At 73.9% G+C, this 56,334-nt stretch carries 50 protein-coding genes and 1 tRNA gene (1 of these 51 only partly in view); 27 read left to right on the forward strand and 24 right to left on the reverse strand.

Translation table 11 applies throughout. The features are described from left to right. Positions 1 to 328 precede the first annotated feature (328 nt). From RNC47_RS16860 to RNC47_RS16870, 3 genes are all read right to left on the reverse strand, one after another. Positions 329 to 1,534 carry a M20 metallopeptidase family protein gene (locus RNC47_RS16860; RefSeq protein ID WP_311599643.1) on the reverse strand — a complete coding sequence of 402 codons (1,206 nt, stop codon included), beginning with the start codon at positions 1,532 to 1,534 and terminating at the stop codon, positions 329 to 331. Between the two features lie 63 nt (positions 1,535 to 1,597). After that, positions 1,598 to 3,049: an FtsW/RodA/SpoVE family cell cycle protein gene (locus RNC47_RS16865; protein WP_311599645.1), complete on the reverse strand. Its 1,452-nt coding sequence runs from the start codon at positions 3,047 to 3,049 to the stop codon at positions 1,598 to 1,600. 124 nt (positions 3,050 to 3,173) lie between these two features. Then, a complete protein-coding gene (locus tag RNC47_RS16870; RefSeq protein WP_311599647.1) occupies positions 3,174 to 4,445 on the reverse strand; it encodes a M6 family metalloprotease domain-containing protein in 1,272 nt (423 codons plus the stop codon). A gap of 372 nt (positions 4,446 to 4,817) precedes the next feature. Here RNC47_RS16870 and RNC47_RS16875 point away from each other — a divergent pair, with 372 nt between their 5' ends. From RNC47_RS16875 to RNC47_RS16905, 7 genes are all read left to right on the forward strand, one after another. Beyond that, a complete protein-coding gene (locus RNC47_RS16875) occupies positions 4,818 to 5,831 on the forward strand; it encodes a sigma-70 family RNA polymerase sigma factor (RefSeq protein ID WP_311599649.1) in 1,014 nt (337 codons plus the stop codon). A gap of 278 nt (positions 5,832 to 6,109) precedes the next feature. Further along, entirely contained in the window at positions 6,110 to 6,751 is a 642-nt protein-coding gene (locus tag RNC47_RS16880) for a TetR/AcrR family transcriptional regulator (RefSeq protein ID WP_311599651.1), read from the forward strand. Between the two features lie 166 nt (positions 6,752 to 6,917). Further along, entirely contained in the window at positions 6,918 to 8,426 is a 1,509-nt protein-coding gene (locus RNC47_RS16885) for an MFS transporter (RefSeq protein ID WP_311599653.1), read from the forward strand. Positions 8,427 to 8,642: 216 nt separating this feature from the next. After that, positions 8,643 to 9,404 (forward strand): DeoR/GlpR family DNA-binding transcription regulator, encoded by a 762-nt coding sequence (locus RNC47_RS16890; protein WP_311599655.1) that lies wholly within the window; start codon positions 8,643 to 8,645, stop codon positions 9,402 to 9,404. Continuing rightward, entirely contained in the window at positions 9,401 to 10,360 is a 960-nt protein-coding gene (gene pfkB, locus RNC47_RS16895; RefSeq protein ID WP_311599657.1) for a 1-phosphofructokinase, read from the forward strand. The genes RNC47_RS16890 and pfkB overlap by 4 nt, the downstream gene beginning before the upstream one ends. After that, entirely contained in the window at positions 10,357 to 12,372 is a 2,016-nt protein-coding gene (locus tag RNC47_RS16900) for a PTS fructose transporter subunit IIABC (RefSeq protein WP_311599658.1), read from the forward strand. Before pfkB ends, RNC47_RS16900 begins: the two co-directional genes overlap by 4 nt. Before the next feature lie 189 nt (positions 12,373 to 12,561). Beyond that, positions 12,562 to 13,233, forward strand: coding sequence for an AMP-binding protein (locus RNC47_RS16905; protein WP_311599660.1), 672 nt, complete (start codon positions 12,562 to 12,564; stop codon positions 13,231 to 13,233). Positions 13,234 to 13,265: 32 nt separating this feature from the next. On the opposite strand, the gene mscL is transcribed toward RNC47_RS16905, so the two are convergent. Both mscL and RNC47_RS16915 read right to left on the reverse strand, forming a co-directional pair. Beyond that, on the reverse strand, positions 13,266 to 13,817 hold the full coding sequence (gene mscL, locus RNC47_RS16910; protein ID WP_311599662.1) for a large conductance mechanosensitive channel protein MscL: 552 nt from the start codon (positions 13,815 to 13,817) through the stop codon (positions 13,266 to 13,268). 153 nt (positions 13,818 to 13,970) lie between these two features. Continuing rightward, a complete protein-coding gene (locus RNC47_RS16915) occupies positions 13,971 to 14,624 on the reverse strand; it encodes an RcpC/CpaB family pilus assembly protein (RefSeq protein WP_311599664.1) in 654 nt (217 codons plus the stop codon). A gap of 160 nt (positions 14,625 to 14,784) precedes the next feature. Between RNC47_RS16915 and RNC47_RS16920 the strand changes: the two genes are divergently transcribed. Continuing rightward, positions 14,785 to 15,306, forward strand: a complete 522-nt coding sequence (locus tag RNC47_RS16920) for a methylated-DNA--[protein]-cysteine S-methyltransferase (protein WP_311599665.1) — start codon at positions 14,785 to 14,787, stop codon at positions 15,304 to 15,306. A 305-nt stretch (positions 15,307 to 15,611) separates the two neighbouring features. Here the strand turns inward: RNC47_RS16920 and RNC47_RS16925 are convergent, their stop codons facing one another. The 3 genes from RNC47_RS16925 to RNC47_RS16940 form a co-directional block, all read right to left on the reverse strand. Beyond that, positions 15,612 to 16,451, reverse strand: coding sequence for an S-methyl-5'-thioadenosine phosphorylase (locus tag RNC47_RS16925; protein WP_311599667.1), 840 nt, complete (start codon positions 16,449 to 16,451; stop codon positions 15,612 to 15,614). Continuing rightward, positions 16,448 to 16,798 (reverse strand): FmdB family zinc ribbon protein, encoded by a 351-nt coding sequence (locus RNC47_RS16930; protein ID WP_394814800.1) that lies wholly within the window; start codon positions 16,796 to 16,798, stop codon positions 16,448 to 16,450. Before RNC47_RS16930 ends, RNC47_RS16925 begins: the two co-directional genes overlap by 4 nt. A gap of 94 nt (positions 16,799 to 16,892) precedes the next feature. Beyond that, positions 16,893 to 18,395 carry a potassium/proton antiporter gene (locus tag RNC47_RS16940; protein ID WP_394814802.1) on the reverse strand — a complete coding sequence of 501 codons (1,503 nt, stop codon included), beginning with the start codon at positions 18,393 to 18,395 and terminating at the stop codon, positions 16,893 to 16,895. Positions 18,396 to 18,597: 202 nt separating this feature from the next. On the opposite strand from RNC47_RS16940, the gene RNC47_RS16945 reads away from it, so the two are divergent. Next, positions 18,598 to 21,390 carry a penicillin acylase family protein gene (locus RNC47_RS16945; RefSeq protein WP_311599672.1) on the forward strand — a complete coding sequence of 931 codons (2,793 nt, stop codon included), beginning with the start codon at positions 18,598 to 18,600 and terminating at the stop codon, positions 21,388 to 21,390. A 31-nt stretch (positions 21,391 to 21,421) separates the two neighbouring features. Here RNC47_RS16945 and RNC47_RS16950 read toward each other — a convergent pair whose 3' ends face one another. Further along, positions 21,422 to 22,042, reverse strand: coding sequence for a 5-formyltetrahydrofolate cyclo-ligase (locus RNC47_RS16950; RefSeq protein ID WP_311599674.1), 621 nt, complete (start codon positions 22,040 to 22,042; stop codon positions 21,422 to 21,424). Between the two features lie 162 nt (positions 22,043 to 22,204). Here RNC47_RS16950 and galU point away from each other — a divergent pair, with 162 nt between their 5' ends. The 7 genes from galU (at position 22,205) to RNC47_RS16985 (ending at position 27,225) form a co-directional block, all read left to right on the forward strand. Continuing rightward, a complete protein-coding gene (gene galU, locus RNC47_RS16955) occupies positions 22,205 to 23,116 on the forward strand; it encodes a UTP--glucose-1-phosphate uridylyltransferase GalU (protein ID WP_311599675.1) in 912 nt (303 codons plus the stop codon). 25 nt (positions 23,117 to 23,141) lie between these two features. Continuing rightward, entirely contained in the window at positions 23,142 to 24,416 is a 1,275-nt protein-coding gene (gene glp / locus RNC47_RS16960; protein ID WP_311599677.1) for a molybdotransferase-like divisome protein Glp, read from the forward strand. 23 nt (positions 24,417 to 24,439) lie between these two features. After that, entirely contained in the window at positions 24,440 to 24,919 is a 480-nt protein-coding gene (gene moaC / locus RNC47_RS16965; protein ID WP_311599679.1) for a cyclic pyranopterin monophosphate synthase MoaC, read from the forward strand. Continuing rightward, entirely contained in the window at positions 24,916 to 25,416 is a 501-nt protein-coding gene (locus RNC47_RS16970) for a MogA/MoaB family molybdenum cofactor biosynthesis protein (RefSeq protein WP_311599681.1), read from the forward strand. Before moaC ends, RNC47_RS16970 begins: the two co-directional genes overlap by 4 nt. Then, the gene (locus RNC47_RS16975) at positions 25,413 to 26,036 is read left to right on the forward strand and encodes a GNAT family N-acetyltransferase (protein ID WP_311599684.1); all 624 of its coding nucleotides are present in this window, start codon (positions 25,413 to 25,415) and stop codon (positions 26,034 to 26,036) included. Before RNC47_RS16970 ends, RNC47_RS16975 begins: the two co-directional genes overlap by 4 nt. Before the next feature lie 139 nt (positions 26,037 to 26,175). Beyond that, positions 26,176 to 27,090: a divisome protein SepX/GlpR gene (gene sepX / locus RNC47_RS16980; RefSeq protein ID WP_394814801.1), complete on the forward strand. Its 915-nt coding sequence runs from the start codon at positions 26,176 to 26,178 to the stop codon at positions 27,088 to 27,090. A gap of 61 nt (positions 27,091 to 27,151) precedes the next feature. Beyond that, positions 27,152 to 27,225, forward strand: a tRNA-Ala gene (locus RNC47_RS16985). Positions 27,226 to 27,369: 144 nt separating this feature from the next. On the opposite strand, the gene RNC47_RS16990 is transcribed toward RNC47_RS16985, so the two are convergent. Further along, positions 27,370 to 28,185, reverse strand: a complete 816-nt coding sequence (locus RNC47_RS16990; protein ID WP_311599688.1) for an IclR family transcriptional regulator — start codon at positions 28,183 to 28,185, stop codon at positions 27,370 to 27,372. A 132-nt stretch (positions 28,186 to 28,317) separates the two neighbouring features. On the opposite strand from RNC47_RS16990, the gene RNC47_RS16995 reads away from it, so the two are divergent. From RNC47_RS16995 to RNC47_RS17010, 4 genes are all read left to right on the forward strand, one after another. Further along, a complete protein-coding gene (locus RNC47_RS16995; RefSeq protein ID WP_311599690.1) occupies positions 28,318 to 29,880 on the forward strand; it encodes an SLC13 family permease in 1,563 nt (520 codons plus the stop codon). 59 nt (positions 29,881 to 29,939) lie between these two features. Next, positions 29,940 to 32,036: an MmgE/PrpD family protein gene (locus RNC47_RS17000; RefSeq protein WP_311599691.1), complete on the forward strand. Its 2,097-nt coding sequence runs from the start codon at positions 29,940 to 29,942 to the stop codon at positions 32,034 to 32,036. Beyond that, positions 32,033 to 33,004, forward strand: coding sequence for a D-2-hydroxyacid dehydrogenase family protein (locus tag RNC47_RS17005; protein ID WP_311599692.1), 972 nt, complete (start codon positions 32,033 to 32,035; stop codon positions 33,002 to 33,004). Before RNC47_RS17000 ends, RNC47_RS17005 begins: the two co-directional genes overlap by 4 nt. 64 nt (positions 33,005 to 33,068) lie before the next feature. Further along, entirely contained in the window at positions 33,069 to 34,565 is a 1,497-nt protein-coding gene (locus RNC47_RS17010) for a fused MFS/spermidine synthase (protein ID WP_311599693.1), read from the forward strand. Positions 34,566 to 34,649: 84 nt separating this feature from the next. Here the strand turns inward: RNC47_RS17010 and RNC47_RS17015 are convergent, their stop codons facing one another. Further along, the gene (locus RNC47_RS17015) at positions 34,650 to 35,789 is read right to left on the reverse strand and encodes a peptidoglycan recognition protein family protein (protein ID WP_311599695.1); all 1,140 of its coding nucleotides are present in this window, start codon (positions 35,787 to 35,789) and stop codon (positions 34,650 to 34,652) included. Positions 35,790 to 35,929: 140 nt separating this feature from the next. Continuing rightward, on the reverse strand, positions 35,930 to 36,583 hold the full coding sequence (locus RNC47_RS17020; RefSeq protein WP_311599697.1) for a TetR/AcrR family transcriptional regulator: 654 nt from the start codon (positions 36,581 to 36,583) through the stop codon (positions 35,930 to 35,932). Between the two features lie 263 nt (positions 36,584 to 36,846). Between RNC47_RS17020 and RNC47_RS17025 the strand changes: the two genes are divergently transcribed. Beyond that, on the forward strand, positions 36,847 to 37,284 hold the full coding sequence (locus RNC47_RS17025; RefSeq protein ID WP_311599698.1) for a hypothetical protein: 438 nt from the start codon (positions 36,847 to 36,849) through the stop codon (positions 37,282 to 37,284). 59 nt (positions 37,285 to 37,343) lie between these two features. Here the strand turns inward: RNC47_RS17025 and RNC47_RS17030 are convergent, their stop codons facing one another. Together RNC47_RS17030 and RNC47_RS17035 are read right to left on the reverse strand one after the other, a co-directional pair. After that, on the reverse strand, positions 37,344 to 38,546 hold the full coding sequence (locus RNC47_RS17030) for a S8 family peptidase (protein ID WP_311599786.1): 1,203 nt from the start codon (positions 38,544 to 38,546) through the stop codon (positions 37,344 to 37,346). 301 nt (positions 38,547 to 38,847) lie between these two features. Next, positions 38,848 to 39,450: a DUF2690 domain-containing protein gene (locus RNC47_RS17035; protein ID WP_311599700.1), complete on the reverse strand. Its 603-nt coding sequence runs from the start codon at positions 39,448 to 39,450 to the stop codon at positions 38,848 to 38,850. A 215-nt stretch (positions 39,451 to 39,665) separates the two neighbouring features. Here RNC47_RS17035 and RNC47_RS17040 point away from each other — a divergent pair, with 215 nt between their 5' ends. Together RNC47_RS17040 and RNC47_RS17045 are read left to right on the forward strand one after the other, a co-directional pair. Continuing rightward, on the forward strand, positions 39,666 to 40,451 hold the full coding sequence (locus RNC47_RS17040; RefSeq protein ID WP_311599701.1) for a hypothetical protein: 786 nt from the start codon (positions 39,666 to 39,668) through the stop codon (positions 40,449 to 40,451). Positions 40,452 to 40,570: 119 nt separating this feature from the next. Then, a complete protein-coding gene (locus RNC47_RS17045) occupies positions 40,571 to 41,299 on the forward strand; it encodes a hypothetical protein (protein WP_311599702.1) in 729 nt (242 codons plus the stop codon). A gap of 16 nt (positions 41,300 to 41,315) precedes the next feature. Here the strand turns inward: RNC47_RS17045 and RNC47_RS17050 are convergent, their stop codons facing one another. Continuing rightward, positions 41,316 to 41,873 carry a DUF2690 domain-containing protein gene (locus RNC47_RS17050; RefSeq protein ID WP_311599705.1) on the reverse strand — a complete coding sequence of 186 codons (558 nt, stop codon included), beginning with the start codon at positions 41,871 to 41,873 and terminating at the stop codon, positions 41,316 to 41,318. Between the two features lie 101 nt (positions 41,874 to 41,974). Here RNC47_RS17050 and RNC47_RS17055 point away from each other — a divergent pair, with 101 nt between their 5' ends. Together RNC47_RS17055 and RNC47_RS17060 are read left to right on the forward strand one after the other, a co-directional pair. After that, positions 41,975 to 42,673 (forward strand): pyridoxal 5'-phosphate synthase, encoded by a 699-nt coding sequence (locus RNC47_RS17055; protein WP_311599706.1) that lies wholly within the window; start codon positions 41,975 to 41,977, stop codon positions 42,671 to 42,673. 106 nt (positions 42,674 to 42,779) lie between these two features. Beyond that, positions 42,780 to 43,397: a Uma2 family endonuclease gene (locus tag RNC47_RS17060; RefSeq protein ID WP_311599708.1), complete on the forward strand. Its 618-nt coding sequence runs from the start codon at positions 42,780 to 42,782 to the stop codon at positions 43,395 to 43,397. Between the two features lie 6 nt (positions 43,398 to 43,403). Here RNC47_RS17060 and RNC47_RS17065 read toward each other — a convergent pair whose 3' ends face one another. After that, positions 43,404 to 44,369: a D-2-hydroxyacid dehydrogenase family protein gene (locus RNC47_RS17065; protein WP_311599710.1), complete on the reverse strand. Its 966-nt coding sequence runs from the start codon at positions 44,367 to 44,369 to the stop codon at positions 43,404 to 43,406. Positions 44,370 to 44,512: 143 nt separating this feature from the next. Between RNC47_RS17065 and RNC47_RS17070 the strand changes: the two genes are divergently transcribed. Beyond that, a complete protein-coding gene (locus RNC47_RS17070) occupies positions 44,513 to 45,361 on the forward strand; it encodes a putative RNA methyltransferase (protein WP_394814803.1) in 849 nt (282 codons plus the stop codon). A 9-nt stretch (positions 45,362 to 45,370) separates the two neighbouring features. Here RNC47_RS17070 and RNC47_RS17075 read toward each other — a convergent pair whose 3' ends face one another. Continuing rightward, positions 45,371 to 45,655 (reverse strand): SelT/SelW/SelH family protein, encoded by a 285-nt coding sequence (locus RNC47_RS17075; RefSeq protein WP_311599713.1) that lies wholly within the window; start codon positions 45,653 to 45,655, stop codon positions 45,371 to 45,373. Further along, positions 45,652 to 45,990 (reverse strand): ArsR/SmtB family transcription factor, encoded by a 339-nt coding sequence (locus RNC47_RS17080; protein ID WP_311599715.1) that lies wholly within the window; start codon positions 45,988 to 45,990, stop codon positions 45,652 to 45,654. The genes RNC47_RS17075 and RNC47_RS17080 overlap by 4 nt, the downstream gene beginning before the upstream one ends. Before the next feature lie 108 nt (positions 45,991 to 46,098). Here RNC47_RS17080 and RNC47_RS17085 point away from each other — a divergent pair, with 108 nt between their 5' ends. Beyond that, on the forward strand, positions 46,099 to 47,052 hold the full coding sequence (locus tag RNC47_RS17085; RefSeq protein ID WP_311599717.1) for a phosphotriesterase family protein: 954 nt from the start codon (positions 46,099 to 46,101) through the stop codon (positions 47,050 to 47,052). 16 nt (positions 47,053 to 47,068) lie between these two features. Here RNC47_RS17085 and RNC47_RS17090 read toward each other — a convergent pair whose 3' ends face one another. The 6 genes from RNC47_RS17090 to RNC47_RS17115 form a co-directional block, all read right to left on the reverse strand. Next, on the reverse strand, positions 47,069 to 47,860 hold the full coding sequence (locus RNC47_RS17090) for an aminoglycoside phosphotransferase family protein (protein WP_311599719.1): 792 nt from the start codon (positions 47,858 to 47,860) through the stop codon (positions 47,069 to 47,071). 78 nt (positions 47,861 to 47,938) lie between these two features. After that, positions 47,939 to 50,182: an MMPL family transporter gene (locus RNC47_RS17095; RefSeq protein ID WP_311599720.1), complete on the reverse strand. Its 2,244-nt coding sequence runs from the start codon at positions 50,180 to 50,182 to the stop codon at positions 47,939 to 47,941. A 160-nt stretch (positions 50,183 to 50,342) separates the two neighbouring features. After that, complete coding sequence (locus RNC47_RS17100; RefSeq protein ID WP_311599722.1) at positions 50,343 to 51,503, reverse strand: alpha/beta hydrolase; 1,161 nt, start codon at positions 51,501 to 51,503, stop codon at positions 50,343 to 50,345. Between the two features lie 47 nt (positions 51,504 to 51,550). Continuing rightward, complete coding sequence (locus tag RNC47_RS17105) at positions 51,551 to 52,600, reverse strand: NAD-dependent epimerase/dehydratase family protein (RefSeq protein ID WP_311599723.1); 1,050 nt, start codon at positions 52,598 to 52,600, stop codon at positions 51,551 to 51,553. Continuing rightward, positions 52,597 to 54,906, reverse strand: coding sequence for an MMPL family transporter (locus RNC47_RS17110; RefSeq protein WP_311599724.1), 2,310 nt, complete (start codon positions 54,904 to 54,906; stop codon positions 52,597 to 52,599). Before RNC47_RS17110 ends, RNC47_RS17105 begins: the two co-directional genes overlap by 4 nt. Before the next feature lie 8 nt (positions 54,907 to 54,914). Further along, on the reverse strand, positions 54,915 to 56,334 hold the 3' portion of the coding sequence (locus tag RNC47_RS17115) for an FAD-dependent monooxygenase (RefSeq protein ID WP_311599726.1). Its footprint extends 194 nt past the window's final position; the window shows 1,420 of its 1,614 coding nt (coding positions 195-1,614); its start codon lies off the right edge, out of view; it ends in the stop codon at positions 54,915 to 54,917.

Consider the following 56,334-nt stretch of genomic DNA (forward strand, 5'->3'; position numbering starts at 1 on the left):
CCGCGCTGCGCGCGGTGCACGGCCGACGGGGCCGGGCCCACGGCGGCTGCGCCGCGAGGTGCCCGGCGCTTCGCGCCGGGGACTGCCCCCACCCACCCCCCTTTTCCGCGCTTCGCGCGGGGGGCCCGACCGCGCTGCGCGCGGTGCACGGCCCGCCAGGGCCGAGGGCCCGCAGCGGCTGCGCCGCCGGGCCACGCGGCCCGGGCCGCGCGACGACCCGCCCGGAGGGCGGGTGGGTGGGCGCGGCACCGCACGGCCGCAGGCCGACACGGCCGCAGGCCCGACCTCGGCGGCTGCGCCGCCCGGTCGGGCCCTGCGGGCCGGCCGCCTAGGCCGCGCGCAGCGGTCCGGCCGTGAGGCGGCGGGTGGCCAGTTCCGCGTAGAGCGCCGAGCCCGCCGGCAGGACGGACTCGTCGAAGGTGGCCAGCGGCGAGTGGTTGGCGGGGGCCGACTCCGGGTCCGCGCCGACCGGGGTCGCGCCGAGGAAGACCATCGCGCCGGGGATCTCGTCCACCACCCGGGAGAAGTCCTCCGCGCCCGGGATGGGGTTCTCCAGCCGCGTGTACCACTCCTCGCCGAACGTCTCCCGGACCGTGTCGGCCGCGAAGACGGCCTCCGCGCCGTCGTTGACCGTGACCGGGTACTGCTCGGAGAACTCGGCCGTCACCTCCAGGCCGTGCGCCGCCGCGACGCCCTGGCAGACGGCGACGGTGCCCTCCCGCAGCTTCGCCAGCGAGGCCGCCGAGAAGGAGCGGACGGTGGCGGAGAAGGTGGCGGTGTCCGGGATGATGTTGGTGGCCGTGCCGGCCTGGAAGGTGCCGACCGTGATGACCACCGGGTCGAAGATGTCGAAGGCGCGCGTGGCGTACGTCTGGAGCGCCGTGACCATCTCGCAGGCCGCCGGGATCGGGTCCTTCGCCCGGTGCGGCAGCGAGCCGTGGCCGCCGGCGCCGCGCACCGTCACCTTCAGCACGTTGGAGGAGGCGAGCAGCGGCCCGCCGCGGCCCGTGAAGACGCCGGTCGGGTAGGTGTGCGACATGACGTGCAGGGCGTAGGCGGCGACCGGCCGCTCCCCCGTCGCGTCCAGCACGCCCTCGGCGAGCATCCGGCCGGCGCCGTCGTAGCCCTCCTCGCCCGGTTGGAACATGAAGACGACGTTGCCGGCCAGCCGGTCCCGGTGGGCCGAGAGCAGCCGTGCCGCGCCGGCCAGCATCGTCGTGTGCAGGTCGTGGCCGCAGGCGTGCATCCGGCCGTTGTCGGCGGCGAACGGCAGCCCGGTGCGCTCGGCGACGGGCAGCGCGTCCATGTCGCCGCGCAGCAGCACCGTGGGCCCCGGGGTGGCGCCGCGCAGCACGGCGGTGACGGAGGTGAGGGAGGCGCCGGTGGTGACGTCGAGCGGCAGCCCCTCGAGCGCCGCGAGGACCGTCTCCTGGGTGCGGGGGAGGTCGAGGCCGACCTCGGGGACGGCATGGAGTCGGCGTCGGAGCTGGGTCAGGTCGTCGGCCAGGGCGTTCGCGTCGTCAAGGAGGTTCATCGTTGCTGCATACCCGCTCGGTCGTTCGATCGTGCGCCCCAGCGTCGCACAGCCGCGCGCCCGCTAGAAGATCTCGGGGCGGGCCGGGTTGGCGTGTACGAGGGGGGTGAGGATGGTGGCGTTGCCCTCCGGCTCGGTTGACGCCTTGCCGGCGCGGTCGCTGATCCTGATGAGCAGGGCGACGAGCAGCCAGTTGGCGACCGTGGACGAGCCGCCCTGGGAGAGGAAGGGCAGCGCCTTGCCGGTGAGCGGGATCAGGCCGGTCACGCCGCCCGCGACGACGAAGACCTGGAGCGCGAGCACGGTGGCGAGGCCGGAGGCCAGCAGCTTGCCGAAGGGGTCGGTGACGGCGAGGGCGGCGGCGATGCCGCGCTGGACGAGCAGCGCGTAGAGCAGGATGACCGCGGTCATCCCGGCCAGACCGAGCTCCTCGCCCACGGTGGCCAGGATGAAGTCGCTGCGGCCCGCGAAGCCGACCAGGTAGGAGTGGCCCTGGCCGAGCCCGGTGCCGGTGAGGTGGCCGGCGCCGAAGCTGAAGAGCGCCTCCGCCGACTGCTCGGAGATCAGCCCCGGCGGCCGCTGCTCGGGCGGCAGGTAGATCGCCATCGGGTCGAGCCAGGCCTGCACCCGGCCCTTGACGTGCGGCTGGGTGGTGGCGACGAAGAAGGTGCCGGCGGCGGCCAGCAGCCCGCCGAGCACCACCCAGCTGATGCGCTCGGTGGCGATGTAGAGCATGACGATGAAGACGCCGAAGAAGATCAGCGAGGTGCCCAGGTCGCGCTCGTAGAAGAGGACCACCAGGCTGACCGCCCACACCACCAGGATCGGTCCCGCGTTGCGGCCGCGTGGCAGGGCGAGGCCGAGGAAGCGGCGGCCGACGAGGGCCAGGGCGTCGCGGTTGGCCATCAGGTAGCTGGCGAAGAACACCACGATCATGACCTTGACGAACTCGCCCGGCTGGACGGACAGCGGCCCGATGGTGATCCAGCGCTTGGCGCCGAACTGGTCGGCGCCGAAGAGCGCGGGGGCCATCAGCAGCGCCATCGCGACGGCCATGCCGAGGTAGGTGTAGCGCTGCAGGATGCGGTGGTGGCGCAGCAGGACGAGGGTGACCACCAGCAGGACGACGGCGAGCACGGTCCAGACGACCTGGTCGGGGGCGACCGGCTGGGACTGGTAGTCGGTGGGCGGGTAGCGGCGGGCGTAGTCCCGGTCGAGCCGGTCCATCAGCACCAGGCCGAGGCCGGTCAGCAGGACGATGATCGGCAGCAGCAGCGGGTCGGCGTAGCGGGCGAAGCGGCGCACGGTCAGGTGGGCGAGGAGCGCGAGGGCGCCGAGTCCCGCCGTGTACACCGGCAGGGCGGGGGGCAGCCGGTCGGTCTGGGCCAGGCCGACGATGGCGTGGCCGAAGGCGATGACGCCGAGGGCGAGGAGGATCAGGCCAAGCTCCGTGTTGCGGCGGTGGGCGATCCACCTCCGGACCTCGCCGTCCACGCCGAATCCGCGCTGCCGCATCTGACCTCGCCCTTCCCGGGCTTCTCGCCCCTCCCCCAGCCGGTCGTGGGAGGCGCGCCCCGGCGGACCGCGGGAGGCGCCCACGCGGCGCTGACCGGCAACCTACCCGCGCGCGGCGCCCGCGTCACCAGCGGGTGACGCGTATCCGGTGGCGCCCGTCGTCGTCGGCGTCGAGGACGTGCACGCTGACGCGGGCGTCCCGGTCGTTGAAGGTCTCGCCGGGGACGAAGGGGGCGTCGGTGAGCTCGGCGGTGACCTGGGGGTCGGGGGTGGGCTGGCAGCCTGCGCTGTCCGGGGTGGCGTCCGCGACGCGGACGGGGCCGAGGCCGCTGGCGGTGTCGGTGCTGATCCGGGAGACGAGGACGCCGGGGCGGCAGACGACGTCGTCCAGGCCGCCGGGGGCGCGTACCTCGACGGCGAGCGCCTCGTGCTCGCCGGTGCGCACCGCCACCAGGCGGGTGCCGTCGGTGCCGGGGGCGCCGACGGGGGTGAGGACGTGTTCGGTGGTGGTGGCCTCGGCGACGCACTCGACCTGCTCGGCGGAGAGCCAGCCGAGCTTCCACTTGTGCCAGGCGAGGAAGTCGTTGCCCGGGCCCCAGTCCTGCTCCATCACGTCCCAGTGGCCGGCGAGGGACTCGGGGGCGGGCGCGTGGTCGGTCCAGTAGAGGTCGGGGAGGCCGAAGACGTGGCCGTTCTCGTGGAGCAGGACCCGGTAGGGGTCGCCCGGCTGGTGGGACCAGATGAAGCTGACGTTGCGGAGCGCGCCGCCGTCGGGGGTGGGGACGAGGTCGCGGCCGGGGAAGGTGACGGACAGCACCTGTTGGGTGGCCGGGGGGCCGGCGTTGGGGGTGGCGAGGACGTTGATCAGGTCGTGGTCGCCGAAGCCGGTGAAGTCGGGGTCGTCGGCGAGGGCGTCGACTATCTCGTGGAGCAGCCGGTTGTAGCCCTGGTCGTCGTCGGGGCGCCAGCCGGCGCCCCGGTCTATGCCGTACTCCTCGAAGGGCTGGGACATGCGCAGCCAGCGGTGCACGGGGACGGCGCGGTAGTCGAGGCGGCCGTAGGAGCTGGCGGCGAAGTGCTCGGCGGTCTCGGGGAAGAACTCGGCGAACCGTTCGCGGGTGCTGATCTCCGCCTCGGCGTCGGGGAAGTCGATGAAGACGGTGAGGGCCGAGACGGTGCCGGTGGCGGGGGTGAAGCCGGGCGCGGCGCCGACGGTCTCGGTCAGGCCCTCGGCGAGGCCGGCGGGCGCCTCGGGGGCGCAGGCGGTGGCCGGGAGGGAGCCGGACGCCGGGGTTCCGGTCGGCGGGGCGACCGCGGTGCCGGGCGTGCTGCCGAGCAGGAGGGCGATGGACCCGCCGGCGGCTAGCACGGCCCGGCGGCCGGGTATGTGCGGCATGCGTCCACGATGGGGGGCCGAATCGGCGGGGCGCCCGTGGAATGACGCGTTCGGGTGGTGGGTACCCGGAGGGTCCGGCGGGGACGGGCGGCGAGCCGGGCGGCCGGCGACGAAAAGGCTGCTCGCGCAACTTTGCGGGGGCGTTGTTCGTCTTGAGGGATGTGGGAGCGATGTCCCACGGGGACCAGGGGGCTGGCGCCAGTGGGGCAGGGTACTGCATCGCCGAGAAAAAGATGCACCGCTTGGGAATTCTGTCCGGATTCCCGTCGTTGATTCGTTACGGACGCGGGAGGCAAGGGGGCGTCCCCCGTCCTGGTCTGACAAGGACCTCGGTTTGAGTGGGAATTGATCACTTCGCAAGGGAGCACGCGTATGGCAACCCGTGCCGTCGCCCGGCGCTCGGACACCGATGACAGTGTCGAGACGACGGGCAGTGTCCGGTCCAGCGCAGGCAGCGATGCCACGGAGCGCGACCTGGTCGGGATGTACCTGGACGAGATAGCCCGCACCCCGCTGCTCGACGCGGCGAGGGAGGTCGAGCTCTCCCTCGCGATCGAAGCCGGGTTGTACGCGGAGCGCCTTCTGCGGGGCGAGGAGGAGCCGGTCGCCGGCAGCGCCTCGGCCTCGGCCTCCGAGGAGGAGCTGAAGGAGCTCGTCAAGGCGGGTGAGCGCGCCAAGGACGTGTTCATCCGGTCCAACCTGCGCCTGGTCGTGGCGGTCGCGCGGCGGTATCCGCGAAGCGGGCTGCCGCTGCTCGACCTGATCCAGGAGGGCAACGCCGGCCTGGTCCGGGCCGTGGAGAAGTTCGACTACACCAAGGGATTCAAGTTCTCGACGTACGCGACGTGGTGGATCAGGCAGGCCATCACGCGGTCGATAGCCGACCAGTCGCGCACCATCCGGCTGCCGGTCCACCTGGTCGAGGAGCTCGGCCGGATCCGGCGGGTGCAGCGGGAGTTCAACCGCGAGCACGGCCGTGAGCCGGAGCCGGGTGAGGTGGCGAAGGAGCTCGGCTCGACGCCGGAGCGCGTCCAGGACGTGCTGGACTGGGCCCGTGACCCGGTCAGCCTGAACATGTCGGTGGACGACGAGGGCGAGACGCAGTTCGGCGACCTGCTGGAGGACACCTCGGCGGCGACGCCCGAGCAGTCGGTGCTGGTGATGATGCGCCGGGAAGGTCTCGAGGACCTGATCGGCCGGCTCGACGCGCGCACCGCGGCCATCATCAGGGCGCGGTACGGCATCGAGGACGGCCGGGAGCGCACGCTCACGGAGGTGGGCAAGCAGCACGGCCTGACCCGGGAGCGGATCCGCCAGATCGAGAAGCACGCGCTGCTCGAGCTGAAGCGGATGGCGAACGACTCGGGCTTCGACGCGGCGGCGTGAGGGGCGGCCGGCCCGGCCGGCCCCGCACCCGACCGGTGGCTGAACCGAACGGCGGAAGAGTGACCGTGAGCCTCGGCGCCCACGCCGGCGCCGAGGCTTTGTGCTGCCCGCCGGGACGCCCAACCCGGCCGATGTGACCCAGAACACATCGACGCGCGAAATAACCGGGGATGCCTTCTCCGTTTTGAAGACTGTCCGACTCAACCGGGGACCGGATCCCCGGTTGTTCATCGCGGCGCCGACCGGCGTTCGCGCGACAGGTCCCAGGGAGCGGCATCGTGAGCACCATCGCCACCGCCAAGGCGCCTCGGCTGCGGGCCGACGCCGTGCGGAACCGCGAGCGCATCCTCGCCGCCGCACGCGAGTCGTTCGTGCTGCACGGCCTGGACGCCCCCCTGGATGAAATCGCTCGACGCGCCGGCGTCGGCAATGCCACGCTGTACCGCCACTTTCCCGACCGGAAGACACTTCTTCTCCATGTACTGCTCCACGTGAAGCAACAGCTCGTCGACCGGGCCGAGGCGGCCATGGCCGCGGAGGACGATCCCTTCGAGACCCTCTCCGCCCTTGTGCTCAGCGCCGCGCGGGAGCGCGTCGGCGGCCTCTGCCCACTGATCGCCGGCTCCCTCGACCGGGAGGACCCGCGCCTGCTCGAGAGCCAGCGGCAGATGCGGGAGATCACCGAGCGGGTGATCGCCCGGGCGCACGCCTCCGGCCAGCTGCGCGGGGACGTGGGCGCGGGGGACCTGCTGATCGCCATCGGCCGCCTGACCCTCCCGCTGCCCGGCACCTGTGGCGGCAGCGAGGACATGGCGCTGCGCCACCTGCAGATCTTCCTCGACGGCCTGCGCACGCCGGCACGCAGCGTGCTGCCCGGGTCGGCGAGGCACTTCGAGGACCTCGAGGACGAGCTCCGCTGACCCACCACTGAGGGCCTCCGAGGGCCCGACACCCGACCACCGAGTACCGCCGCATCGGCGCGGCGATGAGTTTTCCCTCCCACCCGGGTCTGACTCGACACAGGCCTGCCCCGGGAGGCCATTTACGGCCATTTTTCAGCCCAACCAACGTGAGGTAACCGCCCCTATGCCACCGCAACCCGCCGACAGCCTGGCTGCCGGCATACCCGATCCCAAGCGCTGGACGGCGCTGATATTCATCGCCATAGCCCAGCTGATGGTCGTGCTGGACGGCACCATCGTGAACATCGCGCTGCCCTCGGCCCAGCAGGATCTCGAGATCAGCCAGGCCAACACGCAGTGGGTGATCACCGCCTACGCGCTCGCCTTCGGTGGGCTGCTGCTCTTCGGTGGCCGGATCGCCGACCTGTGGGGTCGGCAGCGCGCCTTCGTCGTCGGCCTGATCGGCTTCGCGCTCGCCTCCGCGCTCGGCGGCGCCGCGACCAACCAGGCCATGCTCTTCGGCTCCCGCGCCCTCCAGGGCGTCTTCGGCGCGCTGCTCGCGCCCGCCGCGCTCTCGCTGCTGACCGTGCTGTTCACCGACGCCAAGGAGCGGGCCAAGGCGTTCGGCGTCTACGGCGCCATCGCCGGTGCCGGCGCGGCCGTCGGTCTGCTGCTCGGCGGCACCCTCACCGAGTACCTGGACTGGCGCTGGACCTTCTACGTGAACATCCCGTTCGCCGTGGTCGCCGCCGTCGGCGCCGTGCTGGTGATCCGCGAGCCGGAGTCGGCCCGCAACCACTCGCGCCTCGACGTCCCCGGCGTCATCCTCGCCTCCACCGGTCTGGTGGCCCTGGTCTACGGGTTCACCCGGGCCGAGCACGAGGGCTGGGGCGAGAGCGTGACCGTGACGATGTTCGTCGCCGCCGCCGTGCTGCTGGCGCTGTTCGTCCTCGTCGAGTCCCGGGTCAAGGCGCCGCTGCTGCCGCTGCGGGTCATCACCGACCGGAACCGGGGCGGCGCGTACCTCGCGCTCGGCCTGGCGATCATCGGGATGTTCGGTCTCTTCCTGTTCCTGACCTACTACCTCCAGGTGGTCCGCGGCTACTCGCCGGTCAGGACGGGCTTCGCCTTCCTGCCGATGGTGTTCGGTATGGTCGTCGGCTCGACGCAGATCGGCGCCCGCCTGGTGACCCGGGTGGCCCCGCGCAACCTGATGGTGCCGGGCCTGCTCACCGCCTCGCTCGGCATGCTGCTGCTGACCCAGCTCAGCCTGGACAGCTCCTACGCGGGCCTGCTGCTGCCGGCCATGGTGCTGCTCGGCCTCGGCATGGGCACCTCGTTCATGCCGGCCATGAGCCTGTCGACGACGGGCGTGCGGCCGACCGACGCGGGCGTGGCCTCGGCCATGGTGAACGTGTCGCAGCAGGTGGGCGGCGCGATCGGCATCGCCGCGCTGAACACCATCGCGACCAGCGCCACCACCTCGTACGCCGAGGAGCACGGCGTGCTGCCGATCGACCCGGCCGCCATGGTGGAGGGCTTCACCTCGGCGATCTGGTGGGCCTTCGGGATCCTGGTGGCCGCCGCCGCGGTCGCCGGCCTGCTGATCAACAGCAGGGGCGGCGCCCAGGCGCGGCCCGAGGGCGAGAAGGGCCTCGGGGAGGCGGAGCCGGTCCCGGTGCTCGCGCACTGAGCCGTCACCCGCTTCTCTCCCGCTCCACCCCGGCCCCCGCGGCGACAGCCGCGGGGGCCGGTCCGCGTTCGCGGCCGTCCGCCGGAGCAGGGCCGCCCGCCGAGCCGAGCCCAGTTGGGCCCGCATTGTTTCTGGATCTGTTTACTTCCTCCCGTCCCGGGCGTAACATCCGAGCCAAATCACAGATATCCGGGCATAGAACGGGCTGAAACACAGATGTACGCACCCGAGCGGCAGCAGGCGATCCTCCGGCTCGCCAGGGAGCGCGGCCGGGCCGAGGTCCTCGCCCTCGCCGACGAGTTCCAGGTCACCGCCGAGACCATCAGGCGCGACCTGAAGACCCTGGTCAGGGCCGGCGTGCTGCGCCGGGTGCACGGCGGCGCGATCCCCGTGGGCCGGCTCGACTTCGAGCCCGACCTCACCGAGCGCGAGGCCACCGCGGTCGCCGAGAAGGAGCGCATCGCCCTGGCCGCCCTCGCCGAGCTGCCCGACGAGGGCAGCGTGATCCTCGACGCCGGCAGCACCACCGCGGCGCTGGCCGCCGCCCTGCCGCTGGACGCCTCGCTCACCGTCGTCACCCACGCGCTGCCGCTCGCCGCCAGGCTCGCCGACCACCCCGGCATCGAGCTGCACGTGGTCGGCGGCCGGGTCAGGCACCGCACCCGGGCCGCCGTCGACTCCTGGGCGCTGCGCACCTACGGCGAGATCACCGCGGACGTGCTCTTCCTCGCCACCAACGGCTTCGCCCCCGACTCCGGCCTCACCACCCCCGACCTCGCCGAGGCGGCCGTCAAGCGGGCGCTGATCGGCGCCGCCCGCCGCGTCGTGCTGCTCGCCGACTCCCGGAAGTTCGGCCAGGAGCACTTCGCCAGGTTCGGCGCGCTGCGCCAGGTGGACGTGCTGGTCACCGACACCGGCCTCGGCGAGGCGGACGCCCGCGCCATCGAGGCCACCGGCACGGAGGTGCGGCGCGCGTGATCCTCACCGTCACCCCCAACCCGAGCCTGGACCGCGCCTACGAGATCCCGGCGCTGGAGCGGGGCGCCGTGCTGCGGGCCGGCGGCGACCGCGTCGACCCGGGCGGCAAGGGCGTCAACGTGTCCCGCGCGGTGGCCGCGGCCGGCCACCGCACCACTGCCGTCATGCCGCTCGGCGGCCCCGAGGGCGCGCTGCTCGAACAGCTGCTGACCGACCAGGGCATCGACGTCGCCGCCGTGCCGGTCACCGGCCGCACCCGCGTGAACGTCTCGGCCGTCGAGCCGGACGGCACGCTCACCAAGCTCAACGCGGCCGGCCCCGAGCTGACCGCGGCGGAGAGCGAGGCGCTGCTGGAGGCCGCCGGCGAGCACGCGGCCGCCGCCTCCTGGACCGCCTGCTGCGGCAGCCTGCCGCGCGGCCTGGCCGACGACTGGTACGCCCGGCTCGTCGCGCGCACCCACCGCTCCGGCGCCCGGATCGCGCTGGACACCTCGGGCCCCGCCCTGCTGCTGGCGCTCGCCGAACGGCCCGACGTCATCAAGCCCAACGCGGAGGAGCTGGCCGCCGCGGTCGGCCGCGACCTCACCACGCTCGGCGAGGCCGCCAAGGCCGCCGAGGAGCTGCGGGCGGCGGGCGCGCGCGCCGTGCTGGCCAGCCTGGGCGCGGCGGGACAGCTCCTGGTGGACGACACCGGGCTGTACTTCGGGACCGCGCCGGTCGCCGCCGTGCGCAGCGACGTCGGCGCCGGGGACGCCTCCCTGGCCGGCTTCCTGACCACGGGTGGCCGCGGCCCCGCGGCGCTGGCCGCCGCCCTGGCCCACGGCGCCGCCGCCGTGCAGCTGCCGGGCAGCTCCATGCCCACCCCCGCCGACCTGCGCCCCGACGCGGTCACCGTGACCACCGACCCGCCCCTCGACCTTCCCCTCCCCCGTCCCGCCAATGGAGCCGTGCGATGAGCCAGTTGATCACCCCGGCACTGGTCGACCTCGACCTGACCGCCACCACCAAGGAAGCGGCCTCCCGCGCGCTGGCCGAACGCCTGGCCGCCGCCGGCCGCGTCACCGACCTCGAAGGCTTCCTGGCCGACGTGGCGGCGCGCGAGGCGCAGATGCCGACCGGCCTGGACGGCGGCATCGGCATCCCGCACTGCCGCAGCGCCCATGTGACCGAGCCCAGCCTGGCCTTCGGGCGCGCCGCCCACGGCATCGACTTCGGTGCCACGGACGGCCCCGCCGACCTGATTTTTCTGATCGCGGCCCCGGCCGGCGCCGACGCGGACCACATGACGATCCTCTCCGAACTGGCCCGCCAGCTGATGCGCCCCGAGTTCACCACGGCCCTCCGGGAGACGGCCTCCGCCGAGGAGGCCGCCGCGCTCATAGCCCCGGGCGAGACCGATACCGAGACGGAGCCCGGGACCGAAGCCGACGCGCCGGCCAGCGAGGACACCGCGCCGGCGCGCCCGTTCCGGGTCGTCGCCGTCACCTCGTGCCCGACGGGGATCGCGCACACCTACATGGCCGCCGAGTCGCTCCAGCGGGCGGCCGCGGACGAGGGCGTGGAGATCACCGTGGAGACCCAGGGCTCGGCCGGCTTCGAGCGGCTGGCGCCCGGGACCGTCGAGGCCGCCGACGCGGTGATCCTCGCCCATGACGTCGAGGTCCGGGAGAAGGACAGGTTCGCCGGGAAGCCCGTCGTCGACGTCGGCGTCAAGGCGGCCATCAACCGCCCCGCCGAACTGCTCGCGGAGGCGCGCGCCAAGGCGGCGCGCGGCGAGGTGGCCGCGCCGGGCAGGGCCTCGAGCGCGCCCCTCGACCGGGCCGGCGAGCCGGGCGACCACTTCGGCACCCGGCTGCGCACGTGGCTGATGACCGGCGTCAGCTACATGGTGCCGTTCGTCGCCGCCGGCGGTCTGCTGATCGCCCTCGCCTTCGCTCTCGGCGGCTACGAGATCAACGGGGCGCCCTCCGTCGCCGACCACTTCGTGTGGACCGAGGCGGACAGCTGGGCCGCCCTGATGTTCCAGATCGGCGGCGCCGCGTTCGGCTTCCTGATCCCGGTGCTGGCCGGCTACATCGCCTACGGCATGGCCGACCGGCCGGGCCTGGTGCCCGGCTTCGTCGGCGGCGCCATCGCCGTCACCATCGACGCCGGCTTCCTCGGCGGCCTGGCCGCCGGCCTGCTGGCCGGCACGGTGGTGATGGGCATCCAACGGGTCCGCATCCCGCCGGTGTTGCGCGGCATCATGCCGGTGGTCGTGATCCCGCTGCTGTCCTCCGCCGTGGTCGGCTTCCTGATGTTCATCGTCGTCGGCAAGCCGATCGCCGAGGCGCAGGACGCGATGACGACATGGCTCGGCGACCTCAGCGGCACCAACGCCGTGCTGCTCGGCGTGCTGCTCGGGCTGATGATGTGCTTCGACCTGGGCGGCCCGGTCAACAAGGTCGCCTACGCCTTCGCGACCGGCGGCATCGCCGTGGCCGACCCCACCCGGGCCAGCCTGGAGATCATGGCGGCCGTGATGGCCGCGGGCATGGTCCCGCCGCTGGGCATGGCCCTGGCCACCACGGTGCGCGGCCGGCTCTTCACGCCCACCGAGCGGGAGAACGGCAAGGCCGCCTGGGTACTCGGCGCCTCCTTCATCAGCGAGGGCGCCATCCCGTTCGCCGCCGCCGACCCGCTGCGGGTGATCCCCTCGGCGATGGCGGGCGGCGCGGTCACCGGCGCGCTGTCCATGGCGTTCGGCAGCACGCTGCGGGCCCCGCACGGCGGCGTCTTCGTGGTGCCGCTGGTCGGCAGCCCGCTGGCCTACCTGGTGGCCATCGCCGCCGGCACCCTCGTCACCGCCGGCCTTGTGGTGCTGCTGAAGGGCCGGCGGGCCGGCGGCCCCGACCGCGCGACCGGGGGCGGTGCCGCCCCCGCCGAGGCGCCGGCCGAGGAGCGCGTGGCGGCCACGGCCGCCGCCTGACCCGGTTGCCGTGACCACGACGAGGGCGGGAGCATGGAAGTGCCGGTGCCCCCGGACGCGCACGGACGCTCCGGGGTCACCGGTCGCATCCGCCTCGGGGCGCGCCCCCTTCCCCACCCGAGGCCGCTCCACACCCTCGTCCAGCGGACGTTTATCCAACATCAATCCCGGGCGACCAGGCTGGCGTTCATGTCCGGAGATCAACACGGCACGGGCGGCGGCTTCCGCCCTGCCGATGTGCTCAACCATGCCCAGCTCCTGCGGCAGGGAGAGCAGGCCGCCCGCATGCTGACCAGACTCGGGGTGCGCGGCGGCGATCCCGTGGCAGTGCTCCTGCCCATGGGCCTGGAGTCGGTGGTGGTCACCCTGGCCTGCATCCGCCTCGACGCCCAGCGCGTCACGCTCCCGATCGGCGACCACCAGGGCTACGTCCGCCACCGGATAGCCAGCTCGGGCACCGGGGTGGTGATAACCGCCGACTCCTTCCAGGGCGAGGGCCGGCCCGTCCAGGTCAAGGCCGGCCTGGACCGGGCCCTGACCAGGTGCCCCGAGGTGCACTCGGTGGTCGTGGTGCCGCAGCACTCCCGGCCCGTGCCCTGGACCCCGGGCCGCGACCTGTGGTGGCACGAGGCCCTCGCCGGGGAGCGGCTGCCGCCCGAGCCGTACCCTGGGGCCATGAGCAGCACGCCGCCACCCGAAGGACACCGGGCGGAACCGCCGGTCAGCCGGCTGGTCTTCGACGACCCGCTGGAGCGCCGCTCGGCCGACGACGCCGACGAGGGCTGGGGCGAGCACCCGCCGGAGGACGCGGCGGGCGACCTGGCCCGCTTCGTCAACGAGAAGCCGCCGCACCACCTCTGACGCCCGCCGCCACCCCCGGCCACCGGCGGTGGCTACTCCCTGGCGGGCCCCTCCTCGCGGCCCTGGCCATCGGCCGGTCCTGACGGCGGCTCGGCCTCGCCCGAACGCTGCGCGCCCACGGTGGCCACCGGGCGGCCGGTGCGCCTGGCGACCAACTCGTCCCTGATCTCGGTGAGCAGGTCGAGCTCGGTGATCACGGGCGCGACCTCCCCCACCTCCTCCTTGCGCCTCATCCGCGCCATGAACCGGGTCAGCGGCAGGATCATCAGGAAGTAGACGACGCCCGCGGTGATCAGGAAGGTCAATGAGGCGCTCACCACCGCGCCCCAGCGGATCGCGACCCCGGAGTCGCCCGCGCAGTCGCCCCGCAGGCAGATCTCGTAGGCGCTCAGGTCCCGGGTGCCGAAGGCCCCGACCACCGGGTTGATGACCCCCTCCACCACCGCGTTCACGATGTTGGTGAAGGCCGCGCCGATGACGACGGCGACCGCCAGCTCCACCACGTTCCCGCGCATCAGGAAGTCCCTGAACCCGCCCAGGACGGTCGTGACCCCGGCCACGACCCCCTGCCTCCCCTCGCTCACCGCTCCACCTCTCCCCGGCCGCGCCGGACTCGTCGGGCTCCTCGGACTGGCCGGCCTGGCTGGCTTGGCCGATTCCGCACTGTTCGCGGCCCACACGCTGCATCAGCGGTGGGGACGCTGTCCAGTCGGGCCCCTCCCCAGCGGTGACAGGACTCACCATCGGGCGACCACCAGTTCGGATTCGGCCGCCGCGCCGGCCAACCGTGCCGCGGTCTCCGGGGAGACCGTGAGCACCACCAGGGCGCCGCCGCCCGCGCCCCCGTCCGCCGGGGCCGCTCCCCCACCGTCCGGCACCTCCGCCACCCGGGCCCGCCGGGCGACGACCCGGGCCGCACCGCCGCCCTCCTCGGCCGCGTCGGCGCTCGCCGCCAGCACGTCCACCCGGTCCCCCGGGCTGAGCAGCCGGACCGCCGCCGCGTCCGCGATCCGCACCGGGGCCGCGACCGACTCCACCGGCTCCCGCTCGGCCGCGCCGCGCGCCGGGCCCTCACGGGCCCCGCTGGCCGCCGCCTCCCGCCGCTCGGCCGGCTCCTCGGGCGACCACGGCACGGCCAGGGCGAGCGCGGCAGAGGCGGCGGCGAAGGCCAGGGCCACCGGCCGGCGCCGCCGCCGCAGCGCGCGGCGCAACCGGTGCCGGCCGCCACGGGGCCGCACGGGGGTGAACTCGGGCACGGCCCGGCCGCGGGTGTGGAGCGCCGGCGCGACGGTGGAGGTGGTGGCGGTGGCGGTGGCGGTGGCGGTGGCGGTGGCGGTGGCGGTCGTGGAACGGGGTGGGTCCTGAATCGGGTTCATGGAGGTCGGATGCATGGGCCCAGCGTGACCAGCCACGGCGAACTCCGCTCATGCCTGTGGACAACCCGGCGGCTGTGGACAAGCCCGTCACCCGATGGGGTGAGATGGCGCCCGACGGGAGTCGATGTCCGATTACCGCCAGCGCGGGGGCCCGGGAGGCCCGAGAGTGGATCGGGTGTCAGCCGTCAGCTTTCTGCCCCTCGCCCCGGGGGGCCGCCCACACCACGCCGTCGTCCCGTCCCCCCTCGGGGAGCTGCTGCTCAGTGGCGACGCCGAGGGCACCCTCAGCCGGATCGACCTGCTGGCCGACCGCGCCCCCGACCCGGACTCGACCGCCGCACCGGCCGCCTTCCGCGAGGCGGCCGAGCAGCTGACGGCCTACTTCGCCGGCCGCCGCACCGGGTTCGCGCTGCGGATCGCCGCCGCCGGCACGCCGTTCCAGCTCAGCGTCTGGCAGCGGCTGGTCACCATCCCCTACGGCACGACCCTCAGCTACGGCGAGCTGGCGAGAGAGCTCGGCCGCCCCACCGCGGCCCGCGCCGTGGGCGCGGCCAACGGCGCCAATCCGGTGCCGATCATCGTGCCGTGCCATCGGGTACTGGCCGCCTCCGGCGCCCTGACGGGCTTCGGTCTTGGGGGGCTGGCTCGCAAGCGGCTCCTGCTGTCACTGGAGTCGGGCCAGGGCGCGGCGTTCTGACGTGGCGGCGTGGACGCCGCGCATTGCCGGGCACTTCCCGCAGGTTTCCCCCTGCCCACCCCACCCCGCGCTGCGCGCGAGGAGGGATGGGGCAGCGCTTCGCGCGGAGAGCCGGGCACGGTGCCCGGCGCGCCTGCCGGCGCAGCGCGGCCGGCACAGCTCAGCCGGCACAGCGCGGCGGCTGTGCCGTAGGGCGCCGCTGCGCGGCGGCCGCGCCGCATGGCGCCGCGCGCAGCGCGCCGTCGGCAGGGGCCAGCCGCAGGGCTCAGGCCGCGCCCGCCGGAGGGGCCGACGGAGGCGGGGTGTTACGGGAGGTCGATGCCCGGGGCCTGGCCCGCCAGGGCCGTGGCGCAGGGGCAGGTGCGGGGCTCGTTCGCCGGCAGGGCGGCGACGGCGTCGAAGAGGACGTCCCGGAGGCGGTCGACGTTCTGCGCGAAGACCTCGAGGACCTCGGCGTGCGAGACGCCCTCGCCGGCCTCGGCGCCCGCGTCGAGGTCGGTGACCAGGGCGAGCGAGGTGTAGCAGAGCTCGAGCTCGCGGGCGAGCGCCGCCTCCGGGTGGCCGGTCATGCCGACCACCGACCACCCCTGGGCCGCGTGCCAACGCGACTCGGCCCTGGTGGAGAAGCGCGGGCCCTCGATGACGACCATGGTGCCGCCGTCGACGGCCTCCCAGCCGCGCCCCGCGGCGGCGGCCAGTGCCGCCTTCCTGCCCTGCGGGCAGTACGGGTCGGCCAGCGAGACGTGCACGACGCCGGGCCGCGCGCCGTCCGGCCGCGGCTCGCCGTCGAAGTAGGTGTTGACCCGACTCCTGGTGCGGTCCACCAGCTGGTCGGGGATCAGCAGCGTGCCCGGGCCGTGCTCCGGCAGCAGCCCGCCCACGGCGCACGGGCCGAGCACCTGCCGCGCGCCCAGGGCGCGCAGCGCCCACAGGTTGGCGCGGTAGTTGATGCGGTGCGGCGGCAGGTGGTGCTCGCGGCCGTGCCGCGGCAGGAACGCCACCGCACGGCCGGCGAGGGTGCCGACGAAGAGCGAGTCGCTCGGCGCCCCGTACGGGGTGTTGACTGTGACCTCGGTCACGTCGTCGAGGAACGAGTAGAAGCCCGAGCCTCCGATGACCCCGATCTCCGCCCGCGGGCCCGTCATGCGGCGGAGGCGGTGCTGCCGGCGCTCTTCGTGGTCGACCCCGTCGAGGAGGACGACGACGTGGAGGAGGAGGACGCGGAGGAGGTCGAGGACGAGTCGCCGGCCTTCTCCGCCTTGCCGCCCTTGTCGGCCTTGCCGGACGAGGACGCCGGGCTGCTGGACGACGAGGCGTTACGGCTGTCGTTGCGGTAGAAGCCGGAGCCCTTGAACACGATGCCGACCGCCGAGAACACCTTCTTCAGCCGGCCCTGGCAGCTGGGGCACTCCGTCAGTGCGTCGTCGGTGAACTTCTGCACCACCTCGAGACCCTCGTGGCACGCGGTGCACTGATACTGGTAAGTCGGCACGAACTCCTCCTGGCACTCATGGTCATGGAGTGCTAACGACGGTCCATCGTGCAACATTCCGGGTGCGGAAGTCCACTGGCGCCCCCGCGGACGCTCACGCCGCCGGCCGTCGCCACTCCGGGCGCAGCCAGCCGGCCAGCTTGCCGCCCCGCCCCACCGCGATCAGCCGCCGCTCCGTCGCCTCGCGGACCTCGTCCGTCGCCACCACGAGCAGTTCGTCGCCGCGCCGCAGCACCGTGGTGGGGTCGGGGACGAAGCTGGCGCCGTCCCTGACCACCAGCGTGACGGCGGCCCCCGGCGGGAGCCGCAGCTCGGCCACCTCCACGCCGTGCATCCGGGAGGCCTGCGGGATCGACACCGAGAGCAGGTGCCCGCGCAGTCGTTCGAGCGGCGCCGACTCGATGTCCACGTCCACCGTCTTCTCGCCCTCGCCGATCCGCAGTCGCCGCGCCAGCCACGGCAGCGTCGGCCCCTGCACCAGCGTGTACAGCACCACCAGCACGAAGACGACGCCGAAGATCCGGTCGCTGTCCGGCACGTGCGCCACCACCGGGATGATGGCCAGCACGATGGGCACCGCGCCGCGCAGCCCGGCCCAGGACAGCAGCACCTGTTCCCGCCACGGCCGGCGGAACGGCGTCAGGCAGAGCACCACCGACAGCGGCCGCGCCACGAGGGTGAGCACCCCGCCCAGGAGCAGCGCGGTGCCGACGTCGTCCCAGAGCACCCCGGGGTCGACCAGCAGTCCGAGCAGCACGAAGAGGCCGATCTGCGCCATCCAGGCCACGGCGTCCGCGAAGCCCCTGGTGGCCGGGCGGTGCGGCAGCGGGGCGTTGCCGAGGACGAGGGCGGCCACGTAGACGGCGAGGAAGCCGCTGCCGTGCAGCAGCGCGGCGCTCGCGTAGGCGAGCACGGCGAAGGAGAGGACGGCGATCGGGTAGAGGCCGGAGGCGGGCAGCGCGATCCCGCGCAGGGCGAGGGTGCCGAGCCGGCCGACGAGCAGCCCGACCGCGAGGCCGATCGCGAGTTCGAACGCCATCTCGCCCAGCAGCACATACCAGCCCGACTCCCCGTAGTGCTCGGAGAAGGCCACCACCAGGATGACGACGGGCGCGTCGTTGAAGCCGGACTCGGCCTCCAGGGTGCCGGTGAGCCGGCGCGGCAGCGGCACCCGGCGCAGCACCGAGAAGACGGCGGCGGCGTCGGTCGAGGAGACCACGGCGCCCATGATGAGGGCGGCCTGCCAGTCGAGGCCGACGAGGTAGTGCGCGGCGAGGGCCGTGACGCCGACGCTGACGCCGACGCCGAGCGTCGCGAGGACGGCCGCCGTGGGCAGCGCCGGCCTGATCTCCTGCCACCGGGTGGCGAGGCCGCCCTCCGCGAGGATGACGACCAGGGCGGCGTAGCCGAGCACCTGGGTGAGCTCCACGTCGTGGAACTCGACGCCCAGGCCGTCCCGCCCCAGCATGACGCCGATCGCCAGGTAGAGCAGCAGCGAGGGGAGCCCGCTGCGCGAGGTCAGTCGGACCGCGGCGACCGCGACGAGCAGGACCAGGGCGCAGCCGAGCATCAGCTCGTTGAGGCGGTCGACAGTCAGCGGCGGGCCCTCGCTTTTCCGATCCGTGGCGTTCCGATGCGAACCGGGTGCACCTTACAGCGACCCCAAATCAGTGCCTTTGCGGCGAATTTACCATCATATGAACGCGGCGGCCCGGGCTGCTGACTCCCCGTAGGCTCACCTCAGTGGCCGTATGTCTATGGTTGCTTCCAATCGCTCAGCTGCCCTGTGAAGGACAGACATGCCCGCCAAGAAGCCAAGGCGACGCGGTCGTCTGATCGTGATCGCGCTCGTCATGCTGCTCGTGGCCGGTGTCGGCTACGGCGCCTACTGGAGCATCAGCACCGTGCGGGCGTCCTACCCGCAGGTGTCGGGAGAGCTCGCGATCGAGGGACTGACCTCCGAGGTCACCGTCCAACGCGACGCCAACGGCATACCGCAGCTGTACGCGGACACGCCCGAGGACCTGTTCCGCGCCCAGGGGTACGTGCAGGCGCAGGACCGTTTCTACGAGATGGACGTGCGGCGGCACCTGACGGCGGGCCGGCTCTCCGAGATGTTCGGCGAGGACCAGGTCGAGACGGACGCGTTCCTGCGCACCCTCGGCTGGCACGACATCGCCCAGCAGGAGTGGGACGAGCAGCTCTCCGACGAGACGAAGAGCTATCTGGAGGCGTACACGGCGGGCGTCAACGCCTACCTGGCGGAGCGGGACGGCGCCGAGCTCTCGGTCGAGTACGCGGCCCTCGGCCTCGTCAACGACTACGAGCCCGAGCCCTGGGAGCCCGTGGACTCGGTGGCCTGGCTGAAGGCGATGGCCTGGGACCTGCGGGGCAACATGCAGGAGGAGATCGACCGCGCCCTGCTCGCGCAGCGGCTCGGCCCGGAGGAGATCGAGGAGCTCTACCCGCCCTACCCCTACGACCGGAACGCGCCGATCGTCGCCGAGGGGGCGTCGGACGGCGCCACGGGCCAGGGCGGCACGGAGGGCTCGACGGGGCTCGGCGACGGCTCCACCGGGCTCGGTGACGGCTCCACGGGCCTGGGCGACGGGTCCACGGGCCTGGGGGACGGCTCGGGCGACGCCACCGGCATCGGGAGCGCCTACGAGGACGTGTCGACCCAGCTGGGCGCCCTCACTCGCACCCTGGACGAGATCCCGAGCCTCCTCGGCCCCGACGGCAGCGGCATCGGCTCCAACTCCTGGGTGGTCTCCGGCGACTACACCACCACCGGCATGCCGCTGCTGGCCAACGACCCGCACCTGGCGCCCTCGCTGCCCGGCATCTGGTACCAGATGGGCCTGCACTGCAACGAGGTGAGCGCCCAGTGCCCGTTCGACGTCTCCGGCTTCACCTTCTCCGGGATGCCGGGCGTCGTCATCGGCCACAACCAGAACATCGCCTGGGGCATGACCAACCTCGGCGCGGACGTGACCGACCTGCGCCTGGAGAAGCTCGACAACGGCAACTACGTGATCGACGGCCGTCAGGAGCCGTACGAGACGCGCACCGAGGAGATCCGCGTCGCCGGCGGCGAGACCCGGGAGATCACCGTCAGGACGGTCGACGGCCGGCCCATCATCTCCGACCGTGACGAGCAGCTCGCCGGCGTCGGCGACAGCGCCCCGGTCGACGCCGCGGCCCCCGACCGGGGCGAGGGCTACGCCGTCTCGCTCAGCTGGACCGCCCTGACGCCCTCCCGCACCATGGACGCCGTCTTCGGCCTCAACGCGGCCACCGACTGGGAGGAGTTCCGCGCCGCGGCCGCGGACTTCGCCGTGCCGTCCCAGAACCTGATCTACGCGGACACCGAGGGCAACATCGGCTACCAGGCGCCCGGCGCCATCCCGATCCGCGGCGAGGGCGACGGCCGCTACCCGGCCCCCGGCTGGGACTCCTCCTACGACTGGACGGACTACGTCCCGTTCGAGGAGCTGCCCTCCGAGTTGAACCCGGAGCGCGGCTACATCGTCACCGCCAACCAGGCCGTGATAGACGAGGACGCCTACCCCTACACGCTCACCGACGACTGGAGCTACGGCACCCGCAGCCAGCGGATCGCCGACCTGATCGAGCAGACCATCTCCGACGGCGGCAAGATCTCCATGACCGACATGCAGTCCATCCAGCTGGACAACAGCAACGAGATGGCCCGCGACCTGGTGCCCTACCTGCTGGACGTCGAGATCTCCGACCCCTATGTGCGCGAGGCCCAGGACCTGCTCGTCGGCTGGGACTTCAACCAGGACGCCGACTCGCCGGCCGCCGCCTACTACAACGCCGTCTGGAGCAACCTGCTGCAGCTCGCCTTCGGCAACAAGCTCCCCAAGGAGCTGCGCGTCGAGGGCCAGTGCCTCCTGGTGCGCCCGGCCGACGAGTCGCAGCCGATCGAGGACCTCGACGGCGAGACCCGGGTGGTCAACGAGTGCGGCGAGCGTTCCCCCGAGACGGCCCAGCCGGACGGCGGCGACCGCTGGTTCGAGGTCGTCGGCAACCTCCTGGAGGACCCGGAGAACGAGTGGTGGTCCACGCCCGCCACCCGCACCCAGGACGCCGCGGAGAACCGCGACCAGCTGCTGGCCCGCGCCATGCGCGACGCCCGCTGGGAGCTCACCGCCGAGCTCGGCAAGGACATCGACACCTGGAGCTGGGGCCGGCTGCACCGCCTGATGCTCAACAACCAGACGCTCGGTACCGAGGGCCCGGGGCCCGTGCAGTGGCTGCTCAACCGCGGCCCGTGGAACCTGGCCGGCGGCTCGGACGCGGTGGACGCCAGCGGCTGGAACGCGGCCGGCGGCTACGACATCACCTGGGTGCCCTCGATGCGGATGATCGTCAGCCTCGACGACTTCGACGAGTCCCAGTGGATCAACCTGTCGGGCGCCTCGGGCCACGCCTTCCACGCCAACTACACCGACCAGACGGAGCTGTGGGCCGACGGCGAGTACCTGCCGTGGCCGCACAGCGCCGACGCGGTGGCGGAGCGGACCCGGGACACCCTGACCCTGACGCCGACCAACACCGGCGGCTGACGCCGCCGAGTGCCTCACCGACGTGAACGGTTCACTCGACCGGGGTGAAGCGGTGCACGCCCTCGGGAGTGATCGCCGCCTGCACCGGCCGGTCGTGCGGCTCCCACGGCAGCGCGTCCACCAGCTCGTGGCCGTAGACGAGGGCCACCAGCGCCGGCCGCGCGCCGGCCGCCGTGATCCGCGCCAGCACCCGGTCGTAGGAGCCGCCACCGCGGCCCATCCGCACCCCGCGGGTGTCCACGGCGAGGCCCGGCAGCAGCACCACGTCGGCCTCGGTCACCGCGTCCCGGCCCAGGCGCCGGCCGCCCGGCTGCAACAGCCGGATGCGGCCGGCGTGCTCGGCCTCCACGAGCCGGCCGGCGCCCTCGTACTCGGCCCAGTCCAGGTCGTCGTCGGGCAGCAGCACCGGCAGCAGCACCCGCACCCCGCGCGCCCGCAGCGTGGCGAGCAGCGCGGCGGTGCCGGGCTCGTGACCCACCGACACATAGGCCGCGACGGTGCGTGCCTCGGCCACCTCGGGCAGCTCAAGGGCGCGCTCGGCCAGCTCGCGCGCCGCCTGCGCCACCTCGTCGTCCGCCATGGCGGCGCGCACCGCCAGCAGGTCGCGCCTGACCTCGCGCTTCTGCGCCGCGATCTCCGGGCTCGCTTCCACTGTTACCGCCCACGCTCCCTTCACAAGTCTCCGGCGACCGTACCCAATCAGTCCCATTCACACGCATTCAAAGTCAATGCAAAACTGCTCATAACGTGACGTTCATCTGCATTCACCTGCAAAGTGCTCGGTCCAGGCACACTAGATGGATAAGGTGACCGCATGACGTCACCACGCCCCCGACTCAGCAAGGCCGTCATCCCCGTCGCCGGGCTCGGCACCCGGTTCCTCCCGGCCACCAAGGCCACGCCCAAGGAGATGCTGCCGGTCGTCGACCAGCCGGCGATCCAGTATGTGGTGGAGGAGGCGACGGCCGCCGGTCTCACCGATGTGCTCATGATCACGGGGCGGAACAAGCGCCCGGTCGAGGACCACTTCGACCGCAACTACGAGCTCGAGGACGCGCTGCGCCGCAAGGGCGACGAGGAGCGTCTCTCCCGCGTCCAGGCCTCCACCTCGCTCGCCACCCTGCACTACGTCCGCCAGGGCGACCCCAAGGGCCTCGGCCACGCGGTGGCCTGCGCCGCCCCGCACGTCGGCGACCAGCCGTTCGCCGTCCTCCTCGGCGACGACCTGATCGACCCCCGCGACCCCCTGCTCACCACCATGATCGACGTGCAGACCGAGCGGGGCGGCAGCGTCATCGCGCTGATGGAGGTGGACCCCGAGCAGATCCACCTCTACGGCTGCGCCGCCGTCGAGCCCGTGACCGACGGCGTGATGCGGGTGACCGGCCTGGTGGAGAAGCCGAACACCGCCGACGCGCCCAGCAACTACGCGGTCATCGGCCGGTACGTCTTCGACCCCGGCGTCTTCGACGTGCTCGCCAAGACCCCGCCCGGGCGCGGCGGCGAGATCCAGCTCACCGACGCGCTGCAGACCATGACCACCAAGGACGTGCCCGGCGGCCCGGTGCACGGCGTCGTCTTCAAGGGCCGCCGCTACGACACCGGCGACCGCGCCGACTACCTGCGCTCCATCGTCCGGCTCGCCTGCGAACGCCCGGACCTCGGCCCCGAGTTCCGCTCCTGGCTGCGCGCGTACGTCGCCGAGGAGATGCCGGCTCTCGACTGACGCCGCGACTGACACACTGTCCGTCATGTGGTCAGTCGACGAACATCTGGCGGACATCCTGCGATCGGTCCGGCCGCTCGCCCCCATCGAGCTCCCGCTGCTCGACGCGGCCGGCTGCGTGCTCACCGAGGACGTCACCGTGTCCGCCGCGCTGCCGCCGTTCGACAACAGCTCGATGGACGGCTACGCGGTGCGCGTCGCCGACGTCGAGGGCGTCACCGAGGAGTTCCCCGCCGTCCTCGGCGTCGTCGGGGACGTCGCGGCCGGCAGCGGCAACCTGCCGACCGTCGGCCCCGGACAGGCGGCCCGGATCATGACCGGCGCCCCCGTCCCACCCGGCGCCCAGGCCGTGGTGCCGGTGGAGTGGACGGACGGCGGCACCGGCGGCGGCCCCGCGAGCGCCATGGCCCCCGGCGCCCCGGGCCCCGAGGTCCGCGTCCACCGGCCGGTCACCGAGGGCCAGCACATCCGGCCGCGCGGCAGCGACGCGCCGGCCGGCGCTCTCGCGCTGCCCGCCGGCACCGTGCTCGGCCCGCCCCAGCTCGGGCTGCTCGCCGCGCTCGGCCGCCCGGCCGTGCCCGTCCGCCCGCGCCCCCGGGTCGTGGTCCTCTCCACGGGCAGCGAACTGACCGCGCCCGGCGAGCCGTTGGAGCCCGGCCGGATCCACGACTCGAACAGCTTCGCGCTGACCGCCGCCGCCCAGGCCGCCGGCGCCGTGGCCTTCCGGGTGGCCGCCGTCGCCGACGACGCGGCCACGCTGCGCGCCGTGCTGGAGGACCAGTTGGCGCGGGCCGACCTGGTCGTCACCAGCGGGGGCGTCAGCGTCGGCGCCTACGACGTCGTCAAGGAGGCGCTGGAGCGGGAGTCCGGGATCGAGTTCCGCCGGCTCGCCATGCAGCCGGGCAAGCCGCAGGGGTTCGGGCTGCTCGGCCCCGCCGGCGTCCCGCTGTTCGCGCTGCCCGGGAACCCGGTCAGCTCCTATGTCTCCTTCGAGCTGTTCGTCCGCCCCGCGCTGCGCGCCATGGCGGGGCTCCCGGCCGAGGACCCGCACCGCCCGCGCGTCCGGGCCCGGCTGGTCGCCGACGCCCCGCTCGCCTCGCCGCCGGGCCGCCGTCAGTTCCTGCGCGGCGCCTACGCCCCGGCGGCGCCCGGCGAGCCGCTCGGCACGGTCGCGCCGGTCGGCGGCGCCGGCTCGCACCTGCTGGCCGCCCTCGCCCGCGCCGACGCGCTGGTCGAGGTCCCGGAGGACCTGACCGAGGTCGCCCCCGGGACCGAACTGACGGTGGTGCTGCTGGGCTGAGCCGGGGAGTACCGTAGCTCCTCATGAGCGCCCCTCATCTCACCCATGTCGACGCCCAAGGCGCCGCCCGGATGGTCGACGTGTCGGAGAAGGCCGTCACCACGCGCACCGCACGGGCCACCGGGCGGGTGCTGGTGTCATCCGAGGTCGTCGGCCTGCTGCGGGACGGCGCCGTGCCCAAGGGCGACGCGCTCGCCACCGCCCGCATCGCCGGCATCATGGGCGCCAAGCGCACCCCCGAACTGATCCCGCTCTGCCACCCGCTGGCGCTCTCCGGCGTCCGGGTCGAGCTGACCGTCGCCGACGACGCGGTGGAGATCGCCGCCACCGTCCGCACCACCGACCGCACCGGCGTGGAGATGGAGGCGCTGACGGCGGTCAGCGTCGCCGCGCTGACGGTGGTGGACATGGTCAAGGCGGTCGACAAGGGCGCCGTCATCTCGGACGTCAGGGTCGAGGAGAAGACCGGCGGCGCGTCGGGCGACTGGAGCCGCCAGCGATGACGCCCCCGACGACGCCCGCCCCCTACCGTGCCCTCGCCCTCACCGCCTCCAACCGCGCCGCGGCCGGCGTCTACCAGGACACCACGGGGCCGCTGCTCGCCGAGGCCCTGACCGACCTCGGCTTCGCCACCCAGGGCCCCCTCGTCGTCCCGGACGGCGAACCCGTGCTGGCCGCCCTGCGGGACGCCGTGGCCGCCGCCTACGACGTGGTCCTGACCACCGGCGGCACCGGCCTCAGCCCCACCGACCGCACCCCGGAGATGACCCGCGCGGTCCTCGACCGCGAGATCCCCGGCATCCCCGAGGCCATCCGCGCGGCGGGGATCGCCAAGGTACCGACCGCCGCCCTCTCCCGCGGCCTGGCGGGCGTCGCCGACCGCACCCTCATCGTCAACCTCCCGGGCTCGCCGGGCGGGGTGCGCGACGGCCTCACCGTGCTGCGCCCGCTGCTGCGGCACGCCGTCGACCAGCTGCGCGGCGGCGACCACCCGAGATGAACGTTCCCACCTGGCCCGTCGAGCTGGTCGACGACCACGTCGGCCTGCGGCCCATCCGACAGCGCGACCACCGCGCCTGGCGCGAGATCAACCAGCGCAACCGCGACTGGCTGCGCCCCTGGGAGGCCAGCATCCCGCCCCCGCCGCCCGGCCATGTGCCGCCGCGGCGGCCGACGTTCCGGCAGATGGTCAGGCACCTGCGCAACGAGGCCCAGGCCGGCCGCATGCTGCCGTTCGTCGTGACCTACCAGGGGCGGCTCGTCGGGCAGTTGACGGTGGCCGGCATCACCTGGGGCTCGATGTGCGCCGGTCACGTCGGCTACTGGATCGACCGCGCGGCCGCCGGCCGCGGCATCATGCCGACGGCGGTGGCGCTGGTCACCGACCACTGTTTCCTCACGCTCGGCCTGCACCGGATCGAGATCTGCATTCGCCCGGAGAACGCCCCGAGCCGGCGCGTGGTGGAGAAACTCGGCTTCCGCGAGGAGGGTCTGCGCCCCCGCTATCTCCATATCGACGGCGCCTGGCGCGACCACCTGGTCTTCGCCCTGACCGCGGAGGAGGTCCCCGAGGGCCTGCTGACCCGCTGGCACGAGGCCCAGCGCACCCCCCAGAAATAAAACACACATTCGAATACGCCTGGTGGGCCGTTACCTCCCTGATAACAATCCGAAGAAATACCCGGGATGACGGCCTGATCGTGCGACACACCGCACCATTTGGCAGATGGACTCCCGCAAACCCCTCTACGGTGTGAGCGTGAGCAGCAGTGGCCTCATCTTCGCAATGATCGTCGGGGCCTGGGCCGCGTATCTCGTGCCGATGTGGCTCCGCAGGCAGGACGAGCTCAACGAGGCCCGCCCGACGGAACGCTTCAGCACCGCCATCCGGCTGCTGACGCGCAGACGCGCGTCGGAGGAGTCGGCGGAGGGGGAGACGCCGGAACCGGCCGCCGACGACGCCGTGCCAGCGGCGGACGCGCACCCGGACGTCGAGGCCGACGTCCGGGCCTTCGCCGAGCCCGTCGCCGCCGACCACCCCGCGCCCGCCCCGGCCCCGGCCGCGGCGCCCGCCCCGAGCGGCCGCGCCAAGGTCCTGGCCCGACGCCGCAGAACCACCATGGTCCTGCTGCTCGCCTTCACCCTCGGCGGCATCGTCACCCTCACCGCCGGCACCCGCTTCGTCTGGCTGCCCGCGATCCCGGCCGTGCTCCTCACCGCCTACGTCGTCCACGTGCGCCGCCAGGAGCGCCACCGCTACGCCGTCGCCCTCGACCGCCGCCGCGCCGAGGAGGCCGCCCGCCGGCTCCGCCAGCGCACGCAGGCGAGCACGGCCGCCAGGCCGGAGAAGCCGTCCAAGGCCATCGTCGAGCAGACCGACCACGCCGAGTGGGTCGACCAGCAGCGCCGCCGCGCCCCGGCCCTGGACGACGAGCCCCAGAGCTGGGACCCGGCGCCGGTCCCCCTGCCCACCTATGTCAACGCGCCGGTCGCCCCCCGCACCAACCGCGGCATCGACCTGGAGGCACCCGACACCTGGTCCGCCGCCCGCTCCACCACGGCCGCCACCCCGAACCCCACCGCCACCCCGCAGCCGGGCCCGCAGCGCACGCCCCTCTTCGACCAGTACGCCGACCCCGACGACGACCGCCACCGCCGCGCCTCCGGCGAGTGACCACCCCCCTGAACGGATTTCGGTCCGCCCCGCCCCGGGTGCTACAGTTTCCGAGTCGCAAGGGCCTGTAGCGCAGCCTGGTAGCGCATCTCGTTCGCAACGAGGGGGTCAGGGGTTCAAATCCCCTCAGGTCCACCGGCAAGTGCCGTTCCCAGTACCAGGTGGAACGGACAGACGGAATCCCGTCCGATCACTGATCGGGCGGGATTTCGCGTTTCCGGGCGGGCACGTCAGGTTGGGCGGAAGCACGGACACCCTCGAACAGGCGCCGCGGGAACGTCAGTCGGCCTCCGGGGCGGGTGCCTCGGGGGCGTGGCCGAGGCGGTGGGAGAGGCGGGCGGCGGCCTCGCGGGCGAGCGGGAGCATGGCGAGGAGTTCGGGGCGGCCGGCGCGGACGGCGGGGATGGAGACGGTGAGGGCCGCCACCACGGCGTCGTTGTGGTCCCGGACGGGCACGGCGAGGGCGACCACGCCCTTGACCCGCTCCTCGATGGAGATGGCGTAACCGTCCGCGCGGGCCCGGTCCAGGGCCGCCGCCACCTCGTCGGCCTCGGCCGGGTCCGAGCGACGGAGGTCGGCGAGGACGTCCTGGGCGACGGTGCCCGGCGCGTGGGCCAGCAGGACCTTGCCCGGCGAGCCGAGGTGGGGCGGCAGCGCGGCGCCGAGGTCGGTGTAGGTGCGGCGGAGCGGGTGCAGGGACTCGACCTGGGCGATCGTGCGGCGGCTGGGCAGGGCGTCGAGGATGTGCAGGCCGACGGTCTCGCCGGTCTGGTCGCGGAGCCAGCTCATGATGGGGGGCGCCTGCACGTCGAGTGAGAGCTGGTCGCGCGCCGCCTCGGCCAGGCCCAGGAGCCGGGGGCCGAGCGAGTAGGTGGTGGAGCCGGGGACCTGGGCGAGCATGCCGTGCGCGGCCAGGGAGCTGACCAGCCGGTGGGTGGTGCCCCTGGTCAGGTCGGTGTGCCGGGCGAGCTCGCTGATGCCGAGGACGGGGCGGGCGCGGGAGAAGGCGGTGAGTATCGCGATCGCCCGGTCGATCGACTGCACCCCCGATGGCCGGCCGACCGACTCCGCAGGGTTCTCTCCCGGTGCCGTCACGTGGCCAGCTTAGACGTCGCGCCGTTTCCCGGCGTCCGCGCCCCTTGTCGAGGGGACGAACACGGCCTAGGGTGCCCGCATCGCAGAACGTCGTACCGCAATACGGGCACCACTCGGCAGTACGGAGGACCGATGAAGATCGAGGACCGCAGCGGCGCGGCCGCCTCGAAGGCCGCCGCAAGCACCTTGGACAGCCAGGAACGTTTCGATTCGATAAGGGGACGCATCGGCCTGGGGCTCGGCCCCCTCGCCTTCGGCCTGATGCTCCTGACCGCCGTCGGTCTCGAGTGGGAGCAGCGGGCGCTCGCCGCCGTGCTCTGCCTGATGATCGTCTGGTGGGTCACCGAGGCCATACCTCTGGCCGCGACCGCGCTGCTCGGCATCGTCCTGTGCGTCTTCGTCGGCGTGGGCGACGAGGACACCGTCTTCGGGGCGTTCGGCAACGACACGATCTTCACGTTCCTGGGCGGCTTCGTCATCGCCAGGTCCATGACCGTGCACGGCCTGGACCGGCGCATCGCGCTGCGCGTGCTGTCCGTGGGCGGCGTGGTCCGCTCCCCGGTGCGCACCGTGATCGCCTTCGGCGGGATCGCCTGCGTCATCTCGGCGTTCGTCTCCAACACCGCCACCGTCGCCATGCTGTTCCCGATCGGCATCGGCATCGTGCGGGCGGTCAGCTCCATCAGCACCGGGCAGGGCGGGCAGGACCTGCGCTTCTCACGGTGGTCCACCGCGCTGATGCTGGTGATCGCCTACGGCGCCTCGATCGGCGGTCTGCTGACGCCCATCGGCGCCCCGCACCAGCTCATCGGGCGGGACCTCGTCGAGGAGCAGACCGGGGAGACGATCAACTTCGTCGAGTGGGTGCTGCTGTTCGCCCCGATCGTGCTGGTGATGTTCGGCGCGCTCTGCCTCGTGCTGCTCCGGCTCAACCGCCCCGAGGTGCGCGAGCTGACCGGCGCCGAGGAGTACGTGGCCGGGCGGCGCGCCGAGCTCGGCGGGTTCTCCCGGGGGGAGGCCAACACGTGCCTGGCGTTCGCCTTCGCCGTCGTCGGGTGGACGCTGCCCGGCTTCGCGAGCCTGCTGCTCGGGGACGACCACGGGGCCGTGACCTGGATGCACGAGCACCTGACCGAGGGGGTCGCCGCGATCGCCGCGGCCACCCTGCTGTTCCTGCTGCCGCTCGCCGGGACCGGCGACGCCGCGCGGCGGGCGCCCACGCTCACCTGGGACGAGGCGGTCAGGATCGACTGGGGCGTCATCCTGCTGTTCGGCGCCGGCACGGTGATGGGTTCGCTGTCCTCGGAGACCGGCCTCGCCGAGACCATGGGCACCTCGCTCGCCGACCGCCTCGGCGTGTCGTCGCTGGTCTCGATCACGATCCTCGCGGCGGTGGCCGGGCTGCTCATCTCCGAGACCACGAGCAACACGGCGAGCGCCGGGATCGTGGTGCCCATCGTGGTGCCGATCGCGGTCGCGATGGACGTCAACCCGCTGATCCCGGGCCTGGTCGCCACGGCCGCCGCCGGGTACGGCTTCATGCTGCCGGTGTCCACGCCGCCGAACGCCATCGTCTACGGCTCGGGGATGGTGCCGATGACGCGGATGATCCGCAGCGGGTTCGTGTTCGACCTCATCGGCGTGACCATCCTCGTCGCCGGCGTCCTCGCGATGGCGCCGCTCGTCGGCCTGTGACCGCCGCCCCTCCTTTTCCACCCACCCGCACCAGAAGCACCAGAAGACCGAGGAGATCCATGTCAGGCCCGCTCGACCGGCTCGCCCACCTCGTCGCCTCGCACGCCGGGTCGCCCCTGCCCGGCGACGTACGGGAGGCCGCCCGGCGCACCCTCTACAACGTGCTCGCGACGACCGTCGGCGCCGCCCGGGAGCCCGCGACGGACATCGTCGTCGCCGCGACCGCCGGACTCGGCGGGGGCGCGGCCCGACCGCCGGGGCGTCAGGAGCGGCTGCACCCGCTGGACGCGGCCCTCGCGACGGGCATCGCGGCGCACCTGGACGACTACGACGACACGCACCTGAGCACGGTCATCCACCCGGGGGCGGTGGGGCTCGGCGCCCTGGTCGGGCTAGCCGGACTCCGGGAGGAGATAGCCGACGCGGACGCCGACGACGTGCTCCTGGCCTTCGCCTGGGGCGTGGAGGCGCAGTTGCGGCTCGGGGTGGCCATCTCGCCCGCGCACTACGACGCCGGCTGGCACATCACCGGCACCTGCGGCGCGGTGGGGGCGGCGGTCACCGCCGGGCTGCTGCTCGGCCTCGGCGCGGCGGGCCTCACCACCGCGCTGGAGTGGGCGGTGGAGGGCGGGCTCGGCAACCGGGAGGCCTTCGGGTCGATGACCAAGCCCTTCCACCCGGGCAAGGCGGCGGTCAACGGGCTACGGGCGGCGTGGGACGCGGCGACGGACCCGGGCCGCCCGGGCCCCGGGGACTCCCTCACCGGCCCGGAGGGGCTGGTGCCGCGGCTGGCGCGGGGGGCGTTCGACGCGGACGCGCTGCTGGGCGACGTGGGACGGCGGTGGGAGCTGCTGGACAACACGTTCAAGCCCTATCCGTGCGGGATCGTCACGCACCCGGCGATCGAGGCGGCGGAGGCGCTGCACGGGCCGGTGGCCGAACGCGGCGGGCCGGCGGCGGTGCGGGCGATCCGGCTGGTGTGCCACCCGCTGGTCCCGGAGCTGACGGGGAACGTGCGGCCGGAGGACGGGCTCCAGGCCCGGTTCTCCACCGCCCACGGGGTGGCGGCCGGGCTGCTGCGGCCCGCGGTGGACCTCGCCGCGTACGCCGACGGGTTCGTGGTGTCCGAGGAGGCGCGGCGGCTGCGCTCGCTGGTGGTCTTCGAGCCCCGGGAGGAGTGCGCGCGGGACGCGGCCCGGATCGAGGTGACGCTGGCCGACGGCGAGGTGCTCACGCACGAGGTGGCACACGCCAGGGGCAGCCTGGCGCGACCGCTCACGGACGAGGAGCTGCGGGCCAAGGCCCGGGGGCTCGTCGACCGGGTGCGCGCCGGGGGCGCGGACGCGCTCGACGCGGCGACGCGGCAGCCGGGCCCGGGCTATCTGCGCGGGCTGCTGGCGGCGGTCGAGCCCGACGGGGCGGGGGTGCGGGCCCCGGCCGTCGAGGCCGACGGCGTCCCGGCCGGGTCGGCGGAGGACGTCGCGCTCGCCGAACTCCTGGCCGACGTGCGGCTGCTGCCCGCCGACCACCGGAACGTGGTGGCGGTGGGCGGGCTCCTGGACGAGGGCGTCCGCGTTCGACGTGACGTCGCCGCCGACGGCGACGGCGACGGCGACGGCGACGGCGACGAGCGGGAGCGGGCCGGGGCGGTCGCGGAGGCGCTCGTCCTGGCCGGGCACCGGCCCGCCGTGGCCGCGGCGGTGGCGCCGTGCACGGCTCGGCACCTGCCCCGCGCGGACGCGGCCCGGGCCGTCGCGGCCGCGCTGGCCGTCACGGCGCGGCTCGCGGCGCGGCTCGGCGTGGGCGTGGACCAGCTGCCCGGCTTCGCCGCCGCGCTCGCGACGGTCGCGGCCCACCGGCCGGCGCCGCGCACCGCGTTGATGGCGATCGGCCTGGCCGGCACCCAGGCCACCGGTGTCACCGGGACCGCGACGTCGCGCTCCGCCGACGCCCGGCGGGCGCGGCTCGCGGCGGCCGACGCCGTCACGTCGACGGCGCTGGTCCGGGGCGGATTCACCGGCCCCGCGCTGCCGCTGACGGGGCGTCGCGGACTGCTCAGCCTGCTGGCGCGGCAGGCCGAGCCCCCGTTGACCGGGGCCGACCTGCTGGACGAGCCGGCCCTCGATGCCGTACTCGGTCACCGGGCCCCCGCGTGAGGGCGCGCTGCGCGGTCCTCGACGACTACCAGGGGGTGGCCACGGCCATGGCCGACTGGTCACCCGTCCTGGACCGGGTGGCGGTGGTCGGCTTCCCGGAACACCTCGGCACCGAGGACGAACTGGCAGCGGCACTGGCCGGGTTCGACATCGTCGTCACGCTGCGCGAGCGCGTGCCCTTCCCGGCCTCGCTGCTCGCCCGGCTGCCACGGCTCAGGCTGCTGGTCGCCTCGGGCACCCGGAACTCGGTGATCGACCACGCGGCGGCCGAGCGGCTGGGCGTCACGGTGTGCGGCACGTCCAGCTCGCCGACGCCGCCGGTGGAGCTGACGTGGGCGCTGATCCTCGGTCTGGCCCGCGGCCTGGTCGCCGAGAACGCGGCGCTGCGCGCGGGCGGCCCCTGGCAGTCCACCGTCGGCGCCGACCTGCACGGCCGGCGCCTCGGACTGCTCGGGCTCGGGAACGTCGGTAGCCGGGTGGCCCGGGTCGGCCTCGCCTTCGGCATGGAGGTGGTGGCCTGGAGCCCGAACCTCACCAGGGAGCGGAGCGAGGAGGTCGGCGTGGCGCCGGCCGCGTCCCTGCCCGAGCTGCTGCGCACCAGCGACGTGGTCTCCGTCCACCTCGGTCTCGGCGACCGGACCCGCGGTCTGCTGGGAGCGCGGGAGCTGGCGCTGCTGCGGCCGACCGCGTACCTGGTGAACACCTCCCGCGCCGCCATCGTCGACCAGGGCGCGCTCGGCCACGCGCTGGAGCGGGGCGCCATCGCCGGCGCCGGCCTCGACGTGTTCGACAGCGAGCCGCTGCCGGCGGACCACCCGCTGCGCACCCTGCCCCGCCTGCTGGCCACCCCGCACCTCGGCTACGTCACCGAGGGCAACTACCGCCGGTACTACGGCGAGGCCGTCGAGGACATCCAGGCGTTCCTCGCGGGCTCGCCGATCCGCCGGCTGGAACCCGCCCGTTTCTGAGGGGCCTTCCGCTGCTTGTAGGTTCGCGGTGACGTGACCGCAGGCAGGTGAGGGTGGTGGAGCGGTGAGTGCGCCAGGGATCGGGCCCCGGCTGGGGGCCGTGCTCGTGTTCGGCTCTTCGGCGGCCGTGCTGGTCGTCGAGTTGGTGGCGTTGCGGCTGCTGGCGCCGTACGTCGGGCTGACCATGGAGATGAACACCATGGTGATCGGCATCGCGCTGTCGGCGATCGCGTTCGGGTCGTGGGCCGGCGGCCGGGCCGCGGACGCGGTGGCGCCGCGGCGGGCGCTCGGGCCGCTGCTCGCGCTGTCGGGGGTGGCGGTGGCGGTGACGCCGGCGCTGGTGCGGCTGGTCGGCGAGGCCGGGGGCTCCACGGCGCTGTTCGTCGGCGGAGCCTGCCTGTTCGTGCCGGCGGCGCTGTTGACGGCGGTGACGCCGATGGTGACCAAGCTGATGCTGACCGACCTGGCGGTGACCGGCACGGTGGTGGGACGGCTCTCGGGGATCGGCACGGCGGGCGGTATCGCCGGCACCGTGCTGACCGGCTTCGTGCTGATCTCGTTGGTGCCGGTCAGCGTGATCCTGATCGGGCTCGGGGTGCTGCTGGTGCTGACGGGGGTGCTGGTCGACGCGTCGATGCGGGACTGGCGGCGTGGCCGGCGGGCGCTGGTGGCGAGCGTGGTCGTGGGCGGCAGCGTCGCGGGGAGCGCGGCGGTGCCGAGTGGCTGTGACGCGGAGACGCGGTACCACTGCGCGCGGGTGGTCGCGGATCCGGCGCGGGAGAGCGGCCGGACGCTGGTGCTCGACGGGCTGCGGCACTCGTACGTGGACCTCGACGACCCGGAGCACCTGGACTTCGGCTATGTGCGGGCCATCGCGTCGGTGATCGACACGGCGTACCCGGCGGGTGAGGCGCTGGACGCCTACCACCTGGGCGGGGGCGGCCTCTCGATACCGAGTTACCTGCGCGCGGTGCGGCCCGGCTCCAGCAGCGTGGTGTCCGAGATCGACCCCGGTGTGGTCGACGTCGACCGGGCGTGGCTGGGCGCGGAGACGGGCGATGACCTGCGGGTGCGGGTGGAGGACGGCCGGATGGGGCTGCGACGGATCGACACCGACTCCCGGGACCTGGTCGTCGGTGACGCGTTCGGCGGCATCAGCGTGCCGTGGCACCTCACCACCCGGGAGGCGATCGCGGACGTGGAGCGCGTGCTGCGGCCCGGCGGCGCCTACGTCGTCAACATGATCGACCACGGCGAGCTCGCGTTCGTCCGGGCCGCCGTCGCCACGCTGGCGGCGGAGTTCGAGTACGTCGCGGTGGCCGCGGACCGGCGGGCCTTCGACGACGGGACCGGCGGCAACTTCGTGGCCGCGGCCTCGGACCGGGAGCTCGACGTGGCGGCGTGGGGGGAGCGCTTCGCCGGGCGCGGGAACCTCCGTCCCGGCGAGCAGTGGGAGATCATCAGCGGCGCGGAGGTCACGGAGTGGGTCGGCGACGCCCAGGTGCTGACCGACGACTTCGCGCCCGTCGACCAGCTGCTCACGCCGTACGCGCGGCGATGAGCGGGGCCCGCCCCCCAGCCGGCGCTGGGAGGCGCCCCCACCTCCCGGCCCGCTGATGCGCGGTCATCGGGCGGGCCGACACGACTAGCGGGCCGCCACCCTCGCCGCCGCCGCGCGGACCGCGTCGAGTTCCGCGTACATGACCGCGCCGGGGCACTCGGTCTCCATCCAGTCCTGGTGGCCGCTGACGACGCTGACGTCGCGCTCCGCACCGCTGACGGGGTTGACGAACCGGGTCTGGCCCTGTGGGTCGAGCCCGTGGAAGCGGCTCAGCATCGCGACGAGCGTGACGAGGGACTCGCGGGCCGCGTCGGTCGGCGGCTGGTCGACCAGGGTGCCGAGCAGGGCGATGCCGACGTTGCCGGAGTTCATGCCGCCGACGTGGCTGGCGGTGACCGCGTTGCCCTCGGCGTCGTGGCCCGGGATGCCGTCGTCGCCCGTGTAGTGCCCCTCGTAGATGAGGCCCTCACGGTCGATCAGGAAGTGGTAGCCGATGTCGGTCCAGCCGTTGGTCTGGATGTGGAAGGTGTAGATGGCCCGCACCTCGGCGGCGGCGTCGGTGTACTCGTTGGTCGTCGCCGTGTGGTGCACGGTGATGGCCTGCACGGGGTAGTACGTCAGCGGCCCGATCGGCTCGCCGTTCTCGTCGAACCGCAGGGACTCGTCCGCGCCCCACTCGGCCCGGGAGAGGTACCGCGTGCCGCGCATGCGCTGCGGCGAGTCCGGGACGCGCTGGCTGCGCGGGGTGCCGCGTTCGGTGTCGACGGCGAGGCCCGGGGCGTCCTGGAGCCCGTCGGGGAGGCGCAGTTCGAAGCGGGAGGCGCCGTGCGCGGCGACGAGCGTGGCGCCCTCGTTCGCGCGGCCGCAGTCGGCGGCCGGGTTCAGGGGCCGCCAGTCGGCGCCGGCGTCCGGGAAGCGGATGGCGGCCTCGGAGCCGTCGGCGGGCAGGCGGAGGCCCAGGTAGCTGAGGGGGAAGCCGACGGCCGCCTCCGTGGCGCCCGAGGTGTCCTCGGTGCGGGTCGTGGCGAACCGGGCGGTCGAGCCGGTGCTTTCCGCCGCGTCGTCCTGGGCGGTGTCGTCGTCGGAGCCGGTGACCGCGAAGACGGCCGGGGTCAGCACGCCGGCGGCGGCGACGCCGCTCGCGGCGCCGATCACGGCGCGGCGTGGCAGGCGGGACGGCTGGCGGTGGGTGGGTGGTATGGGGTCGGTGTGGGGTGTTCGCACCTTGGGGATGCTAGGCCGCGAACGCGCCGGTTCGGCACGAGGGCCCGCGCCGTGCGAAAGAGCTCCACCGTCTCTCCACGGCCTGGTCCTGACCTTCATCGGCGCTCCGTGTCCGGGCGCCCGCTCGGGCCGGCATCCGGTCAGTCGGCGGCTCGGCTCGCGCGCATCCGGCCGACGGGGGGCGGGTCGGCGTCCAGCAGCGGGGTCGTGGGGCGCGGCAGGCCGTACATGGCGTAGAGGCGGTGGCGGATGCGCTCGGTCGGGTACTGGTCGGCGTAGACGGCGGTCTTGAAGATCACGCCCTCCAGGACGCTCCGCAGCAGCACCTCCTCCAGCGCCGGGTCCTCGGCGCCGCGGGCGGCGAACAGCTCGCGCAGGCCGTCCTCCAGGGTCAGCAGCCGCTCCTCCATGCGGGCCTCGGCGGCGGCGAAGAGGGGGTGGGTGGCCGGGTTGACCACCAGGCTGAGCGCCATGCGCTGCACGCCGACGGTGGTGGCCGCGGCGTGCAGGATGGCGTCGATGATCGCGGCGAGGCGCTCGTCGGGGGTGCCGGTCACGTCGAGGACGCCGGCCACGCCGTCGAGGTAGCGGTCGAGGAGCTCGTCCACCAGTCTTTGCTTGCCGGGGAAGTAATAGGTGATCAGGCCCCGGGAGACGCCGGCGCGGGCGGTGATGTCGGAGATGGTGGCCTCGTGGTAGCCCTTCTCGGCGAAGACCTCGAGGGCCGCGGCGAGGATCCGCTCCCGCGACTGTGCCCGCATCTCCTCGTTGGTCTCCACGGATCGTGGTGACACTCGGCTACCCCATTCCCACTGTTCCGGCTCTCGCTCTCCCGCGTCTCCCATTGTCGCGCCTCCCACACCGGCACTCTGCGTGACGGCGGCGGAGGCCCGTTGCCCCGTGTACTGGATGGCTGTACAGTCAACCTGACCGACGGGGGGCGACGGTCCTCGGCTGGCGAGACGGCCTCCCGCCCTGCCCGGGGACCGTCGACACGTCCAGCTCCCCCTGCGGTTCGCAAAACTTTCACGATCGCAAGGAGCAAGGAGCCCACACGGTGGCGAGCAAGGAAGAACTCAAGGCGGCGATCCACGCGGCCTTCGACTCCGCGGTTCCGGACGGCGCGAGCTACACCAAGGTGTACGCGTCGGACATGAGGCAGCGGAACTACATCGTGTTCAGCAGCACGAAGGTCTACAACTACGCGGTGGGCTTCAGACCGGGCGGCACGGAGCTGGTGATCGTCCCGGTCGACGAGGAGAACGGGACCGTCACGCCCGGCACCCCGGTGCGGATCACCGACGCCAACCGCGGCAACGTGAAGAAGCGGGACCTCCAGGGCCGGTTCCACGTCGCGACGACGGACGGGCAGAAGTTCCGCTTCGTCGTCATACCGTCGGTGCCTCGGATCACCTCGGCCTTCTACCAGCTGCCGGTGGACCAGAAGGAGGAGTACGAGGCGTTCCAGGCGGTCAAGGAGCTGATCTGCGGCTGACGCTCACCCGGGGTCCCGCCCGTCGGGAGGGCGGGCGGGGCCCCGGTGCCGGGCGGCGGTCAGTCGACCTGGAGGAGGGCGCCGGTGGTGTTGGCGCCGGGTTGCGCGATCCCGCCCGGCTTGGCGGCCGCGACCAGGGCGTCGCGCACCTCGGCCGGGGTGGCCCCCGGATGGTCCGCGAGGTAGAGCGCGGCGGCCCCGGCGACGTGCGGCGCGGCCATGGAGGTCCCGGACCAGGAGCGGCTGGCGGTGTCGGACGAGTACCAGGCCGAGACGATGTCCGTGCCCGGGGCGTAGATGTCCACGACCGGGCCGATGTTGGAGAAGCCGGAGCGGGCGTCGGTGTTGGTGCTGGACGCGACGGTGACGGCCTCCGCCACCCGGGCCGGCGAGTAACTTCCGGCGTTGGCACCGGTGTTGTTGCCGGCGGCGACCACATAGGTGACGCCGGACGCGATGGAGGCGCGGACCGCGTCGTCGATCAGGCCGTTGGCGCCGCCGATCAGGCTCATGTTGGCGACGGCCGGTCCCTCGGCGTTGGCCGTCACCCACTCGACGCCGGCCACGATGGACGTGGTGGTGCCGGTGTTGTTGTCGTCCAGGACGCGGACCGAGACCAGGTCGGCGGCCTTCGCGACGCCGTAGCTCGTGCCGCCCGCGGTGGCGGCGACGTGGGTGCCGTGGCCGTAGCCGTCGTTGCCGCCGCTGCTCCACCGGTCGTAGCCGAAGGCGGCGCGCCCGCCGAAGTCGACGTGGCCGTACCGGATCCCGGTGTCCAGGACGTAGATGGTGACGCCCTCGCCGCCGCCGTCGGGGTAGGTGTAGGAGCGGTCGAGGGGCAGGTTGGGCTGGTCCACGCGGTCGAGTCCCCAGGAGGGCGGGCTCGGCTGGGTGGCCGCGCCGCGCACCAGGCGGTCCTGGGTGACGGAAAGGACGGCCGGATCGGCGGCCAGCTCCCGGGCCTCGGCCTCGGTGGCGCGGACCGCGAGGCCGTTGAGGGTGAGCGGGAAGGCGTCGGTGACCTCCGCGCCATGCCTCTCGGCGACGCGCTCGGCGCCGGCCGAGCCGGCGCGAGGGGCCGCGGCCGACTCCCGTAACCGGACGAGATAGCTGCCGGCGACGGCGTCGGGGGCGCCGGCGTGGACGATGCGCCCCTGCGGCGGGCCGGGGGCCCCGGCGGCGGCCGGTGCGGCGAGCGCGCCGAGGCCCAGGGCGAAGGTGAGGGCACCAGCCAGGGCAACCCTGCGGGGCGTGCGCTTCATTGTCACGGTGAGGGGTCCTCTCGTCGAGGCAGGGCTTAGCGTCATGCACCTGCCAGGCGGCAGAGTGACGGCCGGGACGGCTGCGCACAAGGGGGCGAGCAGGGCCTGCTGGACCGGGGCGGACGCCAGAACGAGAGACCCGGGGACCCCATGACGTCAGATTGCATCTGCCCAAGACGGAATCTGACGTCACGAGGCGATACGCCGTTCGCCGGGCGCAAGCGCGTCCACGCGGTCCGTCCGCCTCAGGGGCTCGTTCGCGACACCGCGGACGCCTGGGGTGTGTCCTCCGTCCGGGCCGCTAGCGCAGGGCGAACTCCGTGGCGTGGGTGGCCTCGACACAGTAGCGCCGCCAGGTGGCCTGGCGGTCTGGGCTGTCGCCGGGGATGGCGCAGACCTCGACGCGAAAGGAGTCGGGGTCCACGGCGAGCATCCTGGTGAACTGGTCGTCGCCCCACTCGATCTCGGCCTCGGTCGCCCCGCCACCGGCAACGCTGATCCGAACACGGTCACCCGGCTCACCGTGCAGAATCCGCCCCCACACCGCGTGGCAGCGCGGGTTGTAACGGACCTCAAGCACGGCGGGGTTGTCCTCGACAGGGCGATGGGAGCCGGCGTCCGCACCACAGGTGGTGGTCTCCGGATTACGTCCGTCGCAGTCCGTGCCTGGACAGGTGGGAGCCGGCGCGGGAGGCGGGATGATCCGCTCCGCTCCCCGGCTGGCCAACACCTCCACCGCGCCCACGGCCGCGGCCGTGATCAGGCCGGCGATCAGCGCGTTGCGCAGCAGGTGCCGCTCCAAGGCGTGCCTGAGCCTCGCCAGCCGGCCCTCCCCCGCGCCCGGGCCCGGCGCCGTGGCGACGTCGTCCGGATCGCCGGAGCCGTTCGACGTATTCGAGCCCACGCCAGCCACGGCACCCCCATCCCTCGATCGGTGATGCCCTGACAACGTGTCACCGTGCCTGGAGTCACGAGTTTCCCGCGGGCACGCGGAAGTCGGCGGCGACACGAGGGCGGCGGACCGGAGTACGGCGGGCGTCACCGTGCGTGGCATGATGACCGCGGCCGAAGGGTGGGGAAAACATGAAGAGTTATGAGCGTCGAGTGACGCTTGTGTCCGTGGCGGCCGTGTCTGTCCTCTCGATCGCGCTCAGCGCCTGCGGCAGCGACGGTGCCGGCTCGGCGAGCGCGGGCGCGGGCGCGCCGGAGCCGTCGGCGACGACGTCACCGTCTGCCGAGTCGAACGGGATCGCGGAGCTCTCCGCCGAGGAGATCCTGCGGCGCACGGACGCCCTACTGGGCGAAGCGTCCTGGTACCGCCAAGTGGTGTCCTTCACCGAGGACTTCGACTCGACTGGCAGCACCGACCTCACCTTCGGGTCCGGCGGGCGGTGCTTCGGAGAGGTCTACGACCCCAGCATCGGAACGCTCGAAATGACCCGCCAGGGCGACGACTTCTGGCTCAAGCTGGATGAGGAGTCGTACGTGCACGCCCCGGCCGATCACGACGCGATCGCCGCCCACGCCGAGCTGTGCGCCTCGCCCGGCCTCCCGGAGTCTGTGCTCGCGGGCCAACCGGCCGACAGCGGGCTGGAGACGACCAGCCTCGTGGTCGAGGAGGCCGAGGACCAGGGACGCGTCCCCGTGGTCGCCGTGCGGCGGGAGGAGAGCGGTGAGGGCCCCGACGCCGACACGGTAACGTCGGAGCTGTTGATCGCCGCCCAGGGCGAGCCCTACCCGGTCCAGCTCAGAGTGGTGACAGACTCCCCCGCCCAGGGCACCACCACGGTGGAGAAGTTCCAGTACACCCAGTTCGGCGTCGATCCCGGATTCGAGACCCCAGCCGTGGAACAGACCGTGGAGATCGATGATCTGGACTTCACCCTGGACCTCCCGGCGCCGTGACCGCGCCCGCCGCCCCGCCGCTTCGACCGACCCGCCTCGATGTTGAGGCGCTATTCCCGGAGTTGACCGGGCTCGCGCGGCAGACGACGTTGCTGTGCCCTCGGATCGGAGAGCCGGGGGTGCGGGACAGTTCGGTCGGCGGTCCGCTGCTGTGGCCGGCGGACGAGCCGTGGCCGATGTGCGGCGCCGAGGGGCACTACGAGCCGCTGCGGAGGCCCACCGAGGTGGTGGGGCCCGAGCCGGTGGCGATGGTGCCCGTGGTGCAGCTGTACGCGAGGGACGTGCCGGAGTTGCCGTTCCCGGCGGGCACGGACGTGCTCCAGGTGGTGTGGTGCCCACTGCTCCACGACGACGGGGTCAACGTGGTGTCGCCGCGGCTGTACTGGCGCGACGAACGGGCCGTCGGAGCCGGGGCGTTGCGGTCGGACCGGCCGGAACCGTACGCGGCCGACGAGGACTTCGTGCCGCGGCCCTGCATGGTGACCCCGACCCGGGCCGTCGAGTACCCGAACCGGGACCTGCCCGAGGGGCTTGGCGAGGCGCTGACCGACCGGTTCGACGAGGTCGAGCGGCGGTTCGGGGTCTCCTACTTCGAGGCCGCCACCACGATCCAGAGCAAGGTCGGCGGCTACCCCGGCTGGACGCAGGCGCCCGACTGGCCCATGTGCCGCTGCGGTCGCCGGATGGCGCACCTGCTCAGCGTCACCGCGACGGAGACCGGCCCGTGGCACGGGGACGACGACGCGCCCGCGGGCCACGGCATGGACATGGGGGACCTGGGCGGGGTGTACCTCTTCGTCTGCACCGCCTGCCCCGACCGGCCGTTCGCGCATCGGTACGACTGCTGACGGCTGGTCGGCCGTGCTAGCGCAGGGCGAAGTCCGTCTCGTGGGTGGCCTCGACGCAGTAGCGCTGCCAGCTGGCCTGTCGGTCGGGGCTGTCGCCGGGGACGGCGCAGACCTCGACGCGGAAGGCGGTGGGGTCGACGGCGACCATCTTGGTGAACTGGTCGGTCTCGTAGTTGATCTGGGCCTCGGTGGCGCCGCCGCCGGTGACCTGGACGGTGACGCGGTCGCCCGGTTCGCCGGTCAGGATGCGGCCCCAGACGGCCTGGCAGCGGGGGTTGTAACGGATCTCCAGGGTGGCCGGGTTGGCCTCGGCGGGGCGGTGCGAGCCCGCGTCGTCGCCGCAGCCGGTGGCCTGCGGGTTGCGGTCGCCGCAGTCCGTGCCGGGGCAGGTGGGCGGCGGGTCCTCGGCGATGACGCGTTCGGTCACGGCTGTCACCACGGTGGTCACCACCGTGGCGGCGGCGAGCGTGATCAGGGTGTTGCGGAGGACGTGCTGCCGGAAGCCCTGCCACACCCTCGTCAGCCGGCCGCCGGCCGGCCCAGGGCCGGACTCCGGGTCAGTTGTGCTGCTCATGCCATCTCCCCACCCGCGGACCCCCCTCCTCCGGGTGTTACCCGCCATGCGCGGACCATGACAGCGCGTTCGCGCCAATCGTGAGCGGCGATGATGGGCGGATGACGGAAAGCGAGTGGTGGTGGCCCGCCGGTCCTGGCGAGGTGGGGCGGTTGTTGGTGCGGACGCCGTTGATGGCGCGGGAGCTGCCGGCGTTCGACGCCGCGGCGGCCCCGGACGGTCCCGGTGAGCTGTTCGCGGCCTGGCTGGCGGCGGCGGTGGCGGCCGGGGTGCTCGATCCGCACGCCATGACGCTGGCGACGGTCGGCCTCGACGGGGTGCCGGACGCGCGGGTGGTGGCGCTGCGCAACGTGGACGAGGCGGGCGGGGGTTGGGTGTTCGCGGCGAGCGCCGACAGCCCGAAGGGGCGGCAGTTGGCGAACCGGGCGGTGGCCGCGATGACGTGTTACTGGCCGGCCCAGGGGCGGCAGGTGCGGCTCCGGGGGCGGGTGGAGGCGGCACCGGCGGAGGTGGCGGCGGCCGAGTTCCGGAAACGGTCGCCGCGCAGCCGGGTGGCGGGGCTGGTAGCGCGGCAGAGCGAGCCGCTGGAGTCGACGGCCGGGTACGAGGCCGCGGCGGCGGAGGCCGAGCGGCGGCTGGCCGCCGAGCCGGACGCGGTGCCGCCGGGGCACACGGTGTACGCGCTGTGGGCCGACGAGGTCGAGTTCTGGCAGGGCGACGCGGGCCGGCGGCACGTGCGCCTGCGGTACCGCCGCGCGGCCGGCGGGGCGGGGTGGCGGCGCGAGCTGCTGTGGCCGTGAGGCGATCCGGATCGGCGTCAAGGCCGCGCCGTCACGTCCATCACTTGGGGTGAGGGTACGGTCGTATGGAGGGATCACATCCCCCGTCTCGACCATTCTGGCGTCCATGGGAGTACTGATGACCGAGCGCCCGCAGGAGATCCAGGCGACCTCGGACAACTGGTGGTGCCCGCCGGAAGAGGGGTGGACGTACGACCAGGTCAAGGACGTCGAGCTCCCGTTCGACTGGGAACTGGTGGACGGTGTGATCGTGGTTCGGGGACAGACGCCGTACTGGCACGACAAGGTGAAGGGCGCGATCTTCCGCGTCCTGTCCTCGATCGCGCCGGAGTCCCACGAGGTCGCGATCGAAACGTGCGTGATGGTCGACGAGCGGACCGTCATCAAGCCGGACGTCGTCGTCTTCGAGAAGCGGGGCCTTGATCCCTTCACCATGGAGTGCGTGCCCGTGGCGAGCGTCCGGCTGGCCGTGGAGGTCGTCTCCCCTGGTTCGAAGCGGCGGGACCAGTGGCTGAAGCCGGCGATCCTGGTCGAGGCCGGCGTGCCGCACTACTGGCGTGTCGAGCGTGACCGGGAGAACCTTCCGGTGGTTCACGAGTACCGGATCGATCCGGACACCGGGGCCTACATCCCCGCCCACGAGTACGCGATCCACCGGGAGAAGCTGAGCGCGGAGAAGCCGTTCCCCGTCGATATCGATCTGCGGGCCCTGATCGAGTTCTAGCCCGTCCTAGCCCAGGACGCGTACCGGCTCGCCGGCCAGGTAGGCGGTGATGTCGGCGACGGCCTCGCCGAAGAAGGTGCGGTAGTTGCCGGCGGTGACGTAGCCGAGGTGGGGGGTGGCGAGGAGCCGTGGCAGGGAGCGGAACTCGTGGTCGGCGGGGAGGGGTTCGGCGTCGAAGACGTCGACGGCGGCGCCGGCGAACCAGCCCTCGCGCAGCGCGGTGGCGAGCGCGGTCTGGTCGACGAGGCCGGCGCGTGAGGTGTTGACCAGGTAGGCGGTGGGCCGCAGCAGCCGGAGTTCGGGCTCGCCGATGATGGATCGCGTGCGGTCGCCGAGGACCAGGTGGAGGGAGACGAAGTCGCTGGTCTCCAGGAGTTCGGCGAGGGTGGCGAGGCGGGTGGCGCCGCCGGCTGCGGCGCGTTCGTCGGTGAGGTTGGGGCTCCAGGCGACGACGTCCATGCCGAACGCGGCGCCGACGCGGGCCACTCGGGCGCCGATCTTGCCGAGCCCGACCAGGCCCAGGCGGCGGCCGTGCAGGTCGGCGCCGACCGTGGACTGCCAGGGGCCGCCCTCGCGGAGGGCGGCGCTCTCGCGCGGGACCTCGCGGGCCAGGCCGAGGAGCAGCGCCCAGGTGAGCTCGACCGGCGGCTCGGGGCGGCTGAGCGTGCCGCAGACGGTGACGCCGTGGCTCCTGGCGGCGGCCAGGTCGACGGAGGCGTTGCGCATGCCGGTGGTGACGAGCAGCCGCAGGGCCGGCAGCCGGTCGAAGAGCTCGGCGGGGAACGGCGTGCGTTCGCGCATGATGACGACGATCTCGCAGTCGCGGATCGTCTCGACGAGACGGTCGCGGTCGGCGATGTGCTCGCGGACGACGGTGACGTCGAGGGCGTCGGCGAGCGGGGACCAGTCGGCGAGGGAGAGGGCGACGCCCTGGTAGTCGTCGAGCACGGCGCAGCGCAGCTTCGTAGCCATGGTCAGGGACGATAGCCCGTTGGCCGGCGGCGATACCATGCGGCGCCGGCGACCCGGCCGGTACGAGACGGGACCGCACGGGCCCGGTCCTCCGTGGAGCCGCTGCCGGCCGCCGTCACCTCATGTCCGCCGAAGGAATCGCGATGAACCCCGAACTGCCGCCCGCCGTTGTCGACATGCTCAGGTGCCCGGTCTGCGGCGGGAGGTTCGCGGCCGAGGGCGCGTTGCGGTGCGCGGCCGGGCACTCGTTCGACGTCGCCCGGCAGGGCTATGTGAACCTGCTGACAGGCCCCGGATCCGCGGCGGCGGCGCGGAACGCGGACAGCGCGGAGATGGTGCGGGCCAGGGTCGAGTTCCTGGGGGCCGGGCACTACGCGCGGGTGGCGGACGCGGTGGTGGCGGCGTGTCCGCCGGCGGCCGGGGCGGTGGTGGACGCCGGGGCCGGCACCGGGTACTACCTGTCGGCGGTGCTCGACGCCCGGCCGGGGGCGGTCGGGCTCGGCCTCGACCTGTCCAAGCACGCGCTGCGGTACACGGCGCGGGCGCACGGGCGGGCGGGAGCGGCGGTGTGCGACGTGTGGCGCGCGCTGCCGGTCGGGGACGGCGCGGCGGACGTGGTGTTGAACGTCTTCGCGCCGCGCAACGGGGCGGAGTTCCGGCGCGTGCTGCGTGAGGGGGGCGCGCTGGTGGTCGTCACGCCCTCGGATCGGCATCTGGCGGAGCTGCGTGGCCCGTTGGGCCTGCTGTCGGTGGACGAGGCGAAGGAGGAGCGGCTGCGGCGGTCGCTGGCCGGGCACTTCGGGGAGGCGGAGCACGCGGAGGCCGTCGAGTACCCGGTCGAGCTCACCCCGACGGAGGCGGTGGCGCTGGCGTCGATGGGCCCGGCGGCGCGGCACGTCGGGGCGGACGAGCTGCGCCGGCGGGCGGCGGCGCTGGGGGAGCCGGTACGGGCGACGGTCTCCGTGCGGGTGGCCGTGTTCCGGCGGGAGTGAGCCGCCCGGTCAGCCGCCGTCGGCGTGGCCCAGCGAGCGGTGGGGCGCGACGCGGTCGCGGGTGAGGCGCTTGATCTGGGTGGGTTCGGGGAAGCCCTGCGTCTTCCGGTCCCAGACCACCTCCTCGTTGACGCGGACCGTGAAGACCCCGCCGGTGCCGGGGACGAGCGCCACCTGGGCGAGTTCGGCCTCGAAGGTGGTGAGCAGTTCCTGGGCGAGCCAGGCCGCGCGGGGCAGCCAACGGCAGCGGGTGCAGTACTCGATGGAGACCGTGTGGCGGGTCGGGGTCGTCACCGTGAGCCGACCTCTCCTTCCGTCGGGGTGCCGAGGGCGGCGAGGCGCCGTCGCCAGGCCGCCGAGAGTTCCGTGAGCCAGCGGGCCGAGGCGTCGAGCGGGGCCGGTCTCACCCGGTACAGCACCTCGCGGCCGGCCCGGCCGCCCGCGACCAGGCCCGCCTCGCACAGCACCCGGAGGTGCTTGGCGACGGCCTGCCGGGAGACCGGGAGGCGGCCGGCGAGCGTGGTGGCGCTGGCCTGGCCGGCCTCGGCCAGCGCGTCGAGGAGCAGCCGGCGCGTCGGGTCGGCCAGTGCGACGAGGACGGGGCCGATCTCGCGCTGGTCGTGGCTCATGGCGACCCATCCTCCGGGCGGTGGATCACGTTGTCCATCTCACGGGCCGTCCGGCGACGGGACGCAACCGTACGGTAGCGCCTCGGCGTCCCCGGCTACCATGCGGGCATGTCTGACGCCCTCACGATCCGCACGGTCCTGGGAGACATCGCCCCCGGCGAGCTGGGGGTATGCGACGCCCACGACCATCTGTTCCTGCGTTCGGCGCTGCTGCCGGGGCAGGAGTTGGACGATCCGGTGGCGGCGGTCGCCGAGTTGCGGGCGTTCGCGGCGGCCGGCGGGCAGGCGGTGGCGCAGTGGACGCCGTTCGGTCTCGGCCGCAGGGCGGGCCGGCTCGGCGAGGTGTCGCGGGCGGCGGGGGTGCACGTGATCGCGGCCACCGGCTTCCACCAGGCGGCGCACGCGGGCGCGTTGCTGACGGAGCGGGTCGCGGGGCGGCTGGCGGAGCTGTTCGTGGACGAGTTGGTGCGCGGCCTGCGCAACGACGACGACCCGGACGCCCCGATGGGCACGGCCCGGGCCGGGATGATCAAGGTGGCGGGCGCGTTCCACGGTCTCGACGCGCACGCCCGCGCCGTGATGACGGCGGCCGCCGAGGCGCACCACGCGACGGACGCGCCGATCGGGGTCCATCTGGAGGGCGGCACGGCGGCGTTGGACGTGCTGGCGCTGCTGTGCGAGCGGCTTGACGTGCCGCCGGAACGGGTGATCCTCAGCCACCTCAACCGCTCCCCCGACGCCCGGGTGCACCGGCAGGCCGCCGAGGCGGGCGCGTTCCTGGCGTTCGACGGTCCCTCGCGCGCCCACCACGCCACCGACTGGCGGCTGTTGGACGCGCTGGCGGCGCTCTGCGAGGCGGGCCACGCCGACCGGCTGCTGCTCGGCGGCGACACCACCACGTCCCGGGCCCGCGCCACCACCGGCGGCGAGGGCCCCGGCATGCCGTTCCTGCTGGCGACGCTGCGGCCCCGCGTGGAACGCGAGTTGGGCGCCCGGGTGGCCAACGCGGTCTTCGTCGAGAACCCGGCCCGGGCCTTCGCGGCGCGTTGGAACGGCCGCTAGGCGACGGCGACCTGCCCTAGTCGAGGAGCGCGGCGGTCCACAACGCCGTGCGTTCCTCGACGTATGCGGCGTCGGAGCGCCAGGCGTCGCCGTGGCCGGTGCGCCAGTGGGTGGCCCAGGGTTCGGCGCCCAGCGCGGCCTGGTCGCGCAGGAAGTCGTGCATGGCGCGGGTGCGGGTGGTCAGCAGCGGCACCAGGGCGCGGCGGTCGGGCTCGTCGAGCCGGTAGGCGTCGACGAAGGTCCGCAGCCGGGCGGCGGCCAGCCGATCCGGGTGCCGGTAGGCGGGGTTGGCGGTGAGCTGGACGAAGCCGCGGGCGGCGTAGGCCAGGTCCCAGAGCCGGGTGCCGGGGCCCGCGCCGTCCCAGTCGATGATCGTCCAGGTGTCGGTGGGCTCGTCGACGACCAGGTTCCAGGGGGCGAGGTCGTGGTGGGCGATGATGTCGGGGTTCTCGACCGGGATGATGGGCCGCCAGTCGGCGTCCGGCGGCGGGGTGAAGTCGGCGACGGCGTCGTGGTAGTCGCGGATCAGCCGGGCGAGGTGGGCGAGGCGGTCGGCGGGGTCGAGCAGGCCCATCCGATCCGGCCAGAGGGTGGCGCCCGGGGCGAACGTCAGCACCTCGCGGCCGCGTTCGTCGATGCCGAGCGGGCGGGGCGCGGCGTGGTAGCCGACCGCGTGCAGGTGGGTGAGCAGGGCGTGCACGGCCGGGGTCCACGGCCCGGTGGGGCGGCGCACGGTGTCGCCGGCGCGGACCACGCCGGCGCTGACGTTGCCGCCCGTCAGCGGCGTCTCCTCGGTGGAACGGTGCATGGCGGGCAGTGTGGCACGGTGGCCCGCCCCGTCCGGTGAGGGGCCGGGCGGGGCGGGCGGTCGGGGGTGGGGTGAGGGCTACCGCGCGCCGGTGGTCAACGTGGCCGAGGAGGTCGTCGGCGCCGGCTCGGCCGGGCCGGCCTCGCGGAGGCCGAAGCGTTCGTGCAGGCGCCTGAGCGGCCCCGGGGCCCACCAGTTGGCGTCGCCGGCGAGGCGCATCGCGGCGGGGACCAGGACCGTTCTGATCAGCAGCGCGTCGACCAGCACGGCCAGGGCCATGCCGACGCCGAGCTGCTTGAGGAAGACGACGCTGCCGGTGACATAGGCGGCGAAGGTCAGCGCCAGGATGCCGGCGGCGGCCGTGATCAGCGGCGCGCTGCGCTGGATGCCGGCGGCCACGGCCGCCGTGTTGTCGCCGGTGCGGTCGTACTCCTCCTTGACGCGGGCCATGATGAACACCTCGTAGTCCATCGACAGCCCGTAGGCGATGCAGAACATCAGGATGGGGATGCTCGGTTCCATCCTGCCGGCCGGGGTGAAGTCCAGCAGGCCCGACAGGTTGCCGTCCTGGAAGACCCAGACGAGGGAGCCGAACATCACGGTGAGGCTGAGGACGTTGGCCACCGTGGCCTTGGCCGGGATGAGCACGCTGCCGGTCATCAGGAAGATGATGACGAAGGTGACCACCAGGATGATGGCGACGACCAGCGGCAGCCGGTCCAGCAGTGCCTCCCTGAAGTCGGTCATGGCGGCGGGGAATCCGCCGACCAGCACGTCGTAGGGGGCGTCCACGGCACGGATGTCGGCGACCAGTTCGGTCATGTCGCCCTCCAGCGCCGGCCGGTCGGCGACCACGGTGAGGCGGACGGCGTCGTCGGTGGCGAACCGCCCGGGCTCGGCGGGGTTCTCGCCCACCCGGGTGCCGTCCACGTAGGAGCCGGTGGGGGCGTCCACCTGGAAGACGCCCGGCTGCTCGGAGAGCAGGGCGGCGTACTCGTCGGTGGCGGCGCCGGTCGGCTGGTCGACGCCGGTGGCGACGATCTGCAGGCCGTCGGTGACCTCGGTGGGGAAGTTCTCGCGGATCTGCTCCTGGGTGACCCGGCTGGCGGCGTCCGCCGGCAGCACCCGCTCGTCCGGCAGGCCGAACTGGGCGCCGAGGAACGGGGCGCCGAGCGCGAGCAGGACGACGAGCACCGGCAGGCCGTACAGCAGCGGCCGGCGCATCACCCGCAGCGTGGACCGGTACCAGCGGCCCTGGGTGACGTCGGTCGTGGTGGCCGGCGGTCGGGGTCGCAGCACCCGGTGGCCGACGGCGGCCAGCGCGGCCGGCAGCAGCACGACGGCGCCGAACGCGGCCGTCAGGACGACGGCGATGCCGCCGTAGGCGAAGGACTGGAGGAAGGGGAAGGGGAACGCGAACAGCGCGGCGAGCGAGGCGGCCACGGTGATGCCGCTGAACAGCACGGTGCGGCCCGCGGTCTCGACGGTGCGGGCCGCGGCGGCCAGCTTGTCGCGGCCGGCCGCGCTCTCCTCCCGGAAGCGGGCGATGACGAACAGGCTGTAGTCGATGCCGAGTCCGAGGCCGAGCACCAGCGCCAGGTTGGCGGCGAAGGTGGAGACCTCGACGAACGCGGTGACGCCGCGCAGGATGGCCAGCGTGGCGAGCACCGAGAACAGGCCGACGCCCAGCGTGAGTCCGGCCGCCGACCAGCGGCGGTAGGCCCACACCAGCAGCACGAGCACCACCGGGATGATGACGGCCTCGGCGCGCAGGAAGTCCTGCCGCGACTCGTCGCTCACCTGCCGGAAGATCTCGTCCTGACCACCGGGCTGGACGGTGATCAGCGCCTCGTCCCGGGTGAACTCGGGTGAGACGTCGGCGAGTTCCTCGCGGACCTCGGTGGCGTCGCCGGCCAGCCAGGCGACCACGAGGGCCTGGGTGCGGTCCTCGCTGGCCAGGGTCGGGGTGTTGCCGCGGGTCCAGTAGGAGCCGACGGTGGTGACCAGTGGCTCCTCGGCCAGTTCCTCGGTCAGCGCTCTGCCCGCATCGGCCACCGCCGCGTCGTCGACCGTGCCCTCCTTCGCCGTGACGAGCAGCAGGAAGTTGGGGCTGCCGTCGCCGAACTCCTCGCGCAGGACGTCCTCGGCGCGGTCGGACTCGGAGCCCGGGGCCTCGAACCGGGACAGCGACAGGGCGCTCTGGGCTCCGGCGCCGATCGCGGCGGCGATCGCGAAGAGGATCGCCCCGACGACGAGCACGGCGCGGCGACGCCGGGTGGCCAGGCCGCCGAGCCGACTCAGCGGCGGCGGTGATGCGGACATGAACGTGACTCCTCGGTATGAACCCGTGTGGGGGTGGGTGGTGCGGAGCCGCTGGCCGCTTGGGTAGTGGCCGACGGCTCTCGTGGGTGAGCGACCGTCGCGGCGTTGCCGAAGCGGGCGGCTGCCCGCTTCGGCAGTGGCCGACGGCGGTCGTTGGTGATCAACCTCCTTGTCGGTCCAGCCAGTCGGCGGCGACGTCGAAGGCCTGCTGGGCTTCGAGCGCCATGTTGATGTAGTGGCCGGCGCCCGGGATCTCGACGACCTCGGTGTCGGGGCTGCCGGTGAACAGGGCCCGGTGTTCCTCGCCGCCCTCGACGCGGGCGCTCTCCGCCCCGTACATGAACAGCACCGGCACGTCGATCTCCGAGACGTGCTGGACGTCCATCAGCACGCCGCCGAGCTGGGAGACCATGTCGCCGCACGGGTGGGCGTTCTGCAGGGGCAGGGAGAGCTCCAGCACCTCGGGGTCGGTCTCGGTGAAGTTGCCGGTCTCGAACTCCTCGGTGCCGAGGTCGTAGTAGGCGTACCCGTCGTCACCGCCGCGCAGGCATGTCTGGAGCGAGGTGAAGAACCGGGCGTTGGCCTCGGGGGTGAGGCCGAGGTCCGTCCAGTCCATGATCATCAGCCCGTCGACGGCCTGGAAGGAGTAGGCGGCGATCTGGATGACCTGGCCGCCGTTGGACTGTCCGGCGAGGAAGACCCGCTCGAACGACGGGGTCTCGTCGCCGGGCAGCGCGTCCGGCTCGCCGATCTCGTAGGAGCCGTCGCGGAGTTGCTCGGTGATCTGGTGCGCCATGTCGGCCTGGCCGCCGATGCAGGAGCCGAGCCCGTTGGGCTGGTCGCTGGAGTCGTAGCCGAGCCGGTCGATGGTCAACGAGGCGTGGCCGCGCAGCGCCAGCTCCTCGGCGTAGTGGTAGCCCTCGGCGTCGAGCCGCCAGTACCACTCGCCGCCGGCGATGCCGTGCTCGTAGAGCGTGATCGGCGTCTCCTCGCCGGCCGCCTCGCCCTCCAACAGGGCGCGGGGCGCCGTGAGATGGCCGCGGATGGTGTAGGTCTCGCCGTCCACGGCGCAGGCGGCGAGGGTGCGGTTCTGGTTGACCACGGTGAAGGAGACGGGCACGTCGACGATGTCGGCGGCCGCCATCCGCTCCTGGGTCGCCTGGGCGGCGGCCTCGGCGTCGATCTCGGCGGCCCTGGCCTCGGCGACGGGATCGGCCACGGTGGGCGGCTCGGAGGCGACGGCGAGGGCCCAGTAGGCGGGGCTGAGCGCCAGCAGCGTGGCGACCGCCCCCAGGGCGAGGCTCTTCTTACTGCGGGGCATGGTCTACGGCCTCCTGGCTGCGTGCGGACGGGGGAGCGTGCGCTGGCTCACGCGGCGGCCCCCCTGGTGGATTCGAGGATCCCGGCGGCCCGGTACCAGGCGGCCTCGTCCGCGAAGGTCTGAGTCAACGGGCGGAAGGAGACGCCGAGTTCGCGCTCGGCGCGGGCCGAGGTGATCCGGGTGCGGTTGCCGTCGAGCAGCACCCGCACCCCCTCGCGGGTGGCGATGGGCGGCTGCCGCCGCAGCCTCGCCGAGAGTTCGAGCACGGTGGCGAAGGCGAAGGCCGCGCCGGCCGGCACCTCGCGGGGCGCCGGCACGCCGACGGACTCGGCGACCCCGCCCACGGTGCTGGCCAGCCGCTGCCAGCGTCCCGCCACGATGTAGCGGCGCAGGCTCTGGCCGCTCTCGGCCGCCCGCAGCAGGGCGCCGGCCACGTCGCGGACGTCCACCACGTGGTTGCCGGCGCGGGGCACCGCCCGCAGCTGCCGCCTGGCGACGGACAGGAAGAGCCGGCCGGCCGAGGTGGGGCCGACGTCGCGCGGGCCCCACATCCAGCCGGGCAGCACGATCGGCACCCGCAGCCCCGGCTCCGCGGCGCAGAACTCCCGGATCGCCTCCTCGGCCCGCACCTTGCTCGCCCGGTAGGAGTTGCGTTCCCAGCCGGGCGGCGGGGGCGCCGACTCGTCGGCCGGCGCCTCCTGGGTCCCGGGGGCCAGGGTGGTGATGGAGCTGGTGTGCACCACCACCGGCACCCCGGCGTCCACCGCCTCCCGCAGCAGCGCGCGGACCGCGTCCACGTTGGTGCGGAACAGCAGCGGCAGGTCGGGGTCCGGCTGGTAGTACTCGCGGAAGTAGGCCGCGGTGTGGATCACGGCGTCGGCGCCGGCCAGCGCGGACCGGTAGCTCGCCGGGTCGTTGACGTCACCGACGACCAGGGTCAGGCCGGCGTGGTCCGGCAGCAGCCGGCGCGCCTTGTCCGCGTCGCGGACCAGGGCCACGGCCTCGCGGCCCTCGGTCAGCAACTGCTCGACGACGGCGGTGCCGAGCAGCCCGGTCGCTCCGGTCACCACGACGCGGTGGGGAAGTCGGCCGCTCATGGGGCGTCCTCCAGTACGGGTTCCGGTTTCCGCGGCCCGGCCGGTGGCTGGCCGGCCGCCGAAGGCGGCGCCGGCTCGGGGACCTCCTCGCGGAGGCCGAACCGTTCCTGGAAGCGGGCGAGCGGGGCCGGCGCCCACCAGGTGAGCCGGCCGCCGAGCCGCATCACGGCGGGCAGCAGCAGGCCGCGGACGAGCGTCGAGTCGACGATGACGGCGAGCGCCACGCCGAGCCCGAGCATCTTGGTGTTGGTGATGCGCGAGGTGCCGATGGCCACCAGCACCACGGAGAGGATCAGCGCGGCCGCCGTGATGACGCCGCCGGTGCGCTGCACGCCGGCCACGATGGCGCCCGGGGAGTCGCCGGTGCGGCGGTACTCCTCGGTGACCCTGGACAGCAGGAACACGCCGTAGTCCATGGACAGGCCGAACGCGACGCAGAACATCAGCACCGGCAGCGTGACCTCGATGGTGCCGGTCGCCGTGAAGCCGAGCGCCCCGGAGAGGTTGCCGTCCTGGAAGACCCAGACGACGGCGCCGAACATGGCCGACAGGCTCAGCGCGTTGAGCACCACCGACATCACCGGGATCAGCAGGCTGCCGGTGAGCAGGAACATCAGCAGCAGCGAGGCGCCGACGATGATCAGCAGCGCCCAGCCGAGCCGCGAGGAGATGGCCTCCTTGCTGTCCTCCAGCACGGCCGCGTCGCCGCCGACCAGGGTCTCGAAGGCGCGGAAGTCGGCCTGGCCGGCCAGGTCGCGGGCGCCGAGCACGATCTCCTGGGCCTCGGCCGAGCTGACCTCGATGCCGGACTCGGGCACCACCGACAGGTGGCTCATGCCCTCGTGGGCCCGCAGCGCGTGCGCCGGGGTCTCGGAGACGGTCCGCACGCCGTCCTCGTAGGTGCCGACGGGGCTGTCGACGGAGGCGACGCCGGGCAGTTCGGAGAGCCGCAGGGCGAAGCTCTCGATGCCGTCCGCGTCGCGCTCCGAGTCGGCCTGGCGGGCGACGAGTTCGACGGTGGCGGTGGCGCTGGAGTCGAAGTCGTCCCGGATGATGTCCTGCGCCACCCTGGCCTCGGCGGTCTCGGGCAGCTGCCGGTCGTCGGTGGTGCCGAACTCCACGCGGAGGAACGGCAGTCCGACGACGACCAGGACGACGGTGGTGCCGACCGCCACCAGCGGCGCGTGTTTCACCGCGGTGCCCGCGATCCGCCGCCAGGCGCCGCCGTCGGCGGCGACGGCCGCCGCCGGGTCGCGGCGCCGCCGCACCCGCAGCGCGTCGACCCGGTGGCCGAGGAGCAGCAGCACGGCCGGCAGCAGCACCAGGGCCGCCGCGGCGGCGAGCAGCACCACGCTGATGCCGGCGTAGGCGAAGGAGCGCAGGAAGTAGAGCGGGAAGACCAGCATCGCGGAGAGCGAGACGGCGACCGTGAGCGCCGAGAACAGCACGGCGCGGCCGGCGGTCCGCACGGTCCTGGCGACGGCCTCGCGCGGGGCGAGGCCGCCGGCCAGCTCCTCCCGGTAGCGGCGCACGATGAGCAGGGCGTAGTCGATGGCCAGGCCGAGGCCGAGCGCGGTGGTGAGGTTCTGCGCGAAGATCGAGACGTCGGTGAACTCGGTGACGACGCGCAGCGCCGCGTTGGTGCCGAGGATCGCCACCACGCCCACGCCCAGCGGGAGCAGGGCGGCGACCACGCCGCCGAACACCAGGATGAGGATGATCAACGTGATGGGCAGGGCGATGAGTTCGGCGGTGAGCAGGTCCTCCGAGATGGTCTCCTGGACCTGGCCGATGGCGGCGACGGTGCCGCCGATCCGCACCTCGACCTGCTCGGTGCCCTCCGGGGTGCCCCGGAAGTCGGGTTCGAGCCGCTCCAGGACGGCCTGGGCCTCGTCCTCGGTGCCCTCGATGTGGGCCAGGATCAGCGCGTGGTCGCGCTCCTCGGAGCGCAACTGCTCGGCTCCGGTGGCCCAGTAGGAGGTGACGCCGGAGACGTCGGGCTGGAACGCCAGGCGTTCGGCGAGCCGGATGCCGTCGGCCGCGACCGCGCGGTCGTCGACGGTGCCGCCGTCCGGGGCGCTGACCACCAGCACCAGGTTGGGCTCGCTGGCCGGGAAGGCGCCCTCCAGCAGCTCGGTGGCCTGGGCCGACTCGGAACCCTCGTCCTCCGTGCCGCCGTTGAGGAGCCGGTCGGCGACGTCGCCGCCGACCAGCACCGCGTCGATGATGAACAGCACCGCCAGCAGCAGCACGAACCTGGGCCACCCGGGTCTGGTGCCCGCGTCCTCTGATCGTGGTTTCGCCATGGGTCAGGTCACCGCCGTCCCTGGGCGTCGCCGGCCGGGGCGTCCGCCGACTCCGGTACGCGGGCGAGGAGTTCGCCGAACGAACGGGAGCCGTCGAGCACCAGCGCCGCGCCGACCACGCCGTCCGGGCGGACGTACACGGCCTGGGCCGGGCGGGTCTCGTGGGTGGTGGCGACGTCGTGGGTGGCGGCCCCCGGGACCCCGCCGGAGGCGACGAGCAGCACGTCGACGGCCTCCCGGTCGAAGCGGGCCCTGGCCTGCTCGGCGGCCTCGGCGGCCGTTCCCGCGCCGTCGTCGAAGACGACGACGGCGTGCCGGCCGGCGGACAGGTAGCCGTGCAGGGTGGCCGACCTGGTGCCGCGCACCGGGGTGAGCACCAGGTCGGGCATCCGGCGTCCCGGGGTGACGCCGGCGCCGCCGGGCGCGGCGTCGACGGCCGGGCTGGCGGTCAGGTCCAGGTCGATCTGGGCGATCTCCGGGATGAGGCGGCGCTCCAGGGCGCCGCTCTTCGACAGCCGGCGCAGCAGGGTGTCGCGCAGGCCCCGCAGCAGCGGGTTGCGCACCATCCACAGCTTGGTCTGCCGGTCGGCGTTGCGCACGGCCCGCACGGCGGTGGGCCGGCGCTCGGCCTCGTAAGCGTCGAGCAGCGACTCGTCGGCGCCCCGGCAGACGGCGGCGAGCTTCCAGCCGATGTCGTAGCCGTCCTGGACGCCGGTGTTGAGGCCCTGGCCGCCGGCGGGGCTGTGCACGTGGGCGGCGTCGCCGGCGAGGAAGACGGCGCCCTGCCGGAAGGCGCCGGCGACCCTGGCGTGCACCTGGAACCTGCTGGTCCACCAGGACTCGCCGATCCGCCACTTGCCGGGCCCGCGCTCGTCGAGCAGTTGCTGGAGCTCGGCGGTGGTGGGCCGGTCGGTCCTGGTGCCGGCCGGCTGGTCGAAGAAGACCCGGTGGCCGCCCTTGGGCAGCGCCACGACCACCAGCACGCCGTCCGGCGTCAGGTGGTACTGGGCCTCGGCCTCCGGCAGCGGGGCGCCGCCGGCGGCGTCGAGGACGACGTCGCCGAGCAGGAAGTCCCGCGGGTAGGTGTCGCCTTCGAAGGGCATGCCGAGCGCGCCGCGCACGGTGCTGTGCATGCCGTCGGCGGCGATCAGCCAGCGGGCCCGCAGGGTGGTCTCGGCGCCGTCCGCCTCGTCGAGGGTGACCTCGGCGAAGTCGCCGCCCGCGGTGACGGACCGCACGGTGGTGTTCCACCGCACGGTGCCGCCGAGTTGGGTGAGACGCTCGTAGAGCAGCTCCTCGATGACGGGCTGCGGCACGCTCAGCGGCCCCGGGAAGCGGGTGTTGGGGAGGCCGCCGAAGGTGACGGCGGCGACCTTGCGGCCGCGCGACCAGTAGGAGGCGCCGGCCAGCGGGAGGGCGCGCTCGGCC

Origin of the sequence: Streptomyces millisiae, assembly GCF_031845425.1 — a bacterium.
In the GTDB taxonomy this organism is placed as follows: domain Bacteria; phylum Actinomycetota; class Actinomycetes; order Streptomycetales; family Streptomycetaceae; genus Streptomyces; species Streptomyces millisiae.

Excerpts from the sequence above, each read along its gene's own strand:
- RNC47_RS17110 (WP_311599724.1), bottom strand. The coding sequence starts at position 54,906 with ATGGCGAAACCACGATCAGAGGACGCGGGCACCAGACCCGGGTGGCCC.
- RNC47_RS16875 (WP_311599649.1), top strand. The coding sequence starts at position 4,818 with ATGGCAACCCGTGCCGTCGCCCGGCGCTCGGACACCGATGACAGTGTC.
- RNC47_RS17030 (WP_311599786.1), bottom strand. The coding sequence starts at position 38,546 with ATGAAGCGCACGCCCCGCAGGGTTGCCCTGGCTGGTGCCCTCACCTTC.
- RNC47_RS16865 (WP_311599645.1), bottom strand. The coding sequence starts at position 3,049 with ATGCGGCAGCGCGGATTCGGCGTGGACGGCGAGGTCCGGAGGTGGATC.
- RNC47_RS17080 (WP_311599715.1), bottom strand. The coding sequence starts at position 45,990 with ATGAGCCACGACCAGCGCGAGATCGGCCCCGTCCTCGTCGCACTGGCC.
- RNC47_RS16970 (WP_311599681.1), top strand. The coding sequence starts at position 24,916 with ATGACGCCCCCGACGACGCCCGCCCCCTACCGTGCCCTCGCCCTCACC.
- RNC47_RS17100 (WP_311599722.1), bottom strand. The coding sequence starts at position 51,503 with ATGCCCCGCAGTAAGAAGAGCCTCGCCCTGGGGGCGGTCGCCACGCTG.
- RNC47_RS17095 (WP_311599720.1), bottom strand. The coding sequence starts at position 50,182 with ATGTCCGCATCACCGCCGCCGCTGAGTCGGCTCGGCGGCCTGGCCACC.
- RNC47_RS16915 (WP_311599664.1), bottom strand. The coding sequence starts at position 14,624 with ATGCATCCGACCTCCATGAACCCGATTCAGGACCCACCCCGTTCCACG.
- RNC47_RS16870 (WP_311599647.1), bottom strand. The coding sequence starts at position 4,445 with ATGCCGCACATACCCGGCCGCCGGGCCGTGCTAGCCGCCGGCGGGTCC.
- RNC47_RS17055 (WP_311599706.1), top strand. The coding sequence starts at position 41,975 with ATGACGGAAAGCGAGTGGTGGTGGCCCGCCGGTCCTGGCGAGGTGGGG.
- RNC47_RS16975 (WP_311599684.1), top strand. The coding sequence starts at position 25,413 with ATGAACGTTCCCACCTGGCCCGTCGAGCTGGTCGACGACCACGTCGGC.
- RNC47_RS16900 (WP_311599658.1), top strand. The coding sequence starts at position 10,357 with ATGAGCCAGTTGATCACCCCGGCACTGGTCGACCTCGACCTGACCGCC.
- RNC47_RS17050 (WP_311599705.1), bottom strand. The coding sequence starts at position 41,873 with ATGAGCAGCACAACTGACCCGGAGTCCGGCCCTGGGCCGGCCGGCGGC.
- RNC47_RS17085 (WP_311599717.1), top strand. The coding sequence starts at position 46,099 with ATGTCTGACGCCCTCACGATCCGCACGGTCCTGGGAGACATCGCCCCC.
- RNC47_RS17065 (WP_311599710.1), bottom strand. The coding sequence starts at position 44,369 with ATGGCTACGAAGCTGCGCTGCGCCGTGCTCGACGACTACCAGGGCGTC.
- RNC47_RS16890 (WP_311599655.1), top strand. The coding sequence starts at position 8,643 with ATGTACGCACCCGAGCGGCAGCAGGCGATCCTCCGGCTCGCCAGGGAG.
- RNC47_RS17000 (WP_311599691.1), top strand. The coding sequence starts at position 29,940 with ATGTCAGGCCCGCTCGACCGGCTCGCCCACCTCGTCGCCTCGCACGCC.
- RNC47_RS16995 (WP_311599690.1), top strand. The coding sequence starts at position 28,318 with ATGAAGATCGAGGACCGCAGCGGCGCGGCCGCCTCGAAGGCCGCCGCA.
- RNC47_RS16925 (WP_311599667.1), bottom strand. The coding sequence starts at position 16,451 with ATGACGGGCCCGCGGGCGGAGATCGGGGTCATCGGAGGCTCGGGCTTC.
- galU (WP_311599675.1), top strand. The coding sequence starts at position 22,205 with ATGACGTCACCACGCCCCCGACTCAGCAAGGCCGTCATCCCCGTCGCC.
- RNC47_RS17090 (WP_311599719.1), bottom strand. The coding sequence starts at position 47,860 with ATGCACCGTTCCACCGAGGAGACGCCGCTGACGGGCGGCAACGTCAGC.
- moaC (WP_311599679.1), top strand. The coding sequence starts at position 24,440 with ATGAGCGCCCCTCATCTCACCCATGTCGACGCCCAAGGCGCCGCCCGG.
- RNC47_RS16945 (WP_311599672.1), top strand. The coding sequence starts at position 18,598 with ATGCCCGCCAAGAAGCCAAGGCGACGCGGTCGTCTGATCGTGATCGCG.
- RNC47_RS16885 (WP_311599653.1), top strand. The coding sequence starts at position 6,918 with ATGCCACCGCAACCCGCCGACAGCCTGGCTGCCGGCATACCCGATCCC.
- RNC47_RS16905 (WP_311599660.1), top strand. The coding sequence starts at position 12,562 with ATGTCCGGAGATCAACACGGCACGGGCGGCGGCTTCCGCCCTGCCGAT.
- glp (WP_311599677.1), top strand. The coding sequence starts at position 23,142 with ATGTGGTCAGTCGACGAACATCTGGCGGACATCCTGCGATCGGTCCGG.
- RNC47_RS16860 (WP_311599643.1), bottom strand. The coding sequence starts at position 1,534 with ATGAACCTCCTTGACGACGCGAACGCCCTGGCCGACGACCTGACCCAG.
- RNC47_RS17070 (WP_394814803.1), top strand. The coding sequence starts at position 44,513 with ATGAACCCCGAACTGCCGCCCGCCGTTGTCGACATGCTCAGGTGCCCG.
- RNC47_RS17060 (WP_311599708.1), top strand. The coding sequence starts at position 42,780 with ATGGGAGTACTGATGACCGAGCGCCCGCAGGAGATCCAGGCGACCTCG.
- RNC47_RS17105 (WP_311599723.1), bottom strand. The coding sequence starts at position 52,600 with ATGAGCGGCCGACTTCCCCACCGCGTCGTGGTGACCGGAGCGACCGGG.